Genomic DNA, 57,671 nt, shown 5'->3' with positions numbered 1-57,671 from the left:
ATCGAACAATTCGAAGCAGAAAAACTTCTGGAAATATACTCCACCTCTTTCCCGCCCCAGGTACTTGTGGATGAAAATAGTACTGTGAGGCTTGTAAGTAATGCATTCTATACATTTCAGGTAAATGGCAAGGATATTCTGCTGCTTGCAGGAGACCAGCAGAGTACAAGTTCAGAAGGGCATTACGAACTGTGTGACCTGTACCTGGATATTGCCGAAGAGTACGGAGTTTCCAGAATATTTACCCTCGGAGGATTCCCAACGGGACAGCTGGATCATGTTGATGAAGTCCTGGGTGCCGTTAATCAGGAAGACCTTACAGAAAGTCTTAAAGAGCATGGAGTCACCTTCAAGGAAAAAGAGCCCAACGGCGGAATTGTTGGAGCTTCGGGACTCCTCCTTGGCCTGAGCAAATTCAGGGATATTAATGCTGCATGCCTTATGGGATACACATCCGGATATCTCGTTGACCCGAAAAGTGCCCAGTCACTGCTTGCTGTGCTGAGCAGTATACTTGATATCGAGGTTGATATCAGTGAACTTGAGGAACGTGCTAAAGAGATGGAGAAAATCGTGGCCAACCTTGTAGAAGCAAAACAGCAGCAACAACAGCAACAGATGCTTCCTGAAACACCAACGGACGAGGATCTGGGCTATATCGGATAAACATGTTGATCAATGCCGACCTGCACCTGCATTCCAAATATTCCATGGCCTGTTCCCAAAAGATGGAACTGCCTGTAATGGCCCGGGAAGCCGCTAAAAAAGGAATCAATCTTGTGGCAACAGGAGATTGCATACATCCCAGATGGCTTTGTGAGATCAAGGAATATGCACAGGATGACGAGACGGTCGCCATTGATGATACTTCTTTTATTCTTACAACTGAGATAGAGGACAAAAACAGGGTACACCATCTGCTGCTGGTTCCCTCCATATCCAAAGCAGAGGAACTGGCGGAAAAGGTGGCCGGATACGGGGATCTCGCCGTTGACGGCAGGCCAACGCTGAAACTGGACGGAGGCCAGATTGCAGAGATTGCAACCGATGTCGGAGCCCTCATCGGCCCTTGTCATGCGTTTACCCCCTGGACTGCCATGTATGCCTACCATGACAGCCTGGAAAGTTGCTACGGGGATATGACTGATAATATTGCCTTCCTGGAGTTGGGGTTGAGTGCTGACAGTGATTATGCAGACAGGATAGAAGAACTGCAGGACCTGACATTCCTTTCAAATTCGGATGCCCATTCCCCCTGGTCCAACAAACTGGCCCGGGAATTCAACCGCCTGGAGGTGCCGGATGTCTCCTTTGAAGGTGTGGAAAAGGCAATCCTGAGGAAAGAGGGGTATGGCTGTGCGCTCAATGTGGGTTTCTTCCCGCAGGAAGGCAAGTACAATGAATCAGCCTGTATCAAGTGTTACCGGCATTACCCAATGGAAGAAGCAATGAACCTGGACTGGAATTGCCGGGTTTGTGGTGGCCAGATAAAGAAAGGCGTGGCCGACCGGGTAAACGAACTGGCCAACTATGACACCCCGAAACACCCTTCCCACCGTCCGGATTACCTGCACCTGATACCCCTAGCAGAGATCATAATGATGGCCCTGGGACATGCAAGCATCAATACAAAGGGTGTGAACGGGGCCTGGAAGGCTCTTGTGGAGCGTTTCGGCAGTGAGACCGCAGTGCTGCTGGAGGCCGACATCCCACAGCTGGATTTCGTGGACCCCCGGATTGTGAGAAGTATCGAAGCCTTCAGGAATGAGGACGTAATCCTGCACCCCGGCGGAGGGGGCAAATACGGCTGGATCGAGCTGCCCGACAATTTGAAAACAAGCAAAAAATCCGGTTCCCAAAAAACCGACCCCGATGACCCGACACCAGAGGCAAAGAACCAGAAAAGCCTCTTTGATTTCTAATAATTGCGCCCTTCGATACCTTTTTAAGCCATAAACTCCTTCAAAACAAGCACATTGTGCCGGGGTGGCAGAGCGGACTAATCCAACGGCTTACAAAGTTGCCGCGGAGTCCAAACGCGGCAGGCTCGAGACCTGTTTCCCCTAACGGGGTGCTTGGGTTCGAATCCCAACCCCGGCGCTGAAATTACAGTAAAACGTCCTAGTACTTTCACCCAGCTAACTTGGGTATCGATTATGTGCTTTATTAGTCCCAATCTGCATATCCATATGTAGGAGACTTCATTATCATTGAGGGGTTCAACGCAGACGGATCTTATTTTGATGAAGGTTTCACATCAGGTCTTGATGAATATACTTGAATAATTGAGGATTCCATCGACACAACCACAAAGAGCACGGATTACACCTATGACCAGATTGTCCTGACAGATTCCGCTGATTGTACCGGGGAAGCCGGAGTGTTCAAGTATGATCTAGAATCTGGTTTGGATGAGGAATTGACCACTGATGTTTCGGATTACTATCAGGTTTATGCGGAGTTTAGAATTAATGGAGATGTGGAATGATAAGAATGGTTATCTCTTAAAAGAGATATCAATTTGAAGTTTTTATAATTGTATTGATTCTTTAAGAATTAGACTTAATAAAAGCTTCATCAATTGAGTTTCGGGCAGTAAAGTGCAATATCAAGTTTTTGTATGGATTTTTTATACATATTATATTCTTGATTGGTTCTTATTTTAGTTAAATAAAATAAAAAACTATCTTTATCTTTAATATATGAAAGAGCTTCTAATATATTTTTTCTTATAGTTTCATCGCCATTGTTATAATATTGCTCCAATGCTTCTAAAAAATTGTTCTCTTTTATAATTGAAAAAAAATGGATTTCTTCTTCAGATTCAATGTTTTTGATATTTTCAGAAAAAGGTCTTGGTAAACTGACTTCATGTGGATTTATTTTCTTATAATGCTCAAGTGTCCTCAACGGAGTTATCTGAAAATGATCTTTTATTTCCATTACATTTTTTTTCATTTGTAAATAATCAGATGCTTTTTTTACTATACTTATTCTGCGGTCATTAGATAATTTCCTTAAGATATCATCACTTTCCTGGTTTGAAAGTAACAGCAATACATCTAAAGAATAATATACAGTATTGTACGGCCATGTATCCAGGTTTCTCTTTATGATTTTTGAAATTTCATCATCTGTTAAATTCTTTGCCCAATACCAAAAAGGAAGTTTATGGTATATGGAGCTTTGAGTTAAAAATTCATAGCCAGATTGTTCATCAATTGTTAATTGGTGTCGGGATTTATAGAGAGAAAATATCTCTTCAAAATTTGAGCAATATTTATTGCTAGAGTTGTAAAGTTTTAATGTGGTATAATACAATTCTTGTATATCATCTACAGGAGAAGTATCATCAATAATTCTTACAGGTTCAGCATCTTCATCGCTTGATATCCTTTTTGAACTTATTTTTTCAGCCGTTTTCACAGGAACAATTACTATATTTGTATTAGCAATATCTATAATTTTGTCATGAATGCCGATTGCTGTTTCTTGATCTACTTCTTCGTTACTGAAAATAATATTATCTTTTAAAGTTTTTATTTCCTCTAAATATTTAAAGGGTTTGCCATCATCGATTTGCTTTTTTTCTTTTATTGATTTTATAATTTCATCTATTGACTTTCCAGTGTCTCTGTCTGAATATCCTCTTATTAAAAATTCAATTGCATTCCATGAAGAAATTATTGAATCCTTATATCTTCCCTCTTCGATAAGTTCATTTATATATTGGAGTTGATCCTCGTGAATTTTAGTTGGCTCCACTATTATATTATCAAGATAGGTTTTTATATTGTCTGGAAGATAGGCCTCTAATTCATCATCAAAATGTTCTTTTAGAAAGAATTTGAAAAAAGAATGCGTAAATTTAATATAATATCCAATAGTATAATCGTCAAAAGAAGCTCCGAGATGTTGAGATGAATTTCGTTTGTCATGGATTTCTTCCAACAAACTTTTTTCTGGAATTTTAATATCTTTCTGTTCTAGTCTATTGAAACATTCATGGTAATCAATTGTTTTTCCCTTTTTAGTATAAATGCTCAATCCGTTCATATTTTGAATTTTTGCTTTCAGCAATAATTCGATTGATTGGTCAATGTGAAGCAGTGGGAATTTGTTAGAGTGACCATAGACTAAAAAGTAGTGCTCTATTCCATGCACAAATGATTCAATTGATGAGGCCAACAACGGCGTTTTTGTCATATTCCCTACTATGTAACATATTAGATTGTAATAAAGTTTTTGTTTTCAATCTGATATTAAAATTTTCGATAAAATTCACTTGCAGGAATATTTGCGTATTAGTGTGATTTATAATTTGAATTTATGCAATACTTTCACTTCACTTGATACATATTTAATACTTATTATATGAAATCGAACTACTAAATTTAGATTGATGGGAAAATGTTTACTCTGACAAATTGCCCTCATTACAGGAAGGCCACTTATCATGATGTAGTAGTTTAATCCATGGAATTCAAACTCACATTTAATGATGGCATCCAAATGTTGAGTTATATGATAAACAATATGGAAGTAGATGGTACAGTAACTGAAGAAAGAATAGCCAGTTTGGTTTTGCAGGAATTAAGAGGTCATGCATATGATGGGGTTACTGTAAATGAACTTTGTAGGATCCTCAAGGAATGCTTTGGTGTGGTGGCTGTTTATTGTTGTGACTTGATCCAGAGATTAAAGTTGGAAATGGATATGTATTGCCTTGATGGACAGCATTTGTATTTTGTTCAATGCTGAGCAGATTTAAATTCAGCTAGATTATATGAATTTTATAAGGGACTATCGTGTTTTGAAGAAGGATAATACCTCAAAAATATTTTTTTATCAGAATCTTCATAATAGTGAATACGTGCAGCCTGTGAAATTCTTATTCTATAAACTTCTTTTATTTTCTCTTCTCTTATGCTTGTATCATTAGCAGCTTCAAAATGATTCAAAGTCAATAATTTAGCAATTTTAATTAATATTCTCTCTTTCTCCTTTTCCTGGTTCACATCGATAAAATCTTTTTTAAATTTACTATCAAATTCTATTTTATTAAGCGGATGTTTTATCTCCTTTGAACCAAAGCGTTGGCTCTTACATATAAAAAGTGCTAATTTAAATTTATAATCCCAATTATCTAATTTAGTCGGACATATATCCATGTAATTAATTTTAAGGTGCCATTGGGAAGGGTCCTTTATTAAATGATATTCTTTATTAAAATTCTCAGGGGTACAATTGCATTCAATTGAAATTGAGTTTTTGTCTGTCGCTAAATTAATACCGATTACAATGAATGCTTCTCTATCATTGTGTAATATACGATGCAGTAATACAAACCATGATTCATTTATTTGGTCTGATAATTCATAATCCAAATGACTTGTATCGCATTGGCATCTATTTTCGGGAGGTGATTCATAAAAATACGAAGCATTGTATAAAACATCGTAGATTGACTCCAGAAGATAGTTTTTATAGTAAACATCTTTAAACCAAGGTACTTCATTCCAAAAGCAGTTAAAAAATTCCCATGACCACGCTACTTTAATTCCCAATTTATTGATGGTTTCAATATGTTTAAGCAAAGCATGCATAAATAAATCTTGAAACTCTTGGTCATTCCATTCATTATTACTACAAAACAATGAACTTGGATGAAATATAGATACCAAAAGTTTACCTCAATCTTTTTTCGATTGCTTTTTGAACAATAACCCTTTTCTCTTCCGCAGACTGGTCAAAAAATCCTTGAGGCCAATCAACTATACCTCGTTTTTCATCAATATCTACACTTCGGGTTTGAGTGTGCCCATTAATTGAATCAAAGAACAAAATATTTGTATTTGAGTTTATGGATTCATCTTCATATTCAATAATTCTTCTAACAATTCTATTTATCAAATGGTCGCTATGTGTTTCAACTATAATTCTCTTTTTCGAAAGAATCATTGAAATAAAAAAATCGGCCAATTTCATTTGTAATTTGGGGTGTAAGTGTATTTCTGGTTGTTCTAAAATTAAAGTTTGTCTTGGTTTTATTCTTAGGCCTTCTACTAATATAGGCAGTATTTGACTAACTCCAAATCCTACATCTGCTAAAGTTATTTTTGAATCACCATATTGTCCAGATTGTATATACAATCTAATAATTTCTTCTTTTGATTCCAAATTATAACTATCAGAAATATCCATGTACTTTAACCAGCGGTTCACAGCTTTTTCTAGATTATCATTTTCTATTAATTCCCATTCTTCTCTTTGTTCATCAAAATAATAATAAGGGTCTATTTTTCTTTTCCCTTCAAGGGCCAAAATAAATGGGGCATTTTCACCTTTATTTCCAATATTCAAATATTCTTCTTCATAGATATATCTTCTAGAAGGTTCTTTTCTCAGAGGTCCAATATAGACAAAATCACCAAATTCAATTTCCATAATATGTCTCAATGAATAAAGAGGACGATTTAAATGTTGCAAATTTTGTCCTTCTTCTATTTTGACTTCAGGTATCAAATTTGTGTATTCTGGATGTCCGTTTGCATGAAAGTTTTCATAATAAATATATTTGACAAAATGCTTAGAACCAACGTCTGAATTTATTCTATGATTGCGATTGCAATTAGGACAAAAATATTTGTCTATGTGTTCAAAAGAAGATGTTTTTAAATCAATATTAGCGAAAGGTTGCGGACGAGTTTTTTTCCATTTTAATTCATATTCATTATTTTTTTTGTGATTTATGTGTATAGACGTTCCTATTGAAGATTCATTTTTTGAAGAATTTTGAGTGCAAAAATAAAAATTATTAATAATAGGCTCTCTTCTGTTTGTCTTATCATCTAATTTTAGGCCATAACTAACCATCAATGATTTTTTAACATCTTCTCCTTTATTATTTATAAATCTAAAAGCACGTAAAAATCGATGTTGAAGATTTTTTTTGTATCGCTTCGTAATAGAATTATTTAGGGGCTCAATTTCAAAACTTATTTTTACTTCATTTTTTTTATTTTGATTGTATACTATATTTTTAAATGAACCCATGTGAACATACTGTCCATTTAAGACTATTTTTCCATATCTCGATTGGTTTTCAAAAGTTTGTTTTAGGAGCAAAAGACTTTGGATTATTGTTGATTTTCCGCTACTATTTGTACCACATAGTACAGTTAGGGGTTTTAAGTCTATTTTTTGAGAGTTTTGTAAGCCTTTGAAGTTTTCGAGATGAATATTTTTTATCATAAAAATACCCCCTTATCTATTATTTCATACATTTTGAAATGAAAATATACCATTTTGGTTTTAGTGTATATTCCTTCTATAAATTTCTATCTACATTATAAAAATCAGGCACAAAACATTTGCTTTTTGTTGGTTTCTATAGATGTCTCCTTAACTTTTGACTCAATTGGACGCAACCTAAAAGCCTCTTCAAAAGACCTGGCCTCATCGAACTTATTGATTAAACCTTCATAAGGAGGGAACACACCTCCAAAACCAATGACTCTTCTGGATTTAGCTACCATCTCTAGTTTTGTCTCATCCCAAAAAGGGGACACATATTCATTCTTCTTTAATGATGTCAATGGTTCAAATCGCATTGGATATGAGACACAACCTAATTCCAATACATACTTGACCCGGTCCAAAAAAGATTCTGGAGTATCACCTTTGGAGGTATTTTCATCATAGAAATTATACAAATTATAAAACAGAATTTTTCTTTTATTGATTCCATTGGCATGTAGTAGATTGACAGCTTTAGTAATTGCTTCTTTTTCTTCTGGTACATCATAGGCCATTCTAATAGTATCCATTTTTAATTCTGCAATCATGGAAGCTTTTTCTTCATCGACCAATCTTGCATCAAGCCCTTGATTGAAATCGACCTTTAGGCCCATATCTTTAAGATTTGTAATAATCTCTTTCCAATGGGGGGTAGCAAAAAAATTATTATCCCAAAATATCACTTTTTTATGCTCTGGATGAATATATCTTTCAACATCTTTTACTACAGGTCTGAATTTACCTTCCATTTTTGGAACTGCACAAAAAGGACATTTTCTAATGCAGCCTCTTGATGAAAATAGAATGGAACTATTCCAATCTTGCCATTTCGGGACATCTTTTAGGATATCATATGAAGGCATGTAATCTTCTGCTTCTTCATGAAGGCCCAACTGTATATTCACAAAGGGAAATACTTCTTTTATATGGTCTGGTAGTAAAGATGCGTAAATACCTCCAACGTTTATTTTGGCGCCAGGGTACTGATTGTGGTAGTGCTTAATCACTTTGTGCACCGGTTTCCAGGCATATGTAAAAAGAGATGTTACTTCTATTATATCGGGATGAAAATCAAGGTCCTTGTCAATACCTCTAACTAGCTTAACAGAATTCCCATAAGACTTATAGTAAGATGCTAATTTCATTAAACCTAATGGAGGATATTTTGTATAATAATCAGGTTCAACTAATAATATATTCATAGCTACTAGTTAGTACATCCTTGTCATAAAGATTACGGTGAAATGAGAAAAAGGATCTCAATATGATTATTTCTTATGATCCTTTTTAGACTTGAATTCCTTTGAATTTTTTATTAAACGATGCATTAATCCAAGCGTAGAATATATTTCATTCATCACATCCAATTTCTCTTCTTCTGAACAAGAATTAAACCATTCAAAACCTTTTTTTTCATGTTTGGTTGGATTTACTATAATGTCATGAAAAGTATATATTAGAAGACCTAAACGTGCATCTCTAGCGTCATTGCCTTTATCTCCAAGAGTTAAAATACGATTCCCTTTATTTATTCGTACATCTTTCCAACCATATGCTTCTTGGGTCAACTCTTTTATCTCGTCATCATGCCCAACCCGCTCTGCAAGCATTTCTCTTATAGGGTCAGTTATACTAATTTCTGGTATCAATCTTCCCTTTGAATTTGCGCGTTTGATACTCTTCTTTATATCATCTGGAAGACTATCAATTGTTGCATTTAATCGGTCCTTTTTAATTTTGTTTTTTGAGGGACTAGCCTTGGACTTTTGAATTTGTTCTTTTAGTTGTTTCAATGTGTCTGTGTCAGTTTGTATCTTTTTTTCTATATTCTTCTTGAGAGGCCCTAAATCAGGGTCTTTTGGATAATTCTTCACTCTAGTAACTTTTTCATGTGCTTTATTGATTTCATGTTCGGCACTTTTAATATTGCCCTCATTCAGATACTTTTGAGCATTAGAAATATTAGAGGAAGGTACTTTAGATGATTGATAACGATTAAGACTATCAAGTGAACCTATGAATTCAGAAACCTGTTCATATAATTTATCGACAAGTCCACTATTTAGCTCAAACTGGTTTCTTGCAGCGTTTTCAACGATTTCATTTGAAATAACATGAATTTCGCCGAATTGCCATTCATTGTATGACCCTTCATACAAATTTTTCACTAGATTTTCGTTTCCAATTGTGAAACCTTTCTTTTTGAAAAAAATACCCTTATTCGGAGATTTAAGTCCTTTATTTGCTTGTGATGACAATATCCAACCTACGGCAACAAGCTTGTCACCTACAATAAAATCTTTAGTAATGACTTTTTCAAAAAAAGGTTCTGTAGTATAAGGTGGTCTATAAATTGTTTCATCTTCTAATTTGATATTTACTTTTGGAAACGCGACTCCTTTTTGCTGGAGATAATTCTCGATTTTTGAACCTAGTGTAAATTCATTTGGGTTAAATGAAGCAGGAGTAACTTTTTGTAAGTACTCTTTTATATTTTCGGATTCAAATATATCTTTTTGAGGTCTTAAAATCCTTTCTAAACGTATTATTGTAAATTGACCATCTAGATATGAATCATCTCTTCCTAAAGACAATTTTGAAATGTCTGTAGTTGAATTTTCTAGTATTTTTAAAATAGAATTTGTATTGTTTATTTCTTTTCTGATTTTATTGTTATCAATTTCTATTCGATATTTCCCACTGTTTTTTTTCTTTGTAATTATCACTATCTTTTCACAAACTGAAACTCCACTCCAAATTCCGATTCCTCTCCATCCAACATTAAATTCATTTTTGTTAGATATGCCTACATTTAAAGCATTTTCTAATTCGTTTAAGTCCATTCCTGTTCCATCATCTTCTATTACTAAATTCATACCATTTTCAAATGAAACATTAATGTTTTTTGCTTTTGCATCAACGGAATTTTGTACATATTCCCTTACGCAATTTAAATTTCCATCATATAATCCAGAAGTAATTATATTTATTAAATGTGGACCAATTTTGTTTTCATCAAATTTCATTGCATCACCAAATTGTTAAAAAATACTTTAAAGGGCGCTCATTCTTTATTGTTAATGTCTAACTGTCTGTACAGTTCGGCAATCTCTGATTCCAAATGTTTTTCAAGTGTACCAAGTTGAACAGAATTTACTTTGTCATATAGTATTTGAATTCCAGCATTCGCATATTCTTCTGCAATTGCATAAACTTTTTCTTTATCTGCAATAACTTCTACAGAATCAGTTTCACTAATTGCTATCGAATTAAGTATAGTTTCATCTTCTGGTTGTAAGTTTTTTAATAAAAACATACCGTCTTTTTTGATTAATTTTCTTCTTACACCATTTTTGAAACCGACTGACATTGCCATAAAAAATTGTTCTTTTCTCGATTTCTCTTCTAATATATCTATTTCAGAATATAGTTTTTCTTTTTGGTCCTTCTCGACAAATATTCTATCAATTATTCTTCTAGTCATTATATCCCTCTCACTAGTGTCTCTTTTTCGTCAGAGGACATTTTCAAAGAAACATGTGTATTTGCATAATTATTCAATATCTGGCTAATGTTTTCAGAATATTCATCTGGGGTAAATAGCAATATTGTTTGTTTATTTTCGCTAATATTAGCAAGAGCAATTCCAAAATTTTCTCGATGCTTGCTGGAGATCCTTGCAACAGGAGTATCTATTAAAATTGGTGAATCAAAACCAGAGACTTTATGTAAAGCCAAAGTGAAAGCAAGTGCCAAAAGTTCTCTTTCTCCTGCACTTATACTGCCTAAACATTCGTAATCCATGAAATGAATGAGACTTATGCTATAATCATCATTTATTTTCACATCTTTAAAGGTGGTCTTTTTCCATAGTAACTCGAAAAAGATTGCTTTTGTTTCTGCTTCTATTTGTTCTCTAGTATTATTCATTATTTTTTGCTTTGTACTCTTTACAACATCGTATGATTTTTTACAAAAATCAATCTGTGTTTTCAGCTCTTTTGCTTTCTGACCTTTTTCAATTTCTTTATCCAATTCTTCATTTAATCTTTTTTGTTCATCAATGAATCCTTCATAACGTTTTTGCAAGACACCCTTTCGCATAGTTTCGTTTTCTAAAATACCTTTGAACTTAGTTTGCTCTTGATGCCATTCTTTAATTTTTGGTAGATTGTAACCTCCAATTTTTTTGTTAATGTCTTCTAGCTCATTCTCAATCTTTGTAAGATCTCCATCATAAGATTTAATCTGTTCAGAAATAGTAACAAACTTATTCTGGAATCTTTTTAGCTTTTGTTCTATTTGAAATAAGGGAGCTTCCATTATTTGGAGGCCATGAGCTACTTGAGTAGATAATGTTATTTCATTTAATAACTTATTTACACGTGTTTTTGTGTTTTCATTTAGTGGATTTCCACATATTTTGCATATAGAATCTTCAATCGTCCTTAACAGAAGGTCCTTGTCATAAGTTGGTGGCAATTCACCTTTATTCTTTTTCTCTTCAATAACTGCAATCGTTTTTTTAATTGCAGGCCATGTCCTTATAAGGATACCAACTTCAAAAAGCAACTCTTGCTTTTCTTTATAAGCAACTTTGTATAAACTCTTTTTATCAATTTTTTGCTTATCAAGTTCCTTCACTCTTTCCTGTAACTCACTTACATCAGGAACTCCTCTTAGATTCTCGTCACATTTTTGGAGTTGATTTTGTGCTATTTCTATTTGTTGCTTGCATGTATCAATTTCCTTAATTGTATCTTTTATTTTATCAGTAACTTCTTCGTAACTCTTTCGTGTTTCTTCGATTTTTGGACTTTTTTTACCTGCCTCTCTTCTTAATTCACTTAAACAATCATCAAGTTTTGATTCAAGGCGATTTTCCAATAAATCGATCTGAGAAATTTCAAAAATAGCATGACGAATGTTTTGACCAGTAGCTTCCTTGAAATATTGGTCGAGTCTTTCACCATCGAAGAAGAAAAATTCCCTTATATCTTTTGGAACAAAACGGCCAACATAACTAGCAGCTTTTTCATTGAAATGTATCTGTGTATTTCCATCGGAACCAACAATTTTGACATCAAAATTTATATTCGAAGGATCAACATTTTTTCCTAACTCAGGTTTTTTATAAATAGCATTCCGGCTGAAAATTATTGTAATTTCCTCATCAGTTTCAACCCAAACTTCAACTGCTACTTTTAGGTCTTCATCACCATACAATTCTTCAACTGCTTTAAGGTTAAATAGAGGTAACTTTTTGGAATCATTGGAAATATGGGGTTCCTCTCCATATAAACACCAGTTAATAGCATTCAATATATTTGTTTTTCCAGTTCCATTTTCACCAACTATTATATGTAAGTCGTTACTTGAAAATTTTTTAAATAAAATTTCTGTATTAATATGCTGGCGATAGTTTTGAATGGCAACTTTTTCAATTCTCATGCTTTTCCCTCATTTTTGTATACTCACGTATTTTAGATCTGTAAGTATTTTTCCAGTGCCAATGGCCAGGATGTTCAACTTCTTCATACATTAATTCAATCAAAAAATCCGCCACTAATTTGTCATTTGCTTCTTCTCTGATAGTGCCTAATATGTTTTCATTCACTTTGATGTTCGCCATAATGTATCCCCCATGCATTTCACTTTGATAGCATAAATCATTTTCAATGCTTCAGCACTGTTTGTTGCAATGGTTGCAATTTCTTCACATCGTCTTAATTCTTTTTCAAATATTTTCATTTCTATCTCTTTGATGTTGGGTGGCAGATAATCAAAAGTTGGTCTTATGATAATATCATATATTGTAGCTTCTTTTTTACTTGGATATCTTCTAATAACACGTCCAATTCTTTGAATATATTCTCTAGGATTTCCACTACTTGCCATTAAAATAGCTCTCTTTGCTGGAGGTACATCTACTCCTTCATCTAGACATTTCATTGCAATTAATACTTGGTAACTACCATCAGCAAATTTCTCTAAAATATATTCTCTTTCAGATTTTCCGTTATATTCTTTTACTGGACCTGGGTTTTCGTTCATCGTGAATTGATGTGCTATAATTTTTCTCTTTTTGATGATAGATAAAACTGGTATCATTTGTTCTGAAGTACAATATATTATTGTGTGAATTAGATCATCTTGGATTTCGTCCAAAACTTTCTCAAGAACGCTATATTTATTTTTGGCATTTTTTATTATATCGGCCCTTCTAAAAAGCAATGCTTCTAATATTTTATCTTTTTCTGCTTGTTTTTTTTGATTTGCATACTTTACTGCAATAGATTTGCTTTTTTGTATATATTCTTCCAATTCATCATCTTGTAGGGGCACGAACTTTGGTATATATCTATATCTTGTCAAATAAGGTTCGCTCGTTGCTGGATTTATAGTATTTATTGCATCTTCTAAATCTAATTTATAAACGATTTTGTCAAAAAATTCATAGATTTCTTTAGTACCGATTTCATCAAACCATCTTTCAGGTGTAGCACTTAATCCTAACCGCCAATTGTATGCAGGGAGCATTCCCTTTTTGTTGAATGCCGCTCCAATACCATGGACTTCATCAGCGATTAAGAAAAATTCAAGGTTATTTTTATAATCCTCAACAATGGACTTGAAATCTTTTGAAGAAAAGGTGGTATGAGTAGTAATAACGATATTATTGCTATTTTCTGATGTTTTCATAATGGAATCAATATGCATATTCTGCAAAGTATCGACTAATTCACTTTTCCATTTATGATTAGAACTATCAGCTATAATCAATTTGTCATATTCAATACCAAAATTATCTAATTCTCTCTTCCATTGTTGAACTAGATGTTGATATGGGCAAGTTATAATAGTCAAAAAATTAGATTCAATGTTTGTAAGTTTATCCAAGCAGCCTAATGAAGTAAATGTTTTCCCTGTTCCAGTGGCCATTTCAAATATCCCTTTACGACCATTGTTAAACCAGGCGTCAATAGCTTTTTCTTGAGTTTCAAAAAGTTGCACCTTATTTTTCTTTTTACTCCACTTTTCAAGATTTATTTTGTCAAAATCATTGGGTGCAATATCTATCAATTTTGATTTTACTGCTGATGGTAGGTCTACTACATTTAGATTTTTGGATTTATTGTTCCAATACCGTTCAAATTTGCTGACATCTGCATCAACATACTCTTTTTGGTCTTCGTAAATATTCTGGAATACTTTGAATTCTTCAATATTGCCCGTCCATCCCATCGCAGTTTCATTTACTGAACCACTAAATGTAACAATGTTCCCTTCAGAATCTTTAAAGATTCCTACTTTTTGATGAAAAAGACCAACTTGTTGTATTTGATTTGCAATTAAAAGGGAACCATAATCATCTCTAGCAATTGCAACTTTTATATCGATTTTATGATTTGCTAACATCCATCCTAAAGCAAAAACATGATCTTTTACAAATTCATTTTCTAAATCTTCGAGTTCCAATAGCATTTTTTCTTGAATTACTTGTTCGGGAGATTTTATTGCTTGCTCAATTATATATATGTCCGCTTGATTAATTTTTGGCGAAACGATTATTCTCATCTTACCATCGTTTCTTATTAAACCTGTAACACCTCTGGCAGATATGGCCAAGCTAGTTGAAGAAAAAAATCCAGCAAGTCTATTGTATTCAATAGATTTTTCTAATACAGGAATATAAAAATCATTTAGTAGATCATCATCATCTGATGAATAAGCTCGTTTTAAATTTAGAGACCTTAACCCCAGTTTAACACCCATTATACCCAATCATTTAGTTTTTAATAATAAATAATTTTAAAGTTTTTATATGTTTCGAAATTATCGAGATGAGATTAATTTAAAATAATTTTGACGGCACTTCTTTTTTCGGATATGATTTGTAACTCAAAATTTGTCTCTTTATTGAAATCTTCGAATATATTTAATAATTGTTTGATATCAACCTATGGAGCAATAGTTAAATATAATTCATGTTATCTTTTTTAGCATAAGTTTAAGTTAAGCAAAGTGAAAAATAGATGTTAGGCACCGAAGTGTGAGTTTGTGGCTCGCTACGGGCACTTGTTATGAACTAAATTTTATGGGTTTACACGACTAAACAATAAATATATTGTAGGCAGGGCTTAATTACTAATAAAAGGTTTGTGCTTTTTTACTAAAATCCGGCCCCCAACCCGGCGCTCAGACTATTTTTCAATAATTTTATTGACTTTTACCATTTTAACTTCTTAAATTACTAATATAGTGATATCAAGATAAATATTATTAATAAGTTTTTTATTGTAAACTAATACATTCTAGTTGATAAATATGCTTAGAGAAGGAGAGACATACAAAAGAAGCAAGCTCCATGATGAATATGGTGGGAATAGACAAGGCGGAATTGCGAGCTGTAGGAAAAGTGATATGATTTTGCTTTTTACAGGAAATTCTGGTAAAGAACATGGTTATGAAGATGGATGGAAAAGCAATGAAATATTTCACTACACTGGTGAAGGACAAGTTGGAGATATGGAATTTAAACGCGGAAATAAATCTATAAGAGACCATCTAAAAGACGGCAAAGAGATCTATTTATTTGAACAATCAGGAGATGGTTTTGTCAAATGTTTAGGTGAAATGGAATATAATTGTCACCAAATACGAGAAGGAATTGATCGAAATAATCATAAAAGAAATATAATTGTTTTTGAACTCCACAAAAAACCTACTAAAAAATAATGCCAAACTCCACAACAGGAGTACGGCATCCAAATCATCCATCTTCACTCAAGCACATTATCCGTCTGCAATTCAAAGGAATCCTGCACACCATTCACATCCACGGTGTAATTACCCTTCTCCAGACCGTAGACATCAAGGGGTACGTTGATCTCGAAGGGCACAAGGGCCTGGGTGCATATGGCATCCTTAGGGCGCTTTGTAGGAATATGGACATTGAATGTGTTGCCTGTTTTTGCAGTTGTGATATTGGCCTCATCGATCACGGTGCAACCATCCTTAAAGTTACCGGTGGCATGGACACTGACCTGGACCGGGAAGGATTCCATCACCATTATGTCTATGTTATCCACATCGGCGGTGCCGTAGATATACTCGGTGTCATCGCCATCTGCAGGGACAACCGGTTCTCCTTCAACTTCCAGTGTCAGGCTGAAAGTGTCTTCCTCACCCGTGACGTTTTCCCGGGGACGCTTGTAGATGGCATCAATCTGCTGTTTTCCGTTATCCATAATCCTGAAGGTCCATACACGGAAACCCGGTGCACCCACGACATCCTCATTTTCAGGCGATTCAAACTTATCTTCTACGATTTTGATGCCATCGGAAGTTGTCAGGTTCCACTGGTACCCTGTGGAGGGATTTTCTTCCAGGCGTACTGAGAAATAATCCCCGGTGGAAGCATTCACTGTGCTACTGTCCCACTGGCCGGACAGTTCCGTACCGTTGTTCAACGTGTGGGCATCCACACTTTCATTCACACCTGTACCACCATCGTCCGCACACCCCGGGGAAAGGACAACTGCGGCCACCACAACGATAAAAGCAATCAAAAGCAAACCTGCTCCTGCATGAGTGTTAATCTTCAAGTAACCATCTCCATGTGAATACATGGCATTCACATTATATATTTATTTTTTAAGCTGCAAACCCATTCGAACCTTTATCACTGGGTCCGCAGGGCTTCCACGGGATCGAGTTTCGAGGCTTTGTTGGCAGGATAGAGACCAGCAACCAATCCTATGGCCAGGGCAACCAGGAAACCCACAACAATGAGATAGAATGGGAAAATATAAGGTAAATCCAAAAAGTAACCTACACCATAGGAAGCAGCAATACCCAAAACTGTACCCAGTATGCCACCAATAGCACTCAGAACCACCGATTCTATAAGGAACAGGGTCAGTATATTCGCACGGGCAAAAAACCCAGGGACTTGAGCAAGCCCACTTCCTTTGTCCTTTCAGTCACGCTTACAAGCATAATATTCATAATACCTATCGAGCCCACCACCAGGGCAATCAGTGCTACAGAGGTCAGCAGGGTTGTCAGGGCACTGGAAAGCTGATTCAGGTTATCCAGGATATCCGTCTGGTTGAAGATCGAATAGGGTTTGGCATCCTCGTTATCAATATCCCTGCTGGGTACTCCCACCGAACGGGCAAGGTTTTCATCCACATCATCGGTAACCCTATCCAGGATTTCGAGAGAATCCGCTTTAATGAAAAATCCCCCTATATCATCCCTGTGCTGCATCTGTTGCATGACAGCAAGAGGAATAAAAACACGTCCTGCAGGATCCACTTCAGGAGATACGAAGGAGGCATCCGGGTCCTGTATGATACCCTTTACACGAAACGTCCCTGTACTCATCCCTCCATCCACATTTCTTATACTGATATTTATAAAATTCTTGACAGATAGATTCCGGTCAAACTTATCATAGGCCACATCCGAACCGATTACAGCCACGTTCCTGTCCTGACTGGTCAGAAACTGGCCGTGTTCCATATTTATGTTCCCCACTTTCTCATAATCGGGAAGGACCCCACTGACAGTTGCGGTACGCTCCGCTGATTGGTACTTCAGGGTCGCTGATTGCTGGTTAAGTGGGGAGACAGCAGCAACACCATTGGTATTTTCAACCACATTGAACTGGGAATCTCCGAATACATTGTTTTTCTGGGTGAATATAACGATAAAATTAGTACCCGATGCTCCTATTTCTTCTTCGAAGTACTGCCCGAAACTGGTCCCCATGGATATGTTGGCAATTACAGCGGCCACCCCTATGATAATACCCAGGGTAGTCAGGGCAGAGCGCAATTTCGCACTACCTATGCTGGCAAAAGCTAACTTTACCGCCTCTGAAAGCCTGACCATAAGAGATTACCTGATCATTCCTTAGGATTCCATTTTCTGCGATACATATAGACAGCAACGACCAGCAGGACAAGCCCCAACAGTTACTAACCATCCTTGCTGTATTCGTACTCAACCTCATTGCAGGGGTGTATCCTGCAAGCAGAGCTGCAAAAATGGACCCTGTAGAAAAGCAATAGCAACACATTAAGCATAAGAACAGGGGAAAAGTGTATATACGAGACTTACATAAGGGTGTATAGATGAGCGGGTTTTAATCCCTTTTTTAGTACCCCCACTCCCCAGCCCGCTCATACCACCCCCATTAAGGTAAGCAAGCATTTTAGTATAGTAAATGATAGGGAATGTTAACATATATACTCTTTGCTTCTGAATTTTAAGCATGTTTAAAATTTTCAAGCACAATTATTCCAGGGACTCAAACAGATTCCTTACATAACCTGCCAATTGTATACTTATATCTACAGAAGACATCATAGTATCAGCCTTTACTATACTGCAATCCATATTTTCAAAAGAATTACAAACCTGTGGATCACGGATATCTGTTACAAACACATCCAGAAAGTCATGATAGCACCTTGCAACTTCATTTGAAGAAATACCGTAACCACATGCTTTCATAAGTTTACCAGCAGGACCGCTAACAGGTTCATTCCCGATAATAGGACTGATTGCAACCACATTTTTACTTTTAAGGATTTCAGGCATTCCAGCAAGGGATATGATGGGCCCTATGCTTGTAATCGGATTGCTGGGTCCAATCAGGACATTGCTATCTTCCCGTAGTTTTTCCAGCACAGCAGGGGATATAGAAGCTTCACCGATCCCAACCATCTTAACTTCAAGTACATCGGGTTTGCCCTGATGCTTAATCCAGAAATCCTGGTAATGCATCCAGCCCTGGGGTGTGCGGATGATGGTGGATACCGGATCATCTGACATCGGCAGGATGTTGGCCTTGATACCAAAACTTGAACAAAGGTTTACAATTGCTTCAGTCAGGGTAGCTCCGTTGCGAATCATTTCAGATCTCATGATATGCGTGGCCCGATCCCGGTCCCCAAGCATCATCTTTTCATCATAACCACAATCCTTCATAGCATTGAAAGTGCGGAATGTATCACCTGCAATACCCCACCATTTATCGCGATCTATCATACCGGCAAAAAGGTAGAGTACTGTATCAATATCCGGTGTTACAAGATTACCCGATACCCACAGGTCTTCCGCGGTATTCACGACAACTGTAATTTCTTCTTCGTCCATTGTCCGCATCAGGCCATCAAGGAACTTGGGGGTGCCGGTTCCACCGGAAAATATTATCACGATATTACCTCAATTTACTACCAAAATCACAACAAATCACAACATCATTATAATATGAACGGTTATTTAAAAACATGAAGGTCATGAGGGACCCCGTACACGGTCATGTCGAACTTGACGAACTTGCAGTATCCCTTATGGATACACCCCGCATGCAGCGTCTCAGGAGGATACGCCAGCTAGGACTTTCCAACCTGGTATATCCGGGTGCCAACCATACTCGTTTTGAACATTCACTGGGTGCACATCACCTGGCTACAACCCTTGCGGGAGAAATAGATTCAGTACAACAATCTGAAATCGATGAACTCAGGGTTGCTGCAATGTTGCATGATATAGGACACGGACCCCTTTCCCATGTGACAGAAGGCATCATCAAAAAATACACCCGCAGGGAGCATGAAGATGTAAAACACCTGCTGCGCAAAGGAGATATAGCAGAAGTTTGCAGTGATGCCGGCCTCAACATATCCAGGATCGCAGACCACATCCTGGGCAAAACCTCCCTCGGACAGATTATAAACAGTGAGATTGATGTTGACCGCATGGATTACCTCATTCGTGATGCACATTACACTGGCGTTGCATACGGTCTTGTAGATCATAGCCGCCTGATCCATAAAATGCAATTCTATGAAGATAAACTGGTTGTAACAGAAGGTGGACTCAATGCAGCCGAATCCCTGCTTGTATCACGTTTTTTAATGCATCCTTCGGTATATTTCCATCATGTGACACGCATCTCAGAAACAATGATAACAAGAGGCATCGAATATTTGATAGAGCAGGAGAAACTCGATCCCTCCAGCCTTCAGGATATGGATGATTACCGCCTGTTTGAAACCATGCGCCAGGATGGTGGTTACGCCGGGGAGATGATCAACAGGATTGATGAGAGAAAACTGTACAAACGTGCCCTTTATGTAGGGTTTGATGACGTTGATGAGAAGGTTTTGGGCTATCGCAAATCCATCCAGAGGGTGGAAAAAGAAATAGCAGAAGAGGTGGGAATTGATGAAGAAGAAGTCCTCATAGATATTCCGAAATTGCCCCGTATAGAGGAAATGAAAGCATTGATCAAGGTCAACGGAAAGAAAATGACCCTTGATAAAGCCTCCCATCTTGTAGCAACTCTTGAAAAAGCACACCGTGATAACTGGAAGCTTGGGGTTTATACCCCCAGGGAACACAGGGAGAGTGTGAAGAAAATAGCAACCGATTTTTTCGAGGTTAAAAAACAGACCCGACAATACAAGTTAACGGATATATAAGGCGATATAAGTGGAAGTAATTGAAAAAAAAACTGGGAAAAGGAAACTTTTTCTTAGATGGCGCATTATTGGAGACAGTTTGCTTGTAACACTTACGGGCGGCGATGAGCATATAGGAGCAGTTGCTGTGGGTAATTCTGGTGCGTCCTCGGTCATTACCCTGCCCGGACACAGGGATGATGAAATTGCACACAGACAGGCAGGCCGCATTAACAGGAAAACCGGCAAGGATACTGTTTTCCTTGTGGGGATACATTTCAACAACATACAACCTGATGAGGTCAGGAAAATATGCGATACCGCAGAACTCATGGTTGACGAACTTATAGATATAATTGAGGAATAATATGGAAGTTGTAGTGGGAATCAGTGGGGCCTCCGGGGCACAGTACGGAATCAGGCTACTTGAAATATTTGCAGAAAAGGGAATTTATACACACCTTGTAATAACCTCTGCAGCCAGGCAAATAATAAATATAGAAACAAACTGGAATATCGAAGAGGTGGAAAAACTTGCCTGTGAGGTACACGAGGAAAAAGATTTTACTGCTTCTGTAGCAAGCGGATCGCATCCTTACAATGCTTTGATAATAGCCCCCTGCAGCATGAAAACTGCTGCTTCCATTGCACACGGAATCTCAGATAATCTCCTTACAAGGGCTGCTGATGTCTGCCTCAAGGAAGGCAGGAATGTTATCCTGATGGTGCGGGAGACTCCTTTCAGCCGAATCCATCTGGAAAACCTGCTCAAACTCAAGGAATCCGGCACCCAGGTTTTGCCTGCATGTCCTGCATTCTACAACAAACCGCAATCAATAGACGACTTAATTGATTTCATGGCCGGGCGGGTGCTGGATCTTCTGAATATTGATAATGACGTATATCCCAGGTGGGAAGGAGACAGCAACTGAACTAATTTTCACCCTCTTCTGCGCCCTTCAATAGTTAGATATATCTAGGAGAAGTGCATTTAGGGTGGATGCCCTTACATCATGTGGGATAGTAGGGTAGCCTGGCCGATCCTCGAGCGTTTGGGACGCTTGGACTGCGGTTCAAATCCGCGCTATCCCACCATTATTCTTCATCTAACTACTAATTTTAACGAATATTTTATAAACCAGCCTGACGTGGGAAAAACTATGGCTGCCAAGAAGGTTAGATTGTTTGCCAATGTCAGGGAAAAGGCCGGAACTTCTGAAGTAGAGGTCAACGGCGATACCGTTTCTGAGATATTGGATGAAATAATTGCAAAATACCCGAATCTTGAGGAACTTATATTTGAAGATGGCAAAAAACTCAGAGGATATATAAACATCCTGATCAACGGGGAAAATATCCAGCATCTTGAAGGTACAGACACAGCGATTACAGAAAAAGATGAAGTCGCCATATTCCCCCCGGTTTCCGGTGGATAAATAAAAATGGTGGGACAATCCCATGGAATACCGGGATGTTACCAATCTCTTTTTAATAGGAACCGGTGGATTCCTGGGAGCGGTATGCAGATATGGCACGTTCACCATAATACCCGGTACCCGGGGAACACTGGTTGTGAACGTGGTGGGAAGTTTCCTGCTGGGATTGTTACTGTTCTACTCTGACTATATCGGTTACCTGACCCCACGCATCCGAATGTTTGCAGGCATCGGATTTTTAGGTGCATTCACCACATTTTCCACATTCATAGTCCAGACCATGCAAATGCAACCTGTATACGGGTTTGCAAACGTAATGATAAACCTTACAACTGGCCTAATTGCAGTATTTCTTGCAAGAAGCCTGATAATATATATCGGAGATAGGTGAAATGGATATGACAGACTATTTGCTTGTTGGAATCGGCGGGTTTATCGGTGCAATCCTCAGGTATATGGTAGCAGGAATGACCCCGAAAAAAGGAGATATACCCACAGGTACACTCACAGTAAACATCATGGGTACAACAATACTCTCATATCTTACATATTCCCATGCCCTGCAGCATCTTCACCTGTTGAATATAGGTATTCTGGGTTCATTCACCACTTTTTCCACTTTTACGTATGAATCATTCACACTCCTTGAACAGCAGGCCAACCGGAGTTTTCTTACAAATATAATGCTTAATTGTGTGTGCTGTATGCTCGGTGCCGGAATCGGGCATTTAGTGTCAAACTTAACCTAAAAATAGAATTCAACAACGAAGGGAGACCATATGCAATCAAAAATACTGACAATTTATCTTAGTGAAAATGACACATATAAAGGAAAAAATGCTCATCAGGCCATCATCGAATTCTTGCTTGAAAATGATGTGGCCGGGGCCACCGTGCTCAGGGGTATCGAGGGCTACGGAGTACACAGTGTAATCCATAAAACAAGTATCCTCAGGCTTGGAATGGATCTCCCCATCATAGTACAGGCCGTGGATGAAGAAGAAAAGTTGCGTAACACCCTGCCCGAACTCAAGAAAATGGTTCCTGATGAACTCATTGTGATGCAGGATGTGGAAATCCTGGCAGGGCATAAAATGGATTAATTACCTGTAGAGGACTATCGCCCTTCCACGCACATCTATCAGGGTAGTGGATGTAAGAGAGGCCAGTTCCTCTGCAATTGAATCCATACTTTCACCGGGAAAACTTTTGAGGATTTTTACCTTGACAAGATGATTGGCTTTAATTTGTTTTTTCAATTCAGTTACAACCGCATCATCAATTCCCTTTTTACCCAGAGTAAGAATGGGTTTCAGGTGAGTTGCTTCTGACCTAAATTTCCTTATTTTATCCTTATCCATCAAATAACACCTGCCTATAGGGACCTGCATGAAGTATATATAACTAACTTAAAGAAAAGCATTCAGTCTTCCTTTATGCCCTGAATGGATATAGAACCATCTTCCACCAAATACTCAAACCAGGGAGTGGGTTTGGAAGATATGCCTACTGCACGTAGGTAATGACTGCCGTTTTCTTCCTGCACCTCAATCATACCATCATAAAGTTGTTTTAAGGTAGCAATTGTACGGGAGTCATGCATCTGGTCTTCAACTACGAATAAACCAAGCCCCTTTATGGCTTTGATTCTGCCTGTGAACACGTGCATGAAACGAAATACCGTCTGGATATTAGAGTACATGAGAATGGTGGAGACAGAATTAATACAGAGAATATTATGGGATATTTGACGTTTCATCCAGAATTGTTCAAAAAACTGACTTATTCGAACACCTATACCTGTAAGATCCACAGGACTAGAAGCACGTTTTATGTTATCAGTATCATCAGCTGCCATCCCCAGCGTCTTTGTTACACAATCCACAATCCCTATGTTGGAGACAGGTAGGGTTTTGTCAAAGGAGGTGAACCATTCCAGGACATGTTCACCCGGTTCTCTTGTAGAGACTATGACCGAAGATTCTTGCCTTTTGAGACCATTTTTAAGAATGTGGTATGCAACATCTTCCTTTCCACTCATAGGAGGACCTATTACCATCAGATTGCTTCCTCCACGGATTTCCCCGATAATATTATCCAGCTCTTCAATGCCCAGTGAATAGGATGTCATATACTCCAGTTGAACTCTCTATTTTAATTTATTATATAAGGATAGCCCTTAATAACATTATTCCTGATAATACCCTCAGTTATTACGATCTTGCATGTTTTACTATATGTCCGGCTTCAGGAATTACGATTTCCTCAACTGCAAGTTCCACTGCCTTTGGAGAACCAGGAAGGCAGAAAACTGCACAACCCTGTATGATACCTGCAGTTGCCCTGCTCAATATTGTGGCAGACCCTATCTGATCCAGACTTTTAAGACGGAAAAGTTCTCCGAATCCTTCAAGTTCTTTTTCAAATAATGGACAAAGGGCTTCTATGGTCACATCGCAAGCAGATAAGCCTGTGCCGCCGGTAGTGATCACAACATCGGCTCCATTAAAGATCGCTGACAGGACTTCTTTTCTTATATCTGCGATATTATCTGCCACAAGCCTGTAGCACAATACATTGTGATGGGCAGCCCCTATAAGATCTGACATTCGTTGCCCCGAGACATCATCCGCAGCAGAGGGTGATTCTGTAGATCCATATGTATTAAAACGAGAAGTTGAGATGGTTACAAGACTAAAGGCATATACTTTATCAGTTCCTTTTTTATGCTCTTTGGTGCTGGAGCTCATAAAAGAACATATAGAAAACTGCATATATTATAATTTCTGCTGCATACCCTTTACAAATACAACAAATGACCGATAAGACTTATTAACTACCAGACAATATGGAGGGGCAATATAAGATAGTACACCATCCCATCAATACATTAAAATATGTAAATCTCAATAAGAAACCAAAACTTTCGAGAATGGGATAATTCTACATCATTATCATTCCAAGGAGGCTTTTAGTCCATGACAAGAAAACCAGCAAGTATGTACAGGAACATTAAACAGCGCTCATATACACGCAGAAAGTACATGGGTGGTGTTCCGGGAAGTCAGGTAATACACTACGACATGGGAAATAAGACCGCAGATTTTCAGGTCAAGATGTCACTTATATCTGAAGAGAAATGTCAGATGAGACATACAGCTCTTGAAGCAGCAAGGATATCAGCTAACAGACATATGCTTTCCAAAGTGGGCCGTATCAGTTACCATTTCAAATTAAGAGTTTACCCCCACGAGGTTCTGAGAGAAAACAAACAGGCAACCGGTGCAGGTGCAGACCGTGTATCCAGTGGTATGAGAAAAGCATTCGGAAAAGCTGTAGGTACTGCAGCAAGAGTCTCTGCCGGGCAGAAGATATTCACTGTTTCTGTCAATAAGAAGAACTTCAAGCATGCAAAAGCTGCACTTAAAAGAGCAGGACAGAAGCTTCCAACACCAATAAGAATTGTTGTTGATGAAGGCGCAGAGCTGGTACAATAAAACCAGCTTTTGAGGAGGGGACACTTATGGAAGATTATGAATCCTTGCTTGACCAGGCAATGGAAAATCTACCGGAAACCGAAACAAGAGATGAAGAACGTTTTGTAATTCCGGAACCCAAGGTTTATTTTGAGGGAAAAACAACGGTACTGGACAATTTTGCACAAATTAGAAGTGTCCTTAACCGTGATGCTGATCATCTGATGAAGTACCTCACAAGGGAACTGGGTACCGCCGGTAAGGTCGAAGGTGGCAAGGCCATATTTCAGGGGAAGTTCCCTGTCCAGGCTATCAAGTCCAACATAACTGCATATGCTGATGAATATGTCATATGTTCGGAATGCAACAGGCCAGATACGAAACTTGTGAAGGTTGACAGAGTCCTAATGATGAGATGTGCCGCATGTGGTGCGCACAGGCCTGTCAAGAAAAGGAAAGCCACTGCACCTACCCCTGAATCAGCCCTTGAAGAAGGGAAAGAATATGAAGTCAAGATTGATGCTGTTGGTTCCAAGGGAGACGGAATCGCCAAGATGGCAAAATTCACGATTTTCGTTCCTGGTACTGCCAAGGGCGATGTCTTAAAGATCAGGATCAAAAAAATCAGTGGAAACCTGGCTTTTGCAGAGAAGGCTAATTAAGGAGCAATACCCAATGTCAGTCGATGAAAAGGGTCAGGGAATCAATATTTTTTCGATTCCCGGCCTAAACATTGACCTCGAAGATTCAAACGGCTCTTTACAGTTAAATTCCCGGGGCCAGCTTAGATATGCCTGCTCACCTATCCTGAAAAAAATTAATGAAAGATTAAGGGAAGAAAAGCCCGTACATATTGGCAAGGACAGGGTAATTGCTTCTACCTGGCTGCCTCCAATTCCGAGCGGCCCTTTTAAAAGACTCCTTAATGCTGAAGTACAGCATGCTTTGGGGAGACGAGTACCTGAAACTGTTTCTTTTGAGATCACACGACAATGCAAATGTAATTGTGACCATTGCATTATAAGTGGTGGAGAGGAAGATCTTGACACAGAAACTGTCAAGAAAACAATAGATAATGCTCTTGATATGGGTGCATTCATAATTATTTTTACCGAAGGAGATCCTCTTCTCAGGGAAGATATTTTTGAATTAATAGAGTATGTCGACAAGGAACGTGCAATTGTCAATATGTACACACCTGGAACAGACATGAATCCTCAAACGGCAAGAAAGCTAAAGGAAGCGGGATTGCATAATCTTTTAGTCAGTATATATTCCACCAATCCCGAAAAGCATAATGCTGTAAGAAGACTTGAGGGTGCATTTGATATGGCTACATCTGCCATAAAGTATGGACTTGATGCTGATTTATTAGTCACTATGTGTACTCATGCCTCCCCGAAAAATATGGATGAACTCCCACAACTCTATGCTCTTGCAACAGAGATGGGAGTGAGCGAATTTTCAATCTGGGAAAGCGCTCCGAAAAAAAAAGGTGATGCTATTATCTCATCTGAGGACAGAGAAAAAGTCCTTGAAATGCACCATAAGGCCAATTCCACAGAAACGGGCCCCAGAATATTTACCAATAGTTATTTTGAAGGTGAGATGCTGGGTTGCATGGCGGCTCAGCGCTGGATGCATATCTGCGTGGACGGATCGGTCAAGCCCTGCCCATATATCCCATTCAGTTTTGGCAACATACAGGACCAACAGTTAAGAGACATCTGGAAGAACATGAAAAAAGCCCCCCGATTTGAATCCGGGGATGTATTCTGCCAGATGCAGATGCCACAATATCTTGAACTTGTGGAAAAGATTCCAGATGGAACTGTCCCCCCCTATCCATTTGACAAAATCTAATAAATCATACCAATGACAAAATAAATCAGATTAATCTTGAGGATATGCATGAATGTGAAACTAGATCCCTGGGGCTCGTCAAATATCAACGACTATTCAAAATTGTTCGATGAATTTGGAATACAGCGTTTTGATGAACTTCTGCCCGGGATCGAGCAACCCAGCGCTTACATGAGAAGGAAGATTATCTTTGGCCACAGAGATTATGACATGATAACCCGGGCCATGAACGACAATGACCCGTTTGCGGTAATGAGCGGGTTCATGCCTTCCGGAAAAGTCCATCTTGGTGGAAAAATGGTCATGGACCAGATCGTCTGGCACCAGCAGATGGGCGGTGAGGCTTTTGTGGGTATTGCCGACAGGGAAGCATATTCAGTCAGGGGATATTCCTGGGAAAAATGTAAACAGATTGGAATTGAGGAATATATCCTTAGCCTGATTGCCCTGGGATTTGAACCAGAGGGGCATATTTATTTCCAGTCCCAATCCAAAAATGTAAAGGATCTGGCCTTTGAACTGGGTGTCAAGGCAAATTTCTCGGAACTCAGTGCAATATATGGTTTCAATGGACGGACCAATATAGCACATATGGTCAGTGCCCTCTCACAGAGTGCGGATATCCTCCAGCCCGAACTTGAAGAATTCGGCGGACCCAAGCCGACAGTTGTTCCTGCGGGGGCCGATCAGGACCCGCACATGAGACTCACCCGGGGACTTGCCAACAAAATGAACATGTTCCTTATCGAAAAAAGGACGGATAAGAATAACGTGCCCTTTGTCAGTGTCCGAAGCAAGACCGCACCTGTTGATGCACTTGAAGAGGTTTCAGAGGCATTGCCCTGGGATACGAAACTGTTCGAGGGGCATGTAGATATCTTTGGCGTGGACGACCTGACCAAACTTAAGGAAATCACAATGGAAGTCGAAATGAATAACGGAGGATATGGATTCCTTCCACCGGCTTCGACCTATCATCGCTTTATGTCCGGTTTGCAGGGGGGTAAGATGTCAAGCAGTGTACCTGACAGCCTGATTGCCCTTACCGATGATCCGGATGATGCCGCCCGCAAGGTTAAGAAGGCAAAGACGGGCGGGCGTATGACCCTGAAGGAACAAAAGGAACTCGGGGGACAGCCCGACGAATGTTCGGTCTATGAGTTACTCGTATTCCATCTTAGTGACGACGACGGGGAACTGGCACAAATTCATTCCGAATGTTTGGATGGCAGTCGCATGTGCGGAAGTTGCAAGGGACTGGCAGCAGAACGTATGGCAGAATTCCTCAAAGACCATCAGGAAAAAAGGGAACTGGCACGCGAGAGACTTGAAGAATACGGACTCTGATACTTAAAGGGAGATACTATGGAAAACCTCAATCTTACACTGAATGAAAAGGAAGTACTTCTCTTCCTCGAAAAAAAAGGTACTGCAAGTCCCGCAGATATAGCCGATGGAACATCCCTGAAAATAGAGAATGCTACACAGGCCTCTTTTTTGCTTGAAGAAAAGGGTCTTGCAGAAGTTAAGGATGAAGTATCGGAAAAATATCGCCTCAGTGCAGAGGGTGTGCAATATGCCGAAAAAGGTCTTCCTGAAAGACAGGTGCTCAATAGGATCGACGGGCCTACTTCTATAAAGAATTTACAGGAAATGCTATCTCCCGGGATTATGGGAATTGCAACCGGATGGCTTAAGAGAAAAGGCTGGGCATCCATTGAAAAAGGAAATATCATACCCGCAGCAGATGTATCCGAAACCGCAGACGAGATTGCCCTGGCAAAACTCGGTGAGACGGCGGCTTCCCTTGAAGAAACCGGAATTGACCAGAAGGTTATGAAGGACCTGCTCAAACGCAAACTGGTAGAAAAAGAAGAAACCAAAAGCCGTACTATCACAATTACAGCTGAGGGGCAAAAAATCGCTGCATCCGGCCTCGAACTTACCGAAGATATCACCCAGCTGACCTCCCGGATGCTCAAAAGCGGAGAATGGAAGAACAAGACTTTCCGTTCATACAATATTGACAAACCGCCAAAAAAAGTGTATGCAGCAAAAATCCACCCCTACCAGCGCCTGATAGACCAGATGCGCCAGATCTTTCTGGAAATGGGATTCACTGAAATCAAGGGAGATATTATACAGAGCTCTTTCTGGAACTTTGATGCCCTTTTCCAGCCACAGGACCACCCTGCCCGGGAAATGCAGGATACATTCCATCTGGAATCCCATTCACAGTTGCCGGGCGAATACGTGGAAACTGTCTGTTCCATGCATGAAAAGGGCGGTGACATTGAATCCAGGGGATGGGGTGGTAAATGGGATCGTGACGTAGCAAAACGCAATGTATTGCGCACACATACCACCTCGGTCAGTATCAAACACCTGGCTGATAATCCAAAACCACCGGTCAAAGCTTTTTGTATAGACAGGGCATATCGCCGGGAAACAATTGATCCCACACATACCCCTGAATTCGAGCAGCTGGAAGGTGTGGTAATGGACAGGAACATGTCCTTTGCCAACCTGCTGGGATGTCTGAAGGAATTCTATCACAGGATGGGATTCGAGAATGTCAGATTCAGGCCCGGCTATTTCCCCTATACCGAGCCCAGTGTAGAACCCGAGGTTTATATTGAGGAACTGGGATGGGTTGAGCTCGGCGGTGCCGGAATATTCAGAAAAGAAGTAACTGAGCCCCTCGGCATCAAAGAACCGGTTTTAGCATGGGGTCTTGGTGTCAGCCGTCTGGCAATGCTGAGATTGGGTTTGAAGGACCTGCGTGAATTATACCAGTCCGACATTGGATGGTTGCGCAAAACCCCTGTCTGTAAACTCTGATTCAAAGCAGTTGGGCAGTGACTTTTTGGATTTTACAGCTTCTGCCGGGCATAATTCCCGGCAGCAATAACACAGGATAAATTTTTTTATCATCTATGACAGTATGTCCCTTATCCATATGTATGGCTTCTGCAGGACAATTATTCATACACGTTCCACAGGCGGTGCATTTTCCCAATCTATTGCAGGCCGGACTGTGAATAAGTTTCCTGCATTAATGGACAATCCAGACAGGCAACATCCTAAGCATGCTAGGGTCCGGCCTCTTAAAAGGCACAGCAATTTCATTCACATCAAGACCAATTACTTCTGGAGAATCTTTGCCATGAAATTTCTCTGCCACAAGATTGGAAGGTATTGAAAGGGAATTAAAGCCCATTAACTGTGCCGCAACTATATCCAGTGAGATACCGTCTTTTGAGGCAAGGATTGCACCTACATTAATTGGTTTGCCTCTGGAGGGGCCATCGCCCTCCATTCCTACAACTGCATCAATAAGTGATAGTTGTGGAGTTGCCACATTGTAAATATCCAGAAGAACTTCACTAAATATCAGAGGATCGGCCATCATGTGTACTTCCTTCCTGATGCGCAGGGAAACAGCACCGAACATTTTTTCACTGCGCCGGTCATTGTTGTGAGTTCATGGGTCTTGAGCTTGGGCAGGTTAATGATATAATCAGCATCCAATACGCTGTCACTCACATAGATCTCATCCAAACGCAGGGGTTTTTCAGGTTTTACTTTACTAAAGCCTTGCAGTCTGGAAATTTACAACTTCACCTCCACCCTCTAGAGCAGCCTGTTTTATACCGGATTTCTCTAGGCTTCTGCGGTTGCTCCGGCAGATGTAATACCGGCACAATCCCCTACAACAGGATGAGCACCCGCTTCCTTTACAATTTCACATACGGCACGGACAAGAGAGGGATGGGTTGTAGCCGCATCTTCTGGTTTCCGGGCAGCAAGCACATTGGGTTTAATCAAGATGCGCATACCTGCTATGATTTATCAGAACAACCAAGCATATCGATTGCCTTCCTGACTGCCTGTTTGGAGGCGGAATAAATCCATACAGTGAACTAATGCTACCCGGTTATCACTCATTGTAGGAATTATCAGGAAAAGTGCTTAAAAGATTTATGGGACTTATGCTTATTACTTTTTATTCCCTCAACTATGCCCATTATATAGGCAGGAATTGCCCCCATAGCCGTACATGTTTCACAGGAAGTACCCTCACTACTTATATCAAGATGATTGGGAGCCTGTTTTATAATTGATTTTGGCAATCCTTTCCTGCCAAGTCCAACGAGGAAGAGGTAGGAATCATGATGCAATATTCCCTGTGCAGCATCCATAGCTGTCATTCGTTTTGATTCGTCTGCTCTGGAAGTGGTTGCAACAGGTTTGCCAAAATGTGCCGGAAAACCTTTTTTTGGAAGATCCTGTACAAAAAAATGATGGTCTTCATTGAGCTGTTGCAGATAGGCTCCTGATTCCCCTATTGTTGTTTTTTCCACAACATACTTCACAAGTTCATCTTTTTCCATATCAAAAGGAAAATCAAAAAGGGCAAGGCTAAAACCAAATATCTTGCAAATCGGGGCTGCCCGGGCAATAGCCCTGTAATGGGCATCAAGGACCTTTATACGATCATAAGTATTGACAATTCCAAGGGTCTGCATATTATTCTCTCCTCCACACCATCACGTCCTGGCTGCAATTTTTCAGGCATTCACAGCATGCACAGTCATCCCACAATTCTTCTCTGGAAGGACTGGTTACTTCAATAAAACCTGATTTCCTGAAAAAGGATGTTGCTGTGGTTCTTGCATATACTGCACTTCCCGATGAGAGATTCAGGGCACTGGAGACCAGCAAAGAGCCGATCCCTTTATTCCTGAATGAAGGGTGAACTGCAATACTATGTACCTCCTCAATGTTATCCCTTACAAATGCTACTGTGCCCACTATTTTGTCACCAACTCTTGCCAGCAGAAAATTCCCTGTATCCAGATCTTGCCCATCGAGAAAATAGGTAGAGAGCAACGAGTCTATAGCTGTCCTATCATCCGCAGCTGCCTGACATATTGTAATGTCCTCTGTAAGATGCATGATCTCTGAATCCTGTCCCTGAGGAGAGAGGTTTTATATAAATAGATGTTGCAGATACCAGCCGCCAGTTATAAATATAAATCCATTTATTCCTGCCTTCAATCTTTCTTCGACCAGGAAGACGATTCTTCTCATTATCGGGGTGAAATATGTTAGAAATACTCAAGAAATCCCTGAGGAAGGCACCAATTGTAAAACGCGGTAAATACCCCTATTTCATACATCCAATTACAGATGGTGTACCTGCAATAGATCCCAGGCTGCTTGATGAGATCAGTGACTACATCATAGAGCATTCCGATATGGATGCCGACCGGATCCTGTCTATTGAAGCGATGGGGATTCCCCTTGCAACAGCAATCTCCCTGAAAACAGGCATCCCATTTTCTATCGTGCGCAAAAGGCAATACCAATTGCCCGGTGAAATAAGGATATCCCAGAGCACAGGATATTCTAAAGGTGAACTTTATATAAACGGCGTTGAAAAAGGTGAACGTATACTGCTTGTTGATGACGTAATCAGCACAGGAGGTACCCTGCGCTTTCTGGTAAAGGCCCTGGAAGAAAAAGGAGTTACTATAAGCGATATAGTAGTTATTATAGGTAGGGGAGATGGTGTACAGCAACTTGCAGGACAAGGAATAAGGGTCAAAACACTTGTAGATATAGCTGTGAATGAGGACGGGGTTTCAATACTGGAGGACACCGGTGAAACTAATTGAGAATTTTGACATTGACCTGGAATCCATTGTTAATATGATTGTTCAGGAAAAAGCCACAAAGGTCGGCCTCCAGCTGCCTGAAGGCTTCAAACGCCAGGCAATGAAGATCGCGGGATATATAGAGGATAATACCGATGCAGAAACTCTCATTTCAGGCAACCCCTGTTATGGGGCATGTGATCTTGATATACAACTTGTCAAAGATACCGATCTTGTATTCCACTTCGGCCATTCCAGGCTTGAACCTTTTGAAAATGTAGTTTATATTGAAGCACCCTCACACCTCGATATAAGTAATGTGGTTTTTCAGGCTGCAGACAAACTTAAAGGAAAAAGGATAGGCCTCCTTACGACTGTACAGCACGTGCATAAACTGGAAGAAGTCAGGAAAATCCTTGAAAAAAAAGGATTCGAAACCATTATCGGAAAAGGAGATGGAAGGATCGTGCATCCGGGACAGGTACTTGGCTGCAATTTTTCAGCTGCATATGACATAACCTGTGAAGAATACCTGTATATTGGCGGCGGGAAGTTTCATCCGCTGGGTATAGCCCTTTCAACAGGCAAACCCATACTCTGTGCGAATCCGTTTACTTCATCCGTAGAGTACATCGACCTCAAGCAAATCATGAAACAGAGATATGCAGCAATTGCAAAAACCATGGAAGGAAAGAGGTTCTGTATACTGGTGTCCACTAAACCCGGTCAGGAAAGAATGGAACTTGCCAGGAATATAAGGGACATTGCCAGGGAAAAAGGAAAAGAGGCATCAATTGTAACAATGGATCTCATAACACCCGACCAGCTCCTGCAATTCCAGGCGGATGCATATGTCAATACTGCATGTCCCAGGATTGCAATCGACGAGGCAGGGAGATTCCCGGCCCCCATGTTAACTCCCCCTGAATTTGAGATCGTACTGGGGATACGTGAATGGGAAGAACTGGTTTTTGATGAGATAAGGGAATGATAGGTCAACTACCCCTCCCTGCCGGAAGGGGCTTGTAAGTAAATCATTGTGCTGTATCCTGTACAGTACTCATCCCTACATTCGGCTGGTTGACAGACAGCCTACTCAGGCAAGTTATACCTGCATGAGCAATGTTTCGTGCAGCGTTGAGGTCAGCATGTATTTGAAATCCACAATTGCGACAACGGTAAGAACTACCATCCCTGTTTCCCCTATAAGTATGTCCACATTTGGAACACTTCTGACTGGAATACCGGGGGTCAACAGAAATAACCCGTTTTCCAAGGGCTTCTGCCTTATAGCGAATAAACTGTTCCAGTTGATAAAAACTCCAATTGCTGAGTTTCCTGTTAAAATTCTTACCCTTTCGATTCTGGACACGAATACTTGTCAAATCTTCAAGAGCAATCACATCATAAGGCATATTGACAATTTCTTTGGCAATACAATGATTAACATCAGTCACAAACCGTCTTTCCTTTCTGCGAATCTTCTTCAAGAGACGTTTAGCAGATTTGGTGCCTTTGGACTGAAGTTCCTGCCTGAGATGTGCATATTTGGCCCTTGTGTTTTTGACCTCTTTACTGTTAAAAAAGACATTATTAGAACATACAGCAACATTAACAATCCCTCTGTCTACACCCATAACAGTATTACCAGTTGGTTCAGGAGATTCTTTTCGAAGAGTTACATGCAGATAGAACACATCGTTTGCTGTGTCATACCTAAGTGTAGAACTCCTGATTTCCCAATTGATATATTGTTTGTAGTATTCAGGGAGTGTAAAGTGGACCTTCACTCTGCCATCAGCAGATGCAATAGAAGCAAATCCATGTTCAAAAATAATACGGATAACACGTTTATTGTATCTGATTGCAGAGAAAGGTTTACTCACAGGAAGGCGCATTTTCTTAACAGCCTTGAGTGCTTCACAGGCAACATCCCTTGCACCCTGAACAAGTGCAGAAGGAAGTTGTGGATACTGTTCTCTAATGTCTTTGTAAGTAGCGTGATGGATAGAGACTTTGGAATGAGTATGATTGGCAAACCCATACTCAGCAACTATGTTGAACACATTGTTAAAACAAACAACAGTGTTTTTGAGACTTGTTTTGTCTTCCTCAGACATATCAAGTTTCAATTTAATAGTCCTATCCATACTCATATATTAACCACAATAACATAAATAGTTCACGTGATAAGTATGCAAAACAAAAGTAAGAAACATTCCTCTCCTACCTTACGGAAGGAGTCTCCTGTTTCAAAAGAGATGAAACAGCGAAAACTCGAGATGTTATTGCAAAAGGTCAGGGGGTTTGAGGATCCCGATCCTACACTGGAACAATATGCCACACCCGCACCTCTTGCTGCTGAATTATTACATTTCGCATACATGAAGGGAGATATTGAAGGTACGGTTTTTGATATGGGATGTGGCACCGGGATACTTGCAATCGGTGCCGCATTGCTGGGAGCCACAAAGGTTGTCGGATATGATAGTGACCCGGAAGCAATAAATGTTGCAAGAGAAAATGCCGTGTTGATGGATGTTGAAGTCGAATTTGTTAATTGCCCTATAGAAAAGGTAAATGGAAAAGCGAACACTGTTGTAATGAATCCCCCGTTTGGCGCCCAATGTAAGGGAAATGACAGACCTTTCCTCTCAGCTGCCCTAAATGCAGGGAATACTATCTATTCGATTCATAACAGCGGAAGTTTTAACTTTATAAGACAATACATAAAGCCATCAGTTGTTACCGAGTGGTATACTACATCTTTCCCGCTAAAAAGAACATTTAAATTCCATAAAAAAGATGTAGAACGAATTGAGGTAGAAATATACAGAATAAACTCCTTATCACATCATAATTATTGAAACCAAGAGGGATTATTATTAGGATACGCAACAAGAAGAAGGCGACAAGAAGGAAAATTAAAAGTTCTTCAAAGAAGGACGAGAAAGAAGAAAATCAAAATCCCAAAAACAATGGCCAGCAAAAAGAAAAGAGAGAGGCCAAGGGGAAGAATCCTGAGAACCTGAAAAAGGAGAAACCTCAAAAGCACCTCAAAGAAGAAGCTGAAAAACACATTGAAGAGCAGTTTGTGCTGCCCGGTGATGTTGTTGGTACTAACGAAGAGTTTGAAGCCGGGGAAGGGACCTATACATTAAGAGGAAACATATATTCGACCAGAACAGGAAATGTTGAGGTTGACAGGAAAAAGCGTAGTGTTTCCGTGCGGGCTACATCCGAACTTCCACCTGTAATAAAGAAAGATGATATTGTAGTCGGCAATGTGGTGAATGTACGTGATTCTATGGCACTTGTACAGATAGCGGCCATAAAAGGTCATGGAGAAAGGGAAGTCAACAATCCGGGAATTGCCGCCATCCACATATCAAATATCAAGGAAGATTATGTCAAAAACATAGCCAATGAGCTTGCTCTTATGGATGTTGTTAAGGCAAAGGTGATTGATACTGATAGCATGCGCCTGAGCATTGCCGCCAGGGAACTGGGTGTTATGTCCGCAATTTGTGGCAGATGTGGTGAACCCCTGGCTATTGAAGAGGGGAAACTGAAATGTCCCGCCTGTGGCAAGACTGAAAAGCGTAAACTTTCAGCTGATTATGGAACAGGAATTATCTAACACAACAGGGACAGGAGATTTATCATGGAACTGAAGATCATTGAGAAAAAGGATGATGAGATTAAAGTGGAAATAAAGGGAGAAAGCCACACCTTGCTGAACATGCTTAAGCATTTCCTGCTTGAAGATGAACATGTGGATATCGCAAGTTACGATATGCTTCACGTAAGTATCAGTGAACCTATCTTCTATGTCAGGACTGATGGCAAAGACCCTGTGCAGGCAATCAGGGATGCAGCGGTGAAACTCACTGCAGAATGCGATGAGTTCAGTGGTGTTTTCGAAAAAGCCCTTGCATAATCTGGCAGGAGACCTGAGCCAGTATGTCACTTGATGAAGATAAACTGAAAAAATTCGGGTTTATCGAAAGGGGGCCAAAGGATGCCATTAATATCGATCCCTTGCAAACCGGAGGTATCCTGACAGAGGATGCACGCAAAGCCCTGCTTGAATGGGGAGACGGTTATTCGATCTGTGATTTCTGTGGCGGAGTCCTGGACCTCATAAAGAAGCCTCCAGTGAATGAGTTTGTTCATGAAGCCCTTCCCGAGTTCATAGGTACTGATGAGGTCAGGCTCACACATGGCGCCCGGGAATCTAAGTTTGCGGTGATGCACTCAATAGGTAAACCCGGAGACACTGTAGTGCTTGACGGGCTGGCTCACTATTCCTCTTATGTTGCAGCCCAGAGGGCGGATCTGGAAATAGAGAAGGTGGAAAGTTGCGGCCACCCGGAATATTCTATTGATCCTGAAGACTACGGACAGGCTATCGAAAAGGTTACCAGCCAGAGTGGCAAACCCCCCGCACTGGCTCTGTTGACCTATCCTGACGGCAATTACGGTAATCTGGCCGATGCAAAGAAAGTAGCAGATATATGCCACGAGTATGATGTACCACTGCTTCTAAACTGCGCATATTCCGTGGGCAGGATGCCTATAGATGCAAAGAAACTGGGAGCCGATTTCATAGCCGCCAGTGGGCACAAGTCAATGGCATCATCCGGCCCAATTGGCCTGCTGGGTGTACAGGAGGAATACGCAGATACCGTTTTGAGGAAATCCCCCACCCATAAGAAAAAGGAAATCGAGCTATTGGGCTGTACCTCCAGGGGTGCCGGCCTGATGACAATGATTGCCTCATTCCCCCAGGTTGTGGAGCGTACCAAACACTGGGAGGAAGAAATTGCCAATGCCCGCTGGTTCTCGGAAAAAGTGGAAGAACTCGGGCTTATCCAGGTGGGACAGAAACCCCACAATCATGACCTGATGTTCTTTGAAACCCCGCCGTTCTATGAGATCTCCAAGACCGCCAAGAAAGGCAGGTATTTCCTGTACAAGGAACTCAAGAAGCGGAATATCCACGGTATCAAGGGGGGGCTCACCAAGTATTTCAAACTGAGTACCTATCAGGTTGGCAGGGACAATCTTTCCTATGTGGTTGACTCCTTTGAGGAGATCATCGACAAATACACTGAAGAATAAGGGGCAGAGGGCAATGCCTTCCCCCACGAAACTTTTATTAGCTATAGAATCCATTGAATCTTGATTGAGCGGCTGTGGTTTAGTGGCTATGACCTGAGCTTCCCAAGCTTAGAACCCGGGTTCGAATCCCGGCAGCCGCATTTTATTTTGGGGATATAGGTAGGAGTGAAAAAATGAATCATAAAATGGTTGCATATAAATAATATAGTGCAGAAAATTATTTTGAAAAGTAATGTTATAGATAGATTTGGTAAATAAATTCCAAAAAAACACAGGAATTGGGATGAAAAAAATAAGTGAAAGTTGTTATCTCATAATCTTGATAAGTATATTTCTATTTCAGTAATTATTCAAATGTGGTTTTCTACAGAGCCGGTTGCAGGATAATTTTTAAATAAATGCATGTGAATTTCAAATGTTAATATGGTACTCTGGCCGCTTAGGAAAATTAAGAAGTCCATCCTTGGATTAGTGAAGGGAAAAGAATACCGTGAACGGGAAGTTGCAGCTGTTTTTCTTGTAAGTGCTATAGCCCAGATTCTTATTCTCTATATGATAGACGGGAAAACCTTAAATGAGGCAATATACGGCACAGTTGCAACCCTGACGACCGTGGGATTTGGAGATGTGGCTCCCTCTTCTTCTCTTGCAAGATATCTTTATATCCCTTTTATGGTTACCGGGGTCCTGATGCTACCTACAGCAGCTGTATTGGTTTATGACATACATCGAAAGAAGGTGAGAGGATTGAGCCGATCAAAACAACAAAATCATGTGGTTGTGCTTGGAGATTCCAACGAGATCATAAAATCAATTGTAATGGAGATGGACAAGAAGTATGAAATCTGCCTTGTTTCAGAATTGTATGAAACAAATCCTTTCAAAGAAAGGGTTCACTTTGTAAAGGGAGACCCTCTGGAAAAAGAGGTGTTAAGGAATTCGAATATCGAAACTGCCAGTCATGCTATTATTGCAACTGAAAATGACAGTACAACCATCCTCGCCACAGCAATGGTTAGGGAATTAAACCCTGATGCAAACATCATTGCAACTATTGTGTCTGAAGAAAAAGTGGAGACTATAAAAACTATAGGTGCAAATCATGTTATCAATACCGATTCTGTAACCGGCCGGTTACTTGCATCAGGTGTCCATGAACCCAATGTCGTGGATCTGATATCAGATATAACCAGCTCCCTTGAAGGTCACGATGTTATAGAAGTTAACTTCCCTGCAGAATTGCACGGCAAAACAATTGAGGATGCAGTAATGCACCTGAGAGTAAATAGAGGAATGACACTTCTTGCTTTGAACAGGAATGGGAAAAACATGGTTAACCCCCCGCTTGAAAACATCATTGAAAAAGGGGATAAAATGGTTGTTCTGGCCAATTCAGGTAAGACTAACTAAGTCTTACCTGTCGGCTATTATGTAAATTGATATTTCGATTAATATTAAATTTCCATCAGCTTCAATATTATCTATTGGATTTAATATATACAATCAATGTTTGGAGAAGAAAACTTGAATCATGATCTAAAGGGTGACCTGGAACGTAAAGCCATACATGTACTCTCAGGTCTTCTGTATATCCCACTTATATACATTTCAGGTGATTTTGCACTTGAAATTTTAATACTGCTTACATTGTTATATGTTTTTGCAATACTAGTAGTTTTAATTCTTCGCAAAATGCATTACCAACCCGTTTGTGAAATGACAGAACGTTGGAGTCGTCGACATGAGAATTACATTCCTTTAAAACCAACACTTTTATTGCACATTGGTATTAGCATATCGCTGTTACTTTTTCCAACCTCTATCCTCTATGCTTCAATCGCGATAACTGCCCTGGGAGATGGGATTGCAACGATTTCTGGAAAAATGATCGGTAAAAATAAACTGCCCTATTCCAAAAGGAAATCATTTGAAGGAACAATTGTAGGAGCATTAGCTGCTTTTTCAGGAGCAGTATTTTTTGTTTCATCTCTGCAGGCACTTGTAGCAAGTACAGGAAGTATGCTGCTGGAAAGCATAATCGGGAGAGACATGAAGACTAATTCTTCTATGAGGCAAGTACTCAACCTTTTGGAAAATGACAATCTTATACTACCTATCTTTTCAGGTTATTTGATGATGTTAGTAGGATGAATTTAACCCCTTTGTATAATAAAAAGGACGTATCCTATATACATCGTCACAAAGATTATTGCTTCCCATCTTTCTAAGCTGTGTTTTTTTCCTGTAAACATGAATAAAAAACACAAAAACGTTGCTATGGCCAGGATACTTAGATCTGTGTTGACACCTGTGGGCACCATCAAAGGAGAAATCGTTGAAGAAATTCCCATTACAAGGAAGATGTTGAAAATATTCGAACCTATTATATTTCCCATGGATATGTCCATTTCCTTTTTAATAGCAGCAGAAACCGAAGTTACCAATTCTGGTAATGACGTCCCTGCTGCTATTATTGTTGAAGATATAAGAAAATCACTAATCCCCATATCTCTTGCAATAGAAACTGCACCATCCACAGTCATTCTTCCACCTATGATCAATGAAGTCAATCCACCTATAAGCATGAGTGAAATATTCATCCCCGAATATTTTTCGACTTTGTTGGAAGGACTGACTTTATTGTTTTTTATGGATTCAAATATGTAATACACGAAAATTAAAAAGAAAAAAAGCAATATGAGTCCATCCACTCTAGTAAGGACATTTATTGAATCATCAGCTAAAGCAATTTTGTTTGATAAGACCACCAAAACAAGGACAGCAAGCATTGAGAGAGGAATTTCTTTCCAAACAGTTGAACTTTGTACAGATAAAGGCGCTATTACCCCCGCAAGACCTAATATTAGAAGAGTATTGATAAGGTTACTCCCTATAATATTTCCAAATGCCATTCCGCTGTTTTCCTGAAAGGAAGCCATAATGTTTACAATAAGTTCTGGTGCAGATGTTCCGAATGCGACAACTGTAAGACCGATTACCAATGAAGATATACCAAGCCGTTTGGCAAGGGCAGACGCCCCTTCAACAAACCAGTTACCTCCCATATATAGAAAGACGATTCCAAGAATAATAAGCAGGTAACTTATCATGGTTCTTCTCCAATGTCAGTTTATACAGCATCATTGAGTTACTATATGTATAACCCCATTTTGATGCCATTCATTCCATTTAAATATGATTAATACACAACTGTTTTTATAGTAAAAAAGTTCCTTGATTTTGTTTGTACTGATCTTTTATCATTGTCATGGGTTTATATGTATATAAGAATCATGGATTATTTTCTAGAAATTAGTATAATGTTTCTATATGTTATATTTCAAAAAAGTTGTAATATTTTAGAAAAATTAACTGCTCTTTTAGATTATGGCAATTACCAAAAAAAATATTAGTTTGGGATTCATTGGCGGCCATGATGATACGAAAAAATCTGCTCATAACCTTGGCATTGCTTGGAAGTATTGTCCTTTTTAGCGGTTGTGCCGAAATAAGCAATCTTTCGACAGAGAAATCTGTTGAAAAAGGCGATATTATTACAATGAATTATACTTTGATGGATGAAAATGGTAATATTATTGAAACATCCATTGAAGAAATTGCTGTAAAAAATAATATAACTCCACCGGCATCTCCACTTGAATTTAAAGTTGGCTCAGAAAAAATGCTTTCTGGTATCAATGAGGGGGTTATAGGTATGGTTGAAGGAGAGGAAAAGATCTTGAACCTTTCAGCAAAGGAAGCTTTTGGACCCTATAAGAATAATCTTGTACAGGCTGTCACGATTGACAAGTACCAAAATGTGACCGGTACAAATACAACCCCTTCAGAAGGTAAAAAACTGAAAACACAGATGGGTATCATTACAATAAAGGACGTAAATAGTACTCATGTTGTATTGGATGCCAATTCTCCACTTGCAGGTGAAAATGTAGTTTTTGATATAACAGTGGAATCCATTGAAAAAGCGAATACTACCTCTACTAGCTTTGAGAATTCTACTGGAGATGGTAATGCTTCTAAGAATTAAAAACCTACGTTATTTTGAAGGAAATTATATCTGCTACAATCAAAGTTAACAATTTCCTCTCAATTATATTTTTTAAATAAAAATATAAAATAAAAAGTAAAAACATTCTGTTTTTAAAATATAAATCAATTTGGTCTAGTTCCCAGTTTCACCTCCGTTGTCATCTTTTCTCCGTTTCTATAGTAATCAACCTCTATAGTCTCTGATGGCCTTTTTTTGTCGATATAGGTAATTATTTGATCACTTTCATACATCTTTTTATCATCGATTGCAACTATGATGTCACCATTGACAAAAGCCATTTGATCATCGATTTCTATACTTTTAGCACCTTTCAACCCGGCATCATAGGCCGGTCCATCCTCAATGACGGCAGCGATCATAACACCTCTTGCAGCTTCATCATTGAGATTCATAAAATCTGCCATTTTAGAACTTACAGGAAGCATCTGCACCCCCAGCCATGAATGTTCATATTCACCTTTTTCAATTATAGCATTCGCAACTCTTTGGACTTTATTGGAAGGGATAGCAAACCCAAGATTATCCCCGCTCTTTGCTCTATTTACACCAACTACCTGACCTGAAAGGTCAACTAAAGGGCCTCCAGAATTTCCTGGATTTAAAGGGGCATCTGTCTGTATCATGTTTGGGATTGAAAATCCATTGGAAGTAGACATTGTTCTTCCTGTGGCACTAATTATACCATGAGTTACACTACCTTCAAGTCCATGTGGTGTGCCTATAGCCATAGCTATTTGTCCGGGCTTTATTTCGGATGAATTAGCCATTGGAAGTGGGTGAGCTGTGAAATTTTTATTAGAAGGATCTTCTTTTACCTTCAAAACTGCAATATCAGAATATTTATCGGTCCCAATAATCTTGGCTTTTCTTACGATATCGTTGCTGAAATATACTTCTACTGAATCAGCATTATCCACAACATGCTGATTTGTAATTATGTGTCCTTTTTCATCGTAAACAAATCCCGATCCTCCACTTTTAAATTGATTTCCGTTTATTTCTCCCTGTACTTTTACAGAAACCACAGAGTCAATAATTTGTTGATATAATATTTTATATGTTTCACTTGAATTTTTATTGGAACTTGTTGCATATGTTACATTGTCTATACTATTTTCTCCGGCAAAATCAACAGTACTGCCTCCCTGATAAAAAAATGTCATCAAACCTACTCCAAGCACAAATCCTATCAGGAGAAATAGTACTGCTGCTAGTGGCAGCATTTTTCCTGCTTTCCCTCTGAATAAAGATATTGGCTTTCTCATAATAGTCCCCACTGAAGGCGATATTAATATTTTTTACGGCCAATTGCAGAATCCTTGTTATAATCTTCTTTTTCAATTACCAGACTTTCTTTTTGTTTTCCTGTAAATCTCTAATAAGCATATCAGTATTATGCTTGATGGTATCCATCAGTAATGTCAATACCTCATCGCCACTATCTGTATGTTCACCATACTTTTGGCAGTTAATGTCATGCCGCATTTGCTGCAGAACCCAGCAGTTGGGCCGGTGGTGGTGTCACAGAGGGGTACATTTTATAAGAATTAGTCTCTGTTTCTCATTCTCTTCATTCTCTTTCATCTCCCTTGCGATTCCAAATTCGGAGATTATGTTTAGTTTTTTGCTCACGTCCACATTTTCTGTGTAAGTTCCAGGATAAACATTGGTCGTATTGCTATAATTTGCTGCGTTTATGGCATCATGTATCGTGATGTAAGTAGTTGATCCTTGAACAGATCCAGTTGGCCATCAAGTAGGTCAAGACCATTGCAGTCAACATTGGAATATCAAAATCCCAGGGGAATGACATACAACCAATTGTGTGATCTTAAGGCCATGGGATATATCGAAGAAAAAGATGAGTATTCGATAACAGAGGCAGGAAAGATTGCTGTAATCTGATTTTTTCAGCTATTAAATCGTGAATTTGTGTAAAGTCCATTTATAGCATAGGGGATGTTTAATTACCTAAAAATTAGAAAATAAAGTTATTTATATAATTTTAGCAAAAACTCAAATTTAATATCTTTATTTTCCAGTTTATCTTAAATAGATTTCAATTAATTTTAACCATGACACCTTTTCAATATGATAAGCTAGATGCATAATTAATATAACTGATTTTTTTAAACTGAATCATATAAAGTTTATTAATTTTTAGAAGTTGTGGTTTTCTAGCCTACCTATAATTCCGCATATTATTTTGTAATTGTTAGATCATAAAATACACCTAGATGATACCAGAAAATCTTGTAAAAGACGATTTTTTCAAATTGAATCCCCATAATATATAAAGATTTAAACCAATTATACAGTATGAGGAAAATTACAACTAAACAGTTAGCAGAAGACTTGGACTACTATAAGGTAATTGATATAAGATCCATTGACGCCTATAATGGATGGAAAGAAGGGGCAGAGGCAAGAGGCGGACACATAAAGGGCGCAAAGTCACTGCCCTATAAATGGCTACACTATATTGACTGGATAGAGATAGTCAGAGTTAAAGGAATCCTGCCAGAGGATTCTCTGGTAATTTATGGGTATGACAGCCAGAGAGTAGAAGAAGTAGCAAAACAGTTTGAAAGGGCCGGATACTCCGACGTAACTGTTTTCAACGATTTTTATGAATGGGCAGAAAAAGATTTGCCCATGGAGCATCTTGAAAGATATAAGCATCTGGTTTCAGCGGATTGGCTTAACCAATTGATCACAACAAATAATGCTCCCAAATACAATAATAATAAATTCGTGATATGTCATTCTCATTACAGGAACCCTTCGGATTATGATGAAGGCCATATTCCCGGAGCAATCCCAATTGATACAAACTCCCTTGAGTCTCCAGAGACATGGAATCGCCGCTCACCTGAGGAATTAAAGAATGCACTGGAAGAGGCAGGCATAGCACATGACACAACAGTCATACTTTATGGAAAATTCTCTTCACCAAATAATGATGATCCGTTCCCGGGAAGCAGCGCAGGCCATCTCGGTGCAATGAGATGTGCTTTCATCATGCTTTATGCAGGTGTGAAAGATGTGCGCATACTCAATGGCGGTCTTCAGTCATGGCTGGATTCTGATTATGAAATAACTACAGTTCCTTCTAAAAATGAGAAAGTATCGTTTGGAGTTGACATACCGCAAAAGCCGGAAATTGCTGTTGATCTTGAAGAAGCAAAAGAGATTCTCGCATCCCCTGATAAAAACCTGGTGAGTGTCAGAAGCTGGAGAGAATATATAGGGGAAGTAAGTGGTTATAATTATATTGAAAAGAAGGGGAGGATTCCGGGAACGGTATTCGGTGACTGTGGAACAGATGCCTACCACATGGAAAACTACAGGAATCTGGACCATACCATGCGTGAATACCAGGAAGTTGCAGCTAAGTGGAAGAAGATCGGAGTCACCCCCGACAAGCGCAATGCATTCTACTGTGGAACTGGCTGGAGGGGCAGTGAAGCCTTCCTTAATGCCTGGCTCATGGGCTGGAATAAAGCAGCTGTCTATGACGGCGGATGGTTTGAATGGAGCAATAATAACCTTCCTTTTGAAACCGGGGTCCCTGAAAAATGATCATAGACGATTTTATGCCCAAAGTTGGAGAAAGTTCCATCCGCGAAGAGCTCATCAATTGCCTGAGGGGAAATCCAAAAACACTTCCTTCTATGTATTTTTACGACCATCATGGGTCTGAGTTATTTGAAACAATCACCAAACTGGACGAATATTATCCTCCAAAGGTCGAGGTCCCATTGCTCAGGTCAACTGCTCAAAAATTGAAACATGAATTGGAAAACTGCGATCTTGTAGAGCTTGGAAGCGGGGACTGTTCAAAGATTTCTGTATTTCTTGATGAAATACCAGAAGAGATTCGCCGGACTATAGTATATTACCCGGTTGATGTATGCAAACAAGCTATAGAGAAATCTGCCTGTAATCTTCAGGACAGGTATCCTGAAATGAATATCCATGGGATTACTGCCGACTTCCTTGGGCATATTGAAAAAATCCCTGCAAAAAGGAGACGGTTCTTCTGTTTCTTCGGAAGCACAATCGGTAATCTTACTGAAGAACAAGCAATGAAATTCATGACAGACCTTGGCAAAGTCATGAATAATAACGACAGGCTTCTTCTGGGAGTGGATATGGTAAAAGATATTGACATCATCGAAAAAGCCTATAATGACAGCCAGGGGATTACTGCAAAATTCAATAAGAACATACTGAATGTTGCAAATGATCACCTTATGACTAATTTCGATCCGGAGGAATTTGAGCATGTTGCATTCTTCAATAAAAAATATTCCCGAATCGAGATGCACCTGAAGGCAAAGAAAGACCTGGAAGTAACAAGCCCCTTCTTAAAAAATCAGATAGTATTCAATAAAGGCGAGACCATTCACACAGAGAACTCCCATAAATATACTGTTGACGGTATCAATAAAATGGCAAATGCTGCAGGACTTTCTGTGGAAAGCATCTTTAACGATGATAAGAAATGGTTCTCCCTTGTTGAAATGGTGAAACAATGACAGGTTTTGCAAAAGATTTCCCAATACTTGATAAAGAAGTCTATGGAAAACAATTGGTTTATCTTGATAACGCAGCAACAACCCAGAAACCAAACTCTGTGATTGATACCATATCTGATTTTTATAAGACAGATTACAGTAATATCCATAGGGGAGTGCATTACCTGAGTGAAAGGTCCAGTGAGAAGTATGAAGAAGCAAGGAAAAAGGTAAGTGACTTCATAGGTGCTCGCAACCCCGGTGAAGTGACATTTACTGCCGGGACTACCGATGCTATAAATCAGGTCGCACGTTCGCTTGAACCTTCCTTAAAGGGAAATGAAGTCCTGGTAACAGGTGTGGAACACCACTCAAATATCGTTCCCTGGCAGATGGCAGGAGCAAAACTAAGGGCAATTCAGATGGATGAGGATTGCAATTTGCTGTTGGACTCTATAGATATCACAAAGGAGACAAAATTGATTGCTATAAGTCATGTCTCAAATGTTCTTGGTTCTGTAAACGATATCAAGAAGATAACTGAAATTGCAAAGGATCATGATGTCCCGGTTCTGGTGGATGCAGCCCAGTCAATACAGCATTTACCCCTTGACGTAAAAAATATCGGTTGTGACTTTTTGGCTGCTTCGGGTCACAAGATGTATGCAGATACCGGGGTGGGAATGCTTTATACAAGCGATCGCTTCAGTGATCTCATGCCGGCAAAAGGCGGAGGAGGTATGGTTGATAAAGTAAGTCTCGAAAAAACAACATACCAAGAGCCTCCTTTAAGATATGAAGCAGGCACACCGCACATTGCAGGAGCAATAAGCATGGGTGCAGCAATTGATTACATGCAAAAAATAGGCCTGGATAAAATAGAAAAGCATGAGAGTGACGTTTATTCTTACGCAAGAGACAGACTGCTGGAGATGGATAATGTGACTGTTTACGGAAATACTGACCGGATGTGCGGGTCAATCTCCTTTAATCTGGATCAGGTTCACCATTATGATGCAGGTCTGATAATGGATAAAATGGGAGTAGCTGTGAGAACAGGGCATCATTGTGCCCAGCCATTGATGAGATCCTTCGCAATAGAAGGCACAGTACGAGCAAGTTTTGCATTGTATAATACAAAAGAAGATGTGGACAGGCTTATTGAAGGGATTGAAAAAGTAGAGATGATGTACACGTGACAGATGCTATCCAGGATGAAATAATAAGGGAATTTGATGGCCTTGAATGGCTTGACAGGTATGACCTCCTTATCACTTCGGCCAAAAAACTTGAACCCATGGATGAAGATTCCAGGACCGACGAAAATTCAATCAGCGGATGCCAATCCAGAGTTTGGATTCAAAGTTATAAGAGAGATGGCAAACTGAACTTTAATCTCGATAGTGATGCCATGATAACCAAAGGGATCATGGCCCTTTTACTCAGGGTCGTAAACAATCGGCATCCTCAGGAGATTGCAGATATGGACCTTTATTTTATTGAAAAAATTGGGTTGAAATCTAATCTCTCACCCGCAAGATCAGACGGGCTGCAGGCAATCATCAAGAGGATAAAAGAAATCGCTGAAAATGAGGCTCTGCAGGATACTGTTTTAAGATAAATAATCCAGACAGTATTCCCAAACTTAGAAACCGGATTCGAATCCCAGCAGATATACCTTCATTTTTTCAGGCATTCTCAACTCCAGATATTCTGCCGTTTTTCAGAAAGGCAATCCTATGACATACTTTTCTCAAGACGTCGATGTCATGAGAAATCAACAGATATGAAACACCTTTTTCCTGCTGAATTTTCTCCATAATCCTTAATACCTGTGCCTGTACAGAAACATCCAACATTGATGTCGGTTCATCAGCTACAATGAATTCTGGATTTATAGAAAGAATACGTGCAAGAACGATCCTCTGTATCTCTCCTCCACTAAGATGAGCAGGATAGCGAGCAAGATGTTCCCGCCTCAAACCTACAAGATTTATTAGCTCTTCAACCTTATTTTCAAGAGAATATCCGTCATCCCAACCATGTATTTTCAAAGGCTCCACAAGACTATCAAATGCCTTCATCCTCGGATTAAGAGAAACCTCAGGATGCTGAAAAATCATCTGGATTTGCGGACGTACTTTTTTCTTTTCCCGACGATTCATCGCCCGTAAATCATTCCCTTTGAAAAAAATACTTCCTGAATCAGGTTTTTCCAAACCTACAATGCATCTGCCTACAGTAGTTTTGCCAGATCCACTGTTTCCGAAAAGTCCAAGAGTTTCTCCTTTTTCTACGTCAATATCAATACCATTAAGCACCTTGTTGTCTTCGAAGGTTTTGACAAGATTTTTTATTCTCAGTAGAGGTGGCATCGAACAATTACTCCTTTATTACTTTTTGTGACGGGCCTCTCGCTGCCACATTTATCAGAGCGTAGATTACATCTCGTATAAAAAAGACATCCTTCTGGCAAATTAATCCTGCTGGGAGTATGTCCATTTAAGGGGATAAGACCATTACGCGGAAGTGCATTCAAGAGGGCTTTTGTATAAGGATGAGAAGGATTTTTCAATACATTTGTTACCGCCCCAATCTCTACGATTTGTCCTGCATACATTACTGCAACCCTATCACATATTTCCAGTGCAAAATCTAGGTCATGAGTTATTACAAGCATAGAGTTTCCATGTTCCCGCTTCATATGCCTGAATAAATCTAGAGTGCCTTTTTTTGAAAATGAATCAAGACCTTTTGTTGGCTCATCTGCTACAAGAAGACTGGGTTTATAGGAAAGGCACATTGCTGCAAGAAGCCTCTGTTTCATTCCTCCTGAAAGTTCATGTGGATAATTTTCAAGAATGTGAGCTGGTTCTTTCATCAGAAGGTTTTTCAGCATCCCCAATACACTCTTTATACCTTCTTTTTTATTAACCCCCATAACTTCAAAGACCTCGGCGACCTGTAGTTTATTTTTGAGCAAGGGATTCAGGGAGCCGGCAGGATTCTGGGGAATTAAAGATATTTCTCTGCCCCTTATTTGCCTCATCTTCTTATTATCGATTGACAATAGATCTTCAGATTCAAAAAATATCTTGCCACTAACAACAGCATTTGAAGGAAGTAACCGAAGAATAGCCTGTGTGATAACAGATTTTCCTGAACCACTTTCACCGATAATACCAAAAGTTTCTCCTTTATTCATTTCAAAAGAAATATCATTGACAGCTTTTACAGAACCATTTTCAGTTAAAAAATCCACGCAAACAGAACTTACATTTAAGTAACTCACAAATATTCACCACCTGTATCATTAGGATCCAAAATATCCCTTAACCCTTCACCAATTATACTGAAGATTATAACGACCATTGTAATTGCCATACCCGGAAAGATTGTCTGATAAGGAGAAGTGCGCATGAATTCCTTCCCTGCACTCAACATTGCGCCCCATTCAGGTATATCTGAAGGTAATCCAATCCCCAAGAAATTAAGAGCAGCAATCGAAAGAATGACATGCCCGATGTCTATGGTCGCCAGAACAATTACAGTAGCAACAGAGTTGGGAATAAGATGCTTTCGCATTATATGGAAATTACCGGCACCAATTATTTTTGCAGATAGAACGTATTCGTTTTCCTTTATAGACAATACCTGCCCACGCATCAAACGGGCATATTTGGCCCAATGGACTATGGATAGTGCAAGAATTAAGTTTATAACACCACTTCCCAGAAAACCCATTATGGTTAATGCAAAAACAATACCAGGGAAAGATAGGAATATATCTATAATTCGGGAAAATGTTTCATCAATAATACCACCATAATAACCGGAAATACAACCAATAAATATGCCTACAAAGAGTGATATTGCTGAAACTCCGGCTGCAATTGAAAGAGATGTGGTCGTTCCTGCGGCTAGCCTGTTGAGAATGTCTCGACCCAGATAATCAGTCCCCAGAGGATTCTCTGCAGAGGGAGCAAGGTTTTTGTTTGTAAGATCAATAGTGTTTGGATCAGAAAAGTCCAGTAGTGGATAAGAAATTGCAACCACAAATAGTAAAGCAAGTAACAAAATTGATATGGTGATATCTTTCCGGTTGAGTATTTTTCCAGCTATACCATCCTTTTTTAATGAAAAGACAGAACTTTTATTTTGCAAACATGTAATTTCCAATCCTATCACCCGTACCTGATTCTTGGGTCTAAATAGATATACACAAGGTCGACTATGAAATTGACAATCAAGAAAAGAAAGACGATTACAATAATACAGGCTTGTACAACATACAGGTCACGGGCAAATATGGAATTCACGAGCAAACTCCCGATACCTGGCCATGCAAATACCGTTTCTATTATAACCGATCCTCCAAGCATGGCCCCCATCTGAAAACCGAGCACTGTTACTACAGGTAGCATGGCATTTTTAAGAGCATGCCTGCTTATGATTCTGTTGACTGGTAACCCCTTTGCGGTTGCAAACTTTATGTAATCCTGTCCAAGAGTTTCAAGCATACTGGTTCTTGTTATCCTCATTATAGAAGCCAGTGAGTGGATTGAAAGAGCAAATGCAGGTAATACCAGATTTTCTATACTCCCATACCCCGCAACAGGCACCATTTTCAGATATACAGAAAATATAAGAATTAAAACAAGGGCTACCCAGAATCCGGGCATCGAAACACCAAAAAGAGTAAGAAAACGCAGTAGATGGTCTGCAGTCTTGTTTTCCTTGAGTGCAGCATATATCCCAAGTGAAACCCCACCTACAACAGCAATGAACATACTCGATAATGCAAGAATAATGGTTGCAGGAAGCCTTAGTAACAAGAGGTCCAGGACAGGTTTATGGTAAACAAATGACATACCCAAATCACCTTCAAAAATTCCTCTCTTTAACCAGTCAATAAACTGGATATATAGGGGGTCATTAAGATTGTATCTAGCCGAAACCTGCACCATTTGTTCCTGAGTGGCCGATTCTTCAAGCCCGATGAAAGTATGTTTCAAAATCATCTCAGATGTCCCACCAGGAATCACATTCATCAAGAAGAATGTCAATGCAAAAACTGCAAAAAGAGTGATTGCCGTAAAGATCATTCTTTTAAAAATATACCTGTACATTTTTTAACATCCAATGTGTATAAAAAAAGAAGGGAGAAACTTTAAACTTCTCCAAGGGAAGACTTTCACTTTTCTATGTACATGCCAGCATTGACCCTGTAATCATGGGCAGTAGGATCGAAGACATAATTTTTGACAGAATCCTTTTTAACTATAGCACAACCATAGTAGGCAATCAGGATTTTTGGCTGTTCTTCATACACAATTTCCTCAACTTGATTGAATTTCTCATATCTTTTGTCAAGGTCTCGTATGTATTTTGCTTCCTCAACCAAAGAATCGACTTCTGCATTTGAATAGCCCGGCGTGTTGTCAGGACCGTCAGTGGTGTACCAGTTGTTCAAAACATAGAAAGGATCCGGCACCATGGCGATGTTATAGGCTGCCAGAACAAGATCCCAGTTGCCACTTTCCCTCTTATCAGATATTGCACCCCACTCGAGCACTTGAGGAGAAACAGATATTCCAATATCTTTAAGCTGGGCAGCGATTGTTTCGGACATTGGAGGAAGACCAGGCCTTGCAGCATATGTTAAAAGTTCAAACTCAAGGGATTTACCATCCTTATCACGGATACCATCACCATCAGTATCAGTCCATCCAGCCTGAGAAAGTAATTCTTCGGCCTTGTCAATATCCTGTTCGTAGGGTTTTAAATCTTTGTTAGCCCAAGTCATCGAAGGAAGGAACGGACCGGCTGCAGGCGAGCCTACATTATAAAGGACATGTTCTACAATATCATCCCTGTTTATCGCATATGATATGGCTTTTCTAACCCTTTCATCAGACAAAGCCTCATCTTCAAGATTTGTATCCATCGTGTAAACACGGGGTGTGGAATATTTTTCCACATTTATACCCTCAATAGCATCAATGCGATCAGTTTCACTATAGGGTACATCAACAGTGAAATCAAGTTCCCCATTTTCGATTGCCATAGCTCTTGTATTTGGATCGGGCATACCTTTTAGCACCATTTTATCAAGACCCACGGAGCCCCCCCACCAATTTTTATTCTTTACAACTGTAAGTACACGTGTTTGTTCATTGAAAGATTCAAAAGAATAAGGACCGGTTCCTACAGGTTTGACAAAATTACCATTCTCATCCAGGGAACTCTCACTGATTATGGAAGTATCAGGATAGTGCATAACACCAGCAAGGATCGGATTTGTCTCTGTTGTTTTTATTTCAAGAGTATGATCGTCGATTACCTTTATTGAATCAATTGCTGACATAGATTTTACCCTTGGATTCTCATTCATTGTCCTTTCCAGAGAAAATTTCACATCTTCAGCAGTCATCATTGATCCGTCATGGAACTTAACATCTTGCCTGAGATCAAATCTCCATGTCAAATTGTCTACCTGCTTCCATGTAATAGCAAGTCCCGGTTCCAATGAAAAATCAGGATTTGCTGCTACGAGAGTTTCAGTTACAGCCGCTTTTTCGCAGATTACAGTACCTGCAGATGCAGGATCAATATTTTCAATATCCCACATCTCCCCCAATACAAGAGTCTGTTCTGAAGAAGATTCGCCTGTATTATTGTTATCACTATCTATAGACTGGCTACTGTCTGTACATCCTGACATCAGGACCGGAACAGCAAGTATCGACATTACTAACAAAATTGAAAGAATTTTATTTTTCATTTTTTTCACCTGTTCATTTCTTGCCGTAAAGTAAATAATATGCATAATTGTAGCGAAGTCGCTTCCTGAAAGGCATGTATTTTTTCTGTACCCGCCTAATATATCCCAGATCCAGATGATCTATGTCTTTAAAACCAGCTTTTTCCATGTAACCATGTGCCCTTTTAAGAGGAGTACCTCCCATATTTGGCAGTTGAGATTGTAATCTGCCGGAATAGAAACCAGACCAAGGATTTCTTTTTTCCACCAAAAGGGTCAGTATATCACTTGTGAAATTACGAATTCTTGTATTGATAGAACCATCATTCCAGATTCCATCAATTACGAATACTTTCCCATCCTTACCTAGAACACGTTTCCAATTTGAAAGGGCGGTATCCGGGTTAGGTAGGGTCCACAAGAGATGACGATTAAAGACAACATCAAATGTATCATCATTGAAGGGAGGATTTTCCGCATCACCTGTTTCAAAGGATATTTCAAATTTTTTCACTCGGGCCTTTGAACGAGCTCTTTCTAACATATTCTGAGATAGGTCGATACCAGTTACATTATGTCCCATTTCAGCAATCAAAAAGCAAAGGTCCCCAGTACCACAACCGACATCCAGTACCTTCAGGGATTCTTTTTCTGGTAGTACTTTTATGAATGCCTGTTTCCATGCTTCACGTTCTTCCTCTGTTTTTATAAAATGACCATGCTGGTCATCATAAGTAGATGCAGCCATATCCCATTTGGATGTAATTTCTGTTTTTAGATCGTTGTTATTCATACTATTTGGATAAAATAATGAAACTAATATTAATAATTAACTGATTTGTAACACTTAAACATAAATACATATATTTTTGTATTACTAAAAATGTAATTTAATTTTATACATATTATCAGATGCTATAGTTAATAAAATAAGTAGCAATAACACAGCCAACAAGAATATAAATGATTAATCGTTATAAACATCTGCGAATAATCAGAGGTTAAAACAATGGAAGATGACTATGATGAACTCGACGATGTGATTATGCAGAAACCATCAAAAGGTGAATCTGTCAAAAAAGAGCATGACATGTTGAATAAGGCTGCATCCCATCCATTAAGAAGGGAAATAGTCAAAACAATAGGAGCTTTTGGGATCAACAAAGAAGAACTATCCGCAAATATCGACGAAGAGCCTTCTGTACTGAAATACCACATCGATTTCCTGCTCAACGGGGAACTGGTCAGGATTGAAAATGATGAATACAGGCTGACAGACAAGGGCATTGAGTTACTTTCCGACTGCCAGTCCGGTAAATCAAATCCTAAATGTTAAAATTGGTTTGTAAACTTTCCAGATATAAATCTCCACAAACCTCTTTAACTTTAAAACCAATTGGAATTATGGAGGAGTTTTATGAGTTGTGCTATTTGCGGAGCAGAAGCAGACAGTGAATACTGCAAGAAATGTGAGAAAATCCTGGATGAAATTATTCACCGTGTCGGTGAAAAACGCTGGAGTGCAATGGATGATTGCAGCTACATTTACCCTATGATCAAAAGAGCTGCAAAGGGGGAGCTATCGGTCAACGATATAATTAATGCAATGGAAGTAGAAGACTAACCTCAATAAAGGGGGTAGTGAGATTTCATGAGAGAATTTACACCGGATGGTCTGGCCAAATACAATGGGAAAGACAGGGATGAAATCTATGTTGCCTATAATGGCAAGGTCTATGATGTAACAAACAGTGAGTTATGGATGGCCGGGGATCATCAGGGCATGCATGAAGGTGGTATCGACCTTACAGAAGAAATGGAAGAGGCGCCTCATGAGGAAGACGTATTCAATGAATTCGAAATAGTCGGCATATTTGTGAATAACCATTGAAAGTACATAGGGGATGTTTTACCAAAAGAATCCCTTTCTTTTTTCCTTAAAAGAAATTCGTGCTGGCTGAAAGGATAAGATATATAAGACCACCAGCAAACTCCATTATATGGACAAATACAGACTCATCTGCCCAAAATGTGGCAAAACTTATGGCAAATATGACATGCTATGCCCCCTTGATGGCTCCCTTTTAAGAACTGAATATTCAAAAAAGCAGTTCGAATCCTGTGACCTTCCCGGAATATGGAAATTCTACAATTGGTTGCCTGTGGAAGGCGTAATCAAAAAAGGTAGCAGCAAAACAAGAACCTACAAAAGTGAGAAACTTGCTGATAAACTCGGCCTTGAGAACCTTTTCATAAGCTTTAACGGTTACTGGCCTGAAAAAGAAGCCTATATGAGAACCTGCAGTTTCAAGGACCTGGAAGCATATCCCACTATGCAGAGGGTAAGCGAGCAGAAAAAAGAAAGGATACTGGTAGTTGCCTCCGCTGGCAACACTGCCCGGGCCTTTGCACATGTATCTTCTATTACCGGACTTCCTCTGCTTCTGGTAGTACCTGAAAATGCCTTGGAAAAACTCTGGATTCCTGCAAAATCCACATCTTCCATCTGTGTTGCAGTGGTAAAAGGGGATTATTATGACGCTATCTCCATTGCCGCACAAATCACCGATAGGGAAAAATTCATGCCGGAAGGCGGTGCCAGGAACGTAGCACGCCGTGATGGCATGGGAACAGTAATGCTGGATGCAACACTGACCATGAAACATCTGCCGGACCACTATTTCCAGGCAGTGGGCAGTGGAACCGGCGGGATTGCTGCCTGGGAAGCAGCTATGCGCCTGAAAAAGGACGGCAGATATGGAGATAAATTGCCACAGTTACATCTTGCCCAGAACTTCCCCTGTGCTCCATTGATACAGTTACATGAGGGGGTTGCTGTGGATCCGAAATGTCCAGAAGGAATGTACGACACCGTGTTGTTTAACCGCAAACCTCCGTATGCGGTGGGCGGGGGAGTGAGAGATGCCCTTGAAGCCACAGGAGGGGACCTTTACGGGATTACCAATGAAGAGGCCGAAGAAGCCAGGTTGCTATTTGAAGAACTTGAAGGTATCGACATTATGTACTCAGCAGCTGTGGCCACAGCCGCACTGATAAAAGCTGTCAGGAATACAAAGGTATCAAGATCAGAACTCATAATGCTCAATATCACCGGCGGAGGAGTTAAAAGAGCTTTAAAAGAACTTGCCACAATCAGGCTTGAGCCTGATCTCGTAGTATCCCCTGAAGACAGTGAAGCGCCCGCTAAAATCATACAAAAAGCTGAAGACAAATTCGAATAAAGGAATGGGGCTACATGGACCCGTCCGAGGAAGTATTCAAGGGTATAAAGGAATCAGGTATTGATTTTGTTGTCAGCGTACCGTGTGCCAACCTCCAGAAACTCATTCCCATGGTCGACAGTGATCCGGACATAATCCACGTTCCCGCCACCCGGGAGGAGGAAGGCATAGGAATCTGCGCCGGGGCCTATATGGGAGGGAAAAAACCGGCCATAATGATGCAAAATTCCGGAATGGGAAATTCCATCAATGCCCTGGCATCTCTCAATCGCCTATACAACATCCCTTTACTGATAATTATAAGTCACAGGGGAATTGAAGGAGAGCCCATCTGCGCCCAGGTACCAATGGGTGAAAAAACACCTCACCTACTCGAAGTCCTGGATATACCTGCATACAAACCACATCTTGTACAGGCCAAAAAAACCATCGAAAAAGCCACTAAAAAAGCATTTGAAGAAGGAAAGCAAGCAGCTATCCTATTGAGTATAGGTTTCTGGAGGGAATCATGATACGCTACGGTGCACTTGAGATTCTTGCTGAAAAAGAGGGAGATAAAGATACTCTGATCATTGCAAATATCGGATTCCCCTCAAAAGAATTATACGAAATATGTGACAGAAAGGCAAATTTCTACATGCTTGGTTCAATGGGCCTTTCTTCTTCCATCGGGCTTGGGCTGGCCCTGGCAAGACCGGACAGGAAAGTTCTCGCAATTGATGGTGATGGGTCGGT

63 protein-coding genes, 3 tRNA genes and 2 pseudogenes (2 of these 68 cut by a window edge) are annotated in these 57,671 nt (G+C 39.5%); 38 read left to right on the top strand and 30 right to left on the bottom strand.

The window, feature by feature from the left end; translation table 11 throughout:
* The 3 genes from CI957_RS02515 to CI957_RS02505 all read left to right on the top strand — a co-directional run.
* Window positions 1-666, top strand: partial view of a proteasome assembly chaperone family protein gene (locus CI957_RS02515; protein WP_096711950.1) — the 3' portion only. Its footprint begins 114 nt before the window's first position; the window shows 666 of its 780 coding nt (coding positions 115-780); its start codon lies beyond the left edge, outside the window; its stop codon occupies window positions 664-666.
* Window positions 667-668: 2 nt separating this feature from the next.
* Complete coding sequence (locus CI957_RS02510; RefSeq protein WP_096711951.1) at window positions 669-1,922, top strand: TIGR00375 family protein; 1,254 nt, start codon at window positions 669-671, stop codon at window positions 1,920-1,922.
* Window positions 1,923-1,980: 58 nt separating this feature from the next.
* A tRNA-Ser gene (locus tag CI957_RS02505) sits at window positions 1,981-2,100 on the top strand.
* A 477-nt stretch (window positions 2,101-2,577) separates the two neighbouring features.
* On the opposite strand, the gene CI957_RS02500 is transcribed toward CI957_RS02505, so the two are convergent.
* Window positions 2,578-4,206, bottom strand: coding sequence for a hypothetical protein (locus CI957_RS02500; protein WP_128754154.1), 1,629 nt, complete (start codon window positions 4,204-4,206; stop codon window positions 2,578-2,580).
* A 270-nt stretch (window positions 4,207-4,476) separates the two neighbouring features.
* On the opposite strand from CI957_RS02500, the gene CI957_RS02495 reads away from it, so the two are divergent.
* Window positions 4,477-4,761: a hypothetical protein gene (locus CI957_RS02495; protein ID WP_096711953.1), complete on the top strand. Its 285-nt coding sequence runs from the start codon at window positions 4,477-4,479 to the stop codon at window positions 4,759-4,761.
* Window positions 4,762-4,793: 32 nt separating this feature from the next.
* Here the strand turns inward: CI957_RS02495 and CI957_RS02490 are convergent, their stop codons facing one another.
* From CI957_RS02490 to CI957_RS02455, 8 genes are all read right to left on the bottom strand, one after another.
* Window positions 4,794-5,684 (bottom strand): hypothetical protein, encoded by an 891-nt coding sequence (locus tag CI957_RS02490; protein ID WP_128754153.1) that lies wholly within the window; start codon window positions 5,682-5,684, stop codon window positions 4,794-4,796.
* A 4-nt stretch (window positions 5,685-5,688) separates the two neighbouring features.
* Entirely contained in the window at window positions 5,689-7,254 is a 1,566-nt protein-coding gene (locus CI957_RS02485) for a DUF3696 domain-containing protein (protein ID WP_096711955.1), read from the bottom strand.
* A gap of 104 nt (window positions 7,255-7,358) precedes the next feature.
* Window positions 7,359-8,501, bottom strand: coding sequence for a radical SAM protein (locus CI957_RS02480; RefSeq protein ID WP_096711956.1), 1,143 nt, complete (start codon window positions 8,499-8,501; stop codon window positions 7,359-7,361).
* Window positions 8,502-8,567: 66 nt separating this feature from the next.
* Window positions 8,568-10,325 carry an ATP-binding protein gene (locus CI957_RS02475; protein ID WP_096711957.1) on the bottom strand — a complete coding sequence of 586 codons (1,758 nt, stop codon included), beginning with the start codon at window positions 10,323-10,325 and terminating at the stop codon, window positions 8,568-8,570.
* 38 nt (window positions 10,326-10,363) lie between these two features.
* On the bottom strand, window positions 10,364-10,783 hold the full coding sequence (locus CI957_RS02470; protein WP_096711958.1) for a hypothetical protein: 420 nt from the start codon (window positions 10,781-10,783) through the stop codon (window positions 10,364-10,366).
* Window positions 10,783-12,750 carry an AAA family ATPase gene (locus CI957_RS02465; RefSeq protein ID WP_096711959.1) on the bottom strand — a complete coding sequence of 656 codons (1,968 nt, stop codon included), beginning with the start codon at window positions 12,748-12,750 and terminating at the stop codon, window positions 10,783-10,785. Before CI957_RS02465 ends, CI957_RS02470 begins: the two co-directional genes overlap by 1 nt.
* Window positions 12,740-12,931: a hypothetical protein gene (locus CI957_RS02460; RefSeq protein ID WP_096711960.1), complete on the bottom strand. Its 192-nt coding sequence runs from the start codon at window positions 12,929-12,931 to the stop codon at window positions 12,740-12,742. The genes CI957_RS02465 and CI957_RS02460 overlap by 11 nt, the downstream gene beginning before the upstream one ends.
* Entirely contained in the window at window positions 12,913-15,075 is a 2,163-nt protein-coding gene (locus CI957_RS02455) for a DEAD/DEAH box helicase family protein (protein ID WP_096711961.1), read from the bottom strand. Before CI957_RS02455 ends, CI957_RS02460 begins: the two co-directional genes overlap by 19 nt.
* A 552-nt stretch (window positions 15,076-15,627) precedes the next feature.
* On the opposite strand from CI957_RS02455, the gene CI957_RS02450 reads away from it, so the two are divergent.
* Window positions 15,628-16,038: an HNH endonuclease gene (locus CI957_RS02450; protein WP_096711962.1), complete on the top strand. Its 411-nt coding sequence runs from the start codon at window positions 15,628-15,630 to the stop codon at window positions 16,036-16,038.
* Window positions 16,039-16,082: 44 nt separating this feature from the next.
* Here CI957_RS02450 and CI957_RS02445 read toward each other — a convergent pair whose 3' ends face one another.
* From CI957_RS02445 to cofD, 4 genes are all read right to left on the bottom strand, one after another.
* Window positions 16,083-16,907: a protease inhibitor I42 family protein gene (locus tag CI957_RS02445; RefSeq protein WP_164909011.1), complete on the bottom strand. Its 825-nt coding sequence runs from the start codon at window positions 16,905-16,907 to the stop codon at window positions 16,083-16,085.
* 77 nt (window positions 16,908-16,984) lie between these two features.
* Window positions 16,985-17,200, bottom strand: a complete 216-nt coding sequence (locus CI957_RS11155) for an ABC transporter permease (RefSeq protein WP_341539152.1) — start codon at window positions 17,198-17,200, stop codon at window positions 16,985-16,987.
* A 20-nt stretch (window positions 17,201-17,220) separates the two neighbouring features.
* Window positions 17,221-18,201, bottom strand: coding sequence for an ABC transporter permease (locus CI957_RS02440; protein ID WP_341539151.1), 981 nt, complete (start codon window positions 18,199-18,201; stop codon window positions 17,221-17,223).
* Between the two features lie 405 nt (window positions 18,202-18,606).
* On the bottom strand, window positions 18,607-19,530 hold the full coding sequence (cofD, locus tag CI957_RS02435; RefSeq protein ID WP_096711964.1) for a 2-phospho-L-lactate transferase: 924 nt from the start codon (window positions 19,528-19,530) through the stop codon (window positions 18,607-18,609).
* 74 nt (window positions 19,531-19,604) lie between these two features.
* On the opposite strand from cofD, the gene CI957_RS02430 reads away from it, so the two are divergent.
* From CI957_RS02430 to CI957_RS02395, 8 genes are all read left to right on the top strand, one after another.
* A complete protein-coding gene (locus CI957_RS02430; RefSeq protein ID WP_096711965.1) occupies window positions 19,605-20,801 on the top strand; it encodes an HD domain-containing protein in 1,197 nt (398 codons plus the stop codon).
* A 10-nt stretch (window positions 20,802-20,811) separates the two neighbouring features.
* Window positions 20,812-21,147, top strand: coding sequence for a hypothetical protein (locus tag CI957_RS02425; RefSeq protein WP_096711966.1), 336 nt, complete (start codon window positions 20,812-20,814; stop codon window positions 21,145-21,147).
* A 1-nt stretch (window position 21,148) separates the two neighbouring features.
* Complete coding sequence (locus tag CI957_RS02420; RefSeq protein WP_096711967.1) at window positions 21,149-21,712, top strand: UbiX family flavin prenyltransferase; 564 nt, start codon at window positions 21,149-21,151, stop codon at window positions 21,710-21,712.
* A gap of 85 nt (window positions 21,713-21,797) precedes the next feature.
* Window positions 21,798-21,875, top strand: a tRNA-Pro gene (locus CI957_RS02415).
* Between the two features lie 65 nt (window positions 21,876-21,940).
* A complete protein-coding gene (locus CI957_RS02410; RefSeq protein ID WP_096711968.1) occupies window positions 21,941-22,216 on the top strand; it encodes a ubiquitin-like small modifier protein 1 in 276 nt (91 codons plus the stop codon).
* 22 nt (window positions 22,217-22,238) lie between these two features.
* Window positions 22,239-22,607, top strand: coding sequence for a fluoride efflux transporter CrcB (gene crcB / locus CI957_RS02405; protein ID WP_128754152.1), 369 nt, complete (start codon window positions 22,239-22,241; stop codon window positions 22,605-22,607).
* 1 nt (window position 22,608) lies between these two features.
* The gene (locus tag CI957_RS02400) at window positions 22,609-22,965 is read left to right on the top strand and encodes a CrcB family protein (RefSeq protein WP_128754151.1); all 357 of its coding nucleotides are present in this window, start codon (window positions 22,609-22,611) and stop codon (window positions 22,963-22,965) included.
* A 30-nt stretch (window positions 22,966-22,995) separates the two neighbouring features.
* Complete coding sequence (locus tag CI957_RS02395) at window positions 22,996-23,319, top strand: DUF190 domain-containing protein (RefSeq protein WP_128754150.1); 324 nt, start codon at window positions 22,996-22,998, stop codon at window positions 23,317-23,319.
* Here the strand turns inward: CI957_RS02395 and CI957_RS02390 are convergent, their stop codons facing one another.
* The 3 genes from CI957_RS02390 to CI957_RS02380 form a co-directional block, all read right to left on the bottom strand.
* Window positions 23,320-23,577 carry a YhbY family RNA-binding protein gene (locus CI957_RS02390; protein WP_072360618.1) on the bottom strand — a complete coding sequence of 86 codons (258 nt, stop codon included), beginning with the start codon at window positions 23,575-23,577 and terminating at the stop codon, window positions 23,320-23,322.
* Window positions 23,578-23,639: 62 nt separating this feature from the next.
* On the bottom strand, window positions 23,640-24,347 hold the full coding sequence (locus CI957_RS02385) for an ATPase domain-containing protein (protein ID WP_096711972.1): 708 nt from the start codon (window positions 24,345-24,347) through the stop codon (window positions 23,640-23,642).
* Between the two features lie 82 nt (window positions 24,348-24,429).
* On the bottom strand, window positions 24,430-24,966 hold the full coding sequence (locus tag CI957_RS02380; RefSeq protein ID WP_096712142.1) for a molybdenum cofactor biosynthesis protein B: 537 nt from the start codon (window positions 24,964-24,966) through the stop codon (window positions 24,430-24,432).
* A gap of 228 nt (window positions 24,967-25,194) precedes the next feature.
* Between CI957_RS02380 and CI957_RS02375 the strand changes: the two genes are divergently transcribed.
* Genes CI957_RS02375 through CI957_RS02355 form a run of 5 tightly spaced genes read left to right on the top strand, consistent with a single transcriptional unit; the run spans window position 25,195 to window position 30,396 of the window.
* Window positions 25,195-25,713, top strand: a complete 519-nt coding sequence (locus CI957_RS02375; RefSeq protein WP_096711973.1) for a 50S ribosomal protein L16 — start codon at window positions 25,195-25,197, stop codon at window positions 25,711-25,713.
* 26 nt (window positions 25,714-25,739) lie between these two features.
* On the top strand, window positions 25,740-26,354 hold the full coding sequence (locus CI957_RS02370) for a translation initiation factor IF-2 subunit beta (protein ID WP_096711974.1): 615 nt from the start codon (window positions 25,740-25,742) through the stop codon (window positions 26,352-26,354).
* Between the two features lie 13 nt (window positions 26,355-26,367).
* Entirely contained in the window at window positions 26,368-27,555 is a 1,188-nt protein-coding gene (locus tag CI957_RS02365) for a radical SAM/SPASM domain-containing protein (RefSeq protein WP_128754149.1), read from the top strand.
* Between the two features lie 48 nt (window positions 27,556-27,603).
* Window positions 27,604-28,902, top strand: coding sequence for a tryptophan--tRNA ligase (locus CI957_RS02360; protein ID WP_206631029.1), 1,299 nt, complete (start codon window positions 27,604-27,606; stop codon window positions 28,900-28,902).
* A gap of 18 nt (window positions 28,903-28,920) precedes the next feature.
* Window positions 28,921-30,396, top strand: a complete 1,476-nt coding sequence (locus tag CI957_RS02355; protein WP_128754147.1) for a phenylalanine--tRNA ligase subunit alpha — start codon at window positions 28,921-28,923, stop codon at window positions 30,394-30,396.
* A gap of 1 nt (window position 30,397) precedes the next feature.
* Here CI957_RS02355 and CI957_RS02350 read toward each other — a convergent pair whose 3' ends face one another.
* From CI957_RS02350 to CI957_RS02325, 4 genes and pseudogenes are all read right to left on the bottom strand, one after another.
* Window positions 30,398-30,574: a 4Fe-4S dicluster domain-containing protein gene (locus tag CI957_RS02350; RefSeq protein ID WP_164909010.1), complete on the bottom strand. Its 177-nt coding sequence runs from the start codon at window positions 30,572-30,574 to the stop codon at window positions 30,398-30,400.
* A gap of 36 nt (window positions 30,575-30,610) precedes the next feature.
* A pseudogene (locus tag CI957_RS10840) lies at window positions 30,611-31,392 on the bottom strand (DUF362 domain-containing protein).
* Between the two features lie 122 nt (window positions 31,393-31,514).
* A complete protein-coding gene (locus CI957_RS02330; protein WP_128754143.1) occupies window positions 31,515-32,084 on the bottom strand; it encodes a DUF531 domain-containing protein in 570 nt (189 codons plus the stop codon).
* Window position 32,085: 1 nt separating this feature from the next.
* Window positions 32,086-32,514, bottom strand: a complete 429-nt coding sequence (locus CI957_RS02325) for a GNAT family N-acetyltransferase (RefSeq protein WP_128754142.1) — start codon at window positions 32,512-32,514, stop codon at window positions 32,086-32,088.
* Window positions 32,515-32,663: 149 nt separating this feature from the next.
* Here CI957_RS02325 and hpt point away from each other — a divergent pair, with 149 nt between their 5' ends.
* A complete protein-coding gene (gene hpt / locus CI957_RS02320) occupies window positions 32,664-33,236 on the top strand; it encodes a hypoxanthine/guanine phosphoribosyltransferase (RefSeq protein ID WP_128754141.1) in 573 nt (190 codons plus the stop codon).
* Entirely contained in the window at window positions 33,223-34,206 is a 984-nt protein-coding gene (gene dph2, locus CI957_RS02315) for a diphthamide biosynthesis enzyme Dph2 (protein ID WP_172425451.1), read from the top strand. Before hpt ends, dph2 begins: the two co-directional genes overlap by 14 nt.
* A gap of 43 nt (window positions 34,207-34,249) precedes the next feature.
* On the opposite strand, the gene CI957_RS02310 is transcribed toward dph2, so the two are convergent.
* Window positions 34,250-35,371, bottom strand: a complete 1,122-nt coding sequence (locus tag CI957_RS02310; RefSeq protein ID WP_096711982.1) for an RNA-guided endonuclease TnpB family protein — start codon at window positions 35,369-35,371, stop codon at window positions 34,250-34,252.
* Window positions 35,372-35,476: 105 nt separating this feature from the next.
* Between CI957_RS02310 and CI957_RS02305 the strand changes: the two genes are divergently transcribed.
* From CI957_RS02305 to CI957_RS02275, 7 genes are all read left to right on the top strand, one after another.
* Window positions 35,477-36,082 carry an METTL5 family protein gene (locus tag CI957_RS02305; RefSeq protein WP_128754187.1) on the top strand — a complete coding sequence of 202 codons (606 nt, stop codon included), beginning with the start codon at window positions 35,477-35,479 and terminating at the stop codon, window positions 36,080-36,082.
* Window positions 36,079-36,855, top strand: coding sequence for an exosome complex RNA-binding protein Csl4 (locus CI957_RS02300; protein WP_128754140.1), 777 nt, complete (start codon window positions 36,079-36,081; stop codon window positions 36,853-36,855). Before CI957_RS02305 ends, CI957_RS02300 begins: the two co-directional genes overlap by 4 nt.
* A gap of 24 nt (window positions 36,856-36,879) precedes the next feature.
* Window positions 36,880-37,155, top strand: coding sequence for a DNA-directed RNA polymerase subunit L (locus CI957_RS02295; protein ID WP_096711985.1), 276 nt, complete (start codon window positions 36,880-36,882; stop codon window positions 37,153-37,155).
* Between the two features lie 23 nt (window positions 37,156-37,178).
* Window positions 37,179-38,339, top strand: a complete 1,161-nt coding sequence (gene pscS / locus CI957_RS02290; protein ID WP_128754139.1) for an O-phospho-L-seryl-tRNA:Cys-tRNA synthase — start codon at window positions 37,179-37,181, stop codon at window positions 38,337-38,339.
* A 68-nt stretch (window positions 38,340-38,407) separates the two neighbouring features.
* Window positions 38,408-38,479: transfer RNA gene (locus tag CI957_RS02285), tRNA-Gly, on the top strand.
* Window positions 38,480-38,810: 331 nt separating this feature from the next.
* A complete protein-coding gene (locus CI957_RS02280; RefSeq protein WP_164909008.1) occupies window positions 38,811-39,749 on the top strand; it encodes a TrkA family potassium uptake protein in 939 nt (312 codons plus the stop codon).
* A gap of 114 nt (window positions 39,750-39,863) precedes the next feature.
* A complete protein-coding gene (locus tag CI957_RS02275) occupies window positions 39,864-40,490 on the top strand; it encodes a diacylglycerol/polyprenol kinase family protein (protein ID WP_123151385.1) in 627 nt (208 codons plus the stop codon).
* 2 nt (window positions 40,491-40,492) lie between these two features.
* Here the strand turns inward: CI957_RS02275 and CI957_RS02270 are convergent, their stop codons facing one another.
* The gene (locus tag CI957_RS02270; RefSeq protein WP_096711989.1) at window positions 40,493-41,449 is read right to left on the bottom strand and encodes a calcium/sodium antiporter; all 957 of its coding nucleotides are present in this window, start codon (window positions 41,447-41,449) and stop codon (window positions 40,493-40,495) included.
* A 326-nt stretch (window positions 41,450-41,775) separates the two neighbouring features.
* On the opposite strand from CI957_RS02270, the gene CI957_RS02265 reads away from it, so the two are divergent.
* Complete coding sequence (locus CI957_RS02265) at window positions 41,776-42,387, top strand: peptidylprolyl isomerase (protein WP_241645835.1); 612 nt, start codon at window positions 41,776-41,778, stop codon at window positions 42,385-42,387.
* Between the two features lie 125 nt (window positions 42,388-42,512).
* On the opposite strand, the gene CI957_RS02260 is transcribed toward CI957_RS02265, so the two are convergent.
* Together CI957_RS02260 and CI957_RS11200 are read right to left on the bottom strand one after the other, a co-directional pair.
* Window positions 42,513-43,676 carry a S1C family serine protease gene (locus tag CI957_RS02260; RefSeq protein WP_096711991.1) on the bottom strand — a complete coding sequence of 388 codons (1,164 nt, stop codon included), beginning with the start codon at window positions 43,674-43,676 and terminating at the stop codon, window positions 42,513-42,515.
* A gap of 156 nt (window positions 43,677-43,832) precedes the next feature.
* Window positions 43,833-43,907, bottom strand: a pseudogene (locus CI957_RS11200) (hypothetical protein); the annotation flags it as partial.
* Window positions 43,908-44,730: 823 nt separating this feature from the next.
* Between CI957_RS11200 and CI957_RS02255 the strand changes: the two are divergent.
* The 4 genes from CI957_RS02255 to CI957_RS02240 are packed head-to-tail and all read left to right on the top strand — an operon-like array spanning window position 44,731 to window position 48,552.
* On the top strand, window positions 44,731-45,993 hold the full coding sequence (locus CI957_RS02255) for a rhodanese-like domain-containing protein (protein ID WP_128754137.1): 1,263 nt from the start codon (window positions 44,731-44,733) through the stop codon (window positions 45,991-45,993).
* Window positions 45,990-46,952: an L-histidine N(alpha)-methyltransferase gene (gene egtD, locus CI957_RS02250; protein ID WP_096711993.1), complete on the top strand. Its 963-nt coding sequence runs from the start codon at window positions 45,990-45,992 to the stop codon at window positions 46,950-46,952. Before CI957_RS02255 ends, egtD begins: the two co-directional genes overlap by 4 nt.
* Entirely contained in the window at window positions 46,949-48,130 is a 1,182-nt protein-coding gene (locus CI957_RS02245) for an aminotransferase class V-fold PLP-dependent enzyme (protein WP_128754136.1), read from the top strand. The genes egtD and CI957_RS02245 overlap by 4 nt, the downstream gene beginning before the upstream one ends.
* Window positions 48,127-48,552, top strand: coding sequence for a SufE family protein (locus CI957_RS02240; RefSeq protein WP_128754135.1), 426 nt, complete (start codon window positions 48,127-48,129; stop codon window positions 48,550-48,552). The genes CI957_RS02245 and CI957_RS02240 overlap by 4 nt, the downstream gene beginning before the upstream one ends.
* 67 nt (window positions 48,553-48,619) lie before the next feature.
* Here CI957_RS02240 and CI957_RS02235 read toward each other — a convergent pair whose 3' ends face one another.
* The 6 genes from CI957_RS02235 to CI957_RS02210 all read right to left on the bottom strand — a co-directional run bounded on the left by CI957_RS02235 (window position 48,620) and on the right by CI957_RS02210 (window position 54,487).
* On the bottom strand, window positions 48,620-49,306 hold the full coding sequence (locus tag CI957_RS02235; RefSeq protein ID WP_128754134.1) for an ABC transporter ATP-binding protein: 687 nt from the start codon (window positions 49,304-49,306) through the stop codon (window positions 48,620-48,622).
* Window positions 49,291-50,223 (bottom strand): ABC transporter ATP-binding protein, encoded by a 933-nt coding sequence (locus CI957_RS02230; protein ID WP_241645825.1) that lies wholly within the window; start codon window positions 50,221-50,223, stop codon window positions 49,291-49,293. The genes CI957_RS02235 and CI957_RS02230 overlap by 16 nt, the downstream gene beginning before the upstream one ends.
* On the bottom strand, window positions 50,220-51,110 hold the full coding sequence (locus CI957_RS02225; RefSeq protein ID WP_241645822.1) for an ABC transporter permease: 891 nt from the start codon (window positions 51,108-51,110) through the stop codon (window positions 50,220-50,222). The genes CI957_RS02230 and CI957_RS02225 overlap by 4 nt, the downstream gene beginning before the upstream one ends.
* 5 nt (window positions 51,111-51,115) lie before the next feature.
* Window positions 51,116-52,060, bottom strand: coding sequence for an ABC transporter permease (locus CI957_RS02220; protein WP_128754133.1), 945 nt, complete (start codon window positions 52,058-52,060; stop codon window positions 51,116-51,118).
* 65 nt (window positions 52,061-52,125) lie between these two features.
* On the bottom strand, window positions 52,126-53,715 hold the full coding sequence (locus tag CI957_RS02215; RefSeq protein WP_164909007.1) for an ABC transporter substrate-binding protein: 1,590 nt from the start codon (window positions 53,713-53,715) through the stop codon (window positions 52,126-52,128).
* 13 nt (window positions 53,716-53,728) lie between these two features.
* Entirely contained in the window at window positions 53,729-54,487 is a 759-nt protein-coding gene (locus tag CI957_RS02210; protein ID WP_128754131.1) for a class I SAM-dependent methyltransferase, read from the bottom strand.
* A 216-nt stretch (window positions 54,488-54,703) separates the two neighbouring features.
* Between CI957_RS02210 and CI957_RS02205 the strand changes: the two genes are divergently transcribed.
* The 6 genes from CI957_RS02205 to comE all read left to right on the top strand — a co-directional run.
* On the top strand, window positions 54,704-55,030 hold the full coding sequence (locus tag CI957_RS02205) for a winged helix-turn-helix domain-containing protein (RefSeq protein WP_128754130.1): 327 nt from the start codon (window positions 54,704-54,706) through the stop codon (window positions 55,028-55,030).
* A gap of 81 nt (window positions 55,031-55,111) precedes the next feature.
* Window positions 55,112-55,318, top strand: coding sequence for a hypothetical protein (locus CI957_RS02200; protein ID WP_072360651.1), 207 nt, complete (start codon window positions 55,112-55,114; stop codon window positions 55,316-55,318).
* 27 nt (window positions 55,319-55,345) lie between these two features.
* The gene (locus tag CI957_RS02195) at window positions 55,346-55,585 is read left to right on the top strand and encodes a cytochrome b5 domain-containing protein (protein ID WP_105460305.1); all 240 of its coding nucleotides are present in this window, start codon (window positions 55,346-55,348) and stop codon (window positions 55,583-55,585) included.
* A 109-nt stretch (window positions 55,586-55,694) separates the two neighbouring features.
* Window positions 55,695-56,936 carry a cysteate synthase gene (locus CI957_RS02190; RefSeq protein ID WP_096711998.1) on the top strand — a complete coding sequence of 414 codons (1,242 nt, stop codon included), beginning with the start codon at window positions 55,695-55,697 and terminating at the stop codon, window positions 56,934-56,936.
* A gap of 14 nt (window positions 56,937-56,950) precedes the next feature.
* Window positions 56,951-57,448 carry a sulfopyruvate decarboxylase subunit alpha gene (comD, locus tag CI957_RS02185; protein ID WP_096711999.1) on the top strand — a complete coding sequence of 166 codons (498 nt, stop codon included), beginning with the start codon at window positions 56,951-56,953 and terminating at the stop codon, window positions 57,446-57,448.
* Window positions 57,445-57,671 carry the 5' end (the start) of a sulfopyruvate decarboxylase subunit beta gene (gene comE, locus CI957_RS02180; RefSeq protein WP_096712000.1) on the top strand. Its footprint extends 343 nt past the window's final position, so the window shows 227 of its 570 coding nt (coding positions 1-227); it begins with the start codon at window positions 57,445-57,447; its stop codon lies beyond the right edge, outside the window. Before comD ends, comE begins: the two co-directional genes overlap by 4 nt.

Origin of the sequence: Methanohalophilus sp. WG1-DM (genome assembly GCF_004104135.1) — an archaeon.
In the GTDB taxonomy this organism is placed as follows: domain Archaea; phylum Halobacteriota; class Methanosarcinia; order Methanosarcinales; family Methanosarcinaceae; genus Methanohalophilus; species Methanohalophilus euhalobius.
This window is presented reverse-complemented; position numbering and strand designations above follow the sequence as displayed.

Bases quoted from the DNA above. Each gene is read 5' to 3' on its own strand.
- CI957_RS02510 (WP_096711951.1), top strand. From the start codon at position 669: ATGTTGATCAATGCCGACCTGCACCTGCATTCCAAATATTCCATGGCC.
- CI957_RS02500 (WP_128754154.1), bottom strand. From the start codon at position 4,206: ATGACAAAAACGCCGTTGTTGGCCTCATCAATTGAATCATTTGTGCAT.
- CI957_RS02495 (WP_096711953.1), top strand. From the start codon at position 4,477: ATGGAATTCAAACTCACATTTAATGATGGCATCCAAATGTTGAGTTAT.
- CI957_RS02485 (WP_096711955.1), bottom strand. From the start codon at position 7,254: ATGATAAAAAATATTCATCTCGAAAACTTCAAAGGCTTACAAAACTCT.
- CI957_RS02480 (WP_096711956.1), bottom strand. From the start codon at position 8,501: ATGAATATATTATTAGTTGAACCTGATTATTATACAAAATATCCTCCA.
- CI957_RS02475 (WP_096711957.1), bottom strand. From the start codon at position 10,325: ATGAAATTTGATGAAAACAAAATTGGTCCACATTTAATAAATATAATT.
- CI957_RS02470 (WP_096711958.1), bottom strand. From the start codon at position 10,783: ATGACTAGAAGAATAATTGATAGAATATTTGTCGAGAAGGACCAAAAA.
- CI957_RS02465 (WP_096711959.1), bottom strand. From the start codon at position 12,750: ATGAGAATTGAAAAAGTTGCCATTCAAAACTATCGCCAGCATATTAAT.
- CI957_RS02460 (WP_096711960.1), bottom strand. From the start codon at position 12,931: ATGGCGAACATCAAAGTGAATGAAAACATATTAGGCACTATCAGAGAA.
- CI957_RS02455 (WP_096711961.1), bottom strand. From the start codon at position 15,075: ATGGGTGTTAAACTGGGGTTAAGGTCTCTAAATTTAAAACGAGCTTAT.
- CI957_RS02450 (WP_096711962.1), top strand. From the start codon at position 15,628: ATGCTTAGAGAAGGAGAGACATACAAAAGAAGCAAGCTCCATGATGAA.
- CI957_RS02440 (WP_341539151.1), bottom strand. From the start codon at position 18,201: ATGGTCAGGCTTTCAGAGGCGGTAAAGTTAGCTTTTGCCAGCATAGGT.
- CI957_RS02430 (WP_096711965.1), top strand. From the start codon at position 19,605: ATGAAGGTCATGAGGGACCCCGTACACGGTCATGTCGAACTTGACGAA.
- CI957_RS02420 (WP_096711967.1), top strand. From the start codon at position 21,149: ATGGAAGTTGTAGTGGGAATCAGTGGGGCCTCCGGGGCACAGTACGGA.
- CI957_RS02410 (WP_096711968.1), top strand. From the start codon at position 21,941: ATGGCTGCCAAGAAGGTTAGATTGTTTGCCAATGTCAGGGAAAAGGCC.
- crcB (WP_128754152.1), top strand. From the start codon at position 22,239: ATGGAATACCGGGATGTTACCAATCTCTTTTTAATAGGAACCGGTGGA.
- CI957_RS02400 (WP_128754151.1), top strand. From the start codon at position 22,609: ATGGATATGACAGACTATTTGCTTGTTGGAATCGGCGGGTTTATCGGT.
- CI957_RS02395 (WP_128754150.1), top strand. From the start codon at position 22,996: ATGCAATCAAAAATACTGACAATTTATCTTAGTGAAAATGACACATAT.
- CI957_RS02390 (WP_072360618.1), bottom strand. From the start codon at position 23,577: ATGGATAAGGATAAAATAAGGAAATTTAGGTCAGAAGCAACTCACCTG.
- CI957_RS02385 (WP_096711972.1), bottom strand. From the start codon at position 24,347: ATGACATCCTATTCACTGGGCATTGAAGAGCTGGATAATATTATCGGG.
- CI957_RS02380 (WP_096712142.1), bottom strand. From the start codon at position 24,966: ATGAGCTCCAGCACCAAAGAGCATAAAAAAGGAACTGATAAAGTATAT.
- CI957_RS02375 (WP_096711973.1), top strand. From the start codon at position 25,195: ATGACAAGAAAACCAGCAAGTATGTACAGGAACATTAAACAGCGCTCA.
- CI957_RS02370 (WP_096711974.1), top strand. From the start codon at position 25,740: ATGGAAGATTATGAATCCTTGCTTGACCAGGCAATGGAAAATCTACCG.
- CI957_RS02365 (WP_128754149.1), top strand. From the start codon at position 26,368: ATGTCAGTCGATGAAAAGGGTCAGGGAATCAATATTTTTTCGATTCCC.
- CI957_RS02360 (WP_206631029.1), top strand. From the start codon at position 27,604: ATGAATGTGAAACTAGATCCCTGGGGCTCGTCAAATATCAACGACTAT.
- CI957_RS02355 (WP_128754147.1), top strand. From the start codon at position 28,921: ATGGAAAACCTCAATCTTACACTGAATGAAAAGGAAGTACTTCTCTTC.
- CI957_RS02330 (WP_128754143.1), bottom strand. From the start codon at position 32,084: ATGCAGACCCTTGGAATTGTCAATACTTATGATCGTATAAAGGTCCTT.
- CI957_RS02325 (WP_128754142.1), bottom strand. From the start codon at position 32,514: ATGCATCTTACAGAGGACATTACAATATGTCAGGCAGCTGCGGATGAT.
- hpt (WP_128754141.1), top strand. From the start codon at position 32,664: ATGTTAGAAATACTCAAGAAATCCCTGAGGAAGGCACCAATTGTAAAA.
- CI957_RS02310 (WP_096711982.1), bottom strand. From the start codon at position 35,371: ATGAGTATGGATAGGACTATTAAATTGAAACTTGATATGTCTGAGGAA.
- CI957_RS02305 (WP_128754187.1), top strand. From the start codon at position 35,477: ATGAAACAGCGAAAACTCGAGATGTTATTGCAAAAGGTCAGGGGGTTT.
- CI957_RS02295 (WP_096711985.1), top strand. From the start codon at position 36,880: ATGGAACTGAAGATCATTGAGAAAAAGGATGATGAGATTAAAGTGGAA.
- pscS (WP_128754139.1), top strand. From the start codon at position 37,179: ATGTCACTTGATGAAGATAAACTGAAAAAATTCGGGTTTATCGAAAGG.
- CI957_RS02270 (WP_096711989.1), bottom strand. From the start codon at position 41,449: ATGATAAGTTACCTGCTTATTATTCTTGGAATCGTCTTTCTATATATG.
- CI957_RS02265 (WP_241645835.1), top strand. From the start codon at position 41,776: ATGATACGAAAAAATCTGCTCATAACCTTGGCATTGCTTGGAAGTATT.
- CI957_RS02260 (WP_096711991.1), bottom strand. From the start codon at position 43,676: ATGAGAAAGCCAATATCTTTATTCAGAGGGAAAGCAGGAAAAATGCTG.
- CI957_RS02255 (WP_128754137.1), top strand. From the start codon at position 44,731: ATGAGGAAAATTACAACTAAACAGTTAGCAGAAGACTTGGACTACTAT.
- egtD (WP_096711993.1), top strand. From the start codon at position 45,990: ATGATCATAGACGATTTTATGCCCAAAGTTGGAGAAAGTTCCATCCGC.
- CI957_RS02245 (WP_128754136.1), top strand. From the start codon at position 46,949: ATGACAGGTTTTGCAAAAGATTTCCCAATACTTGATAAAGAAGTCTAT.
- CI957_RS02235 (WP_128754134.1), bottom strand. From the start codon at position 49,306: ATGCCACCTCTACTGAGAATAAAAAATCTTGTCAAAACCTTCGAAGAC.
- CI957_RS02220 (WP_128754133.1), bottom strand. From the start codon at position 52,060: ATGTACAGGTATATTTTTAAAAGAATGATCTTTACGGCAATCACTCTT.
- CI957_RS02215 (WP_164909007.1), bottom strand. From the start codon at position 53,715: ATGAAAAATAAAATTCTTTCAATTTTGTTAGTAATGTCGATACTTGCT.
- CI957_RS02210 (WP_128754131.1), bottom strand. From the start codon at position 54,487: ATGAATAACAACGATCTAAAAACAGAAATTACATCCAAATGGGATATG.
- CI957_RS02205 (WP_128754130.1), top strand. From the start codon at position 54,704: ATGGAAGATGACTATGATGAACTCGACGATGTGATTATGCAGAAACCA.
- CI957_RS02200 (WP_072360651.1), top strand. From the start codon at position 55,112: ATGAGTTGTGCTATTTGCGGAGCAGAAGCAGACAGTGAATACTGCAAG.
- CI957_RS02195 (WP_105460305.1), top strand. From the start codon at position 55,346: ATGAGAGAATTTACACCGGATGGTCTGGCCAAATACAATGGGAAAGAC.
- CI957_RS02190 (WP_096711998.1), top strand. From the start codon at position 55,695: ATGGACAAATACAGACTCATCTGCCCAAAATGTGGCAAAACTTATGGC.
- comD (WP_096711999.1), top strand. From the start codon at position 56,951: ATGGACCCGTCCGAGGAAGTATTCAAGGGTATAAAGGAATCAGGTATT.